The organism is Bacteroides sp. AF39-11AC, assembly GCF_003474285.1.
Lineage (GTDB): Bacteria > Bacteroidota > Bacteroidia > Bacteroidales > Bacteroidaceae > Bacteroides.
This window is the reverse complement of sequence record NZ_QROH01000003.1, coordinates 633,310-690,980: the sequence shown is the minus strand read 5'-3', so window position 1 is coordinate 690,980 and position 57,671 is coordinate 633,310. Positions and strand designations below refer to the sequence as shown.

Below are 57,671 nucleotides of genomic sequence, written 5' to 3'. Positions count from 1 at the left end.
ATGGTAATGGTGTAACTCCTCAACTTCAGGACTATGTCGGTCTGAATGGAGCTAAAGTACATGCCGTTGATACGGACTGGCGTGATGTGGTTTATCGTACTGCTCTAATGCAGAATTACAGTGCTACACTATCAAAGGGCTCCGATAATGGTTCTTTTTCGTTAGCGTTGAACTATCTCGATCATGACGGTCTGGTAGAGAATACAAACTTCCAGCGAATCAATACCCGTATCAGTTCCAACTATCATTATCTTGACAATCGTTTGCGCATTGGCGAAAACGTTGCCATCAATCGTTGGACACAGACCCTTAGTCCGGGTGGGGTAGATGAGAATGCCATCAAGCAACATCCTGCCAAAACGGTTTATGATGAGAATGGCAATTATAACGATGCCATCAATGATGTTTTGGGTGATGCTCCCAACATGGCACGTCTGTTGGAGAACGAGAAGCAGAACAAACATGATTACTGGCGTATCTTTGGTAATGCATTCCTTGAAATTGAACCGATTAAGGACTTGGTGCTGAAAACCAATTTTGGCATGAACTATTATGATGAAACCAATAAAACTTTTGAGCCGGCATGGGCACGCGATGAGGTCAATAAGTTGACTCAATCCTCCAACAAAAGACTGGATTGGGTATGGACCAATACCGTAACTTATAGCAAAGCATTTGGAAAGAACAATCTGACTGCACTTCTTGGTACGGAGGCTAAGAAGAACCATTCGGAATCCATGTTCGGTTATGGTACAGGACTGGCTGTGGAAGATGAAGATTATATTTATCTCGACGGTGTGACTGCCGGTAAGAATGTAGGTGCCGGTGCTTCCAATTATGGTATGGTGTCTTACTTCGGTAAAGTGAACTATGACTATGAGGGACGGTATCTGGCTTCTGTTACGGTGCGTCGTGATGCTTCTTCCCGTTTGGCAAAGGGTAATAATGTAGACTACTTCCCCTCAGTGTCGGCAGGCTGGCGTATTTCAAGTGAGAAGTTTATGGAAGCGACCAAGAATTGGTTGACGGACTTGAAACTGCGTGCTTCATGGGGTATCAACGGTAACGATATCATTGATAATGAGGCTCCCTATACTAAATACTTGATTAGCCTGAAGGATGCAAGCTACAACATGAACGGTGATGGAACAACTCTTGCTCCCGGTGGTTACAAAGTGAGATCTACCAATCCTGATTTGAAGTGGGAGAGCACACGGCAGTTCAATATCGGTGTGGATGCCGCTTTCTTGAACGGACGTCTGAGTGCTTCTCTCGATTATTTTGATAAGAAGACGAGTGATATGCTTGTAGAGAAACCGTATATTGCTGTCATTGGCGAAGGTGGTTACTGCTGGTATAATGGTGGTACGATGAACAATAAAGGTTTCGAAATGGCATTGACTTGGAATGATAAGGTTAAGGATTTCCAATATAATGTAGCATTTAACTTTTCATATTACAAGAATGAAGTTACAGAGCTGACGGAAGAGATTTACTATACTTATGGTGGTGGTAATGGTGTTGACAAGACCTTGGTTGGCCAGCCGTTCGGTTCATGGATGGGCTTCAAGACAGATGGAGTATTCCGTACCCAGCAAGAGGTGGATGAGTATAAATCCAAATATAATGTACAGTTTGGTGCTCCCGGAATAGGACGTATCAAATATGTGGATGCTGACGGTAACGGTACGATTGATACTAACGACCGCGTATGGTTGGGCTCTGACAATCCGAAAGTGATTGCAGGCCTGAATCTGGGGGCATCCTGGAAAGGGTTTGACCTCAGCATGTTCTTCAACGGCATGATTCGTGATGCTTATAACAACTCCAAATATTATACGGATTTGTTCCAATGCTGGACCGGCAATCACTCTACCCGCCTGCTCGACGCCATGCATGCCTACGAGAACTTTGAAAAGACGGGTGTTTACAATAGCAGTGTACCGGCCTTGACTACCCTTAACAGCAACAATGAGCACGAAGTTTCTGAGTTCTATATTGAAAATGGTTCGTATATCAAGTTGAAAAGCCTGACATTGGGCTACACACTTCCTAAAGCTATTCTCGACAAGATGAAGATGCGTCATGCGCGCATTTATTTCCAGGCTCAGAACTTGTTTACAATTACCGGTTATAAGGGTGCTGACCCTGAAGGTTTGGGTTATCCTTATCCGTTGCCCCGTACGTTCTCTTTGGGATTATCATTTGGTTTCTAAACTTTAAAACTATACTATTATGAAATTGAAACATTTATATATGCTTGGCGCAGTAGCGATGATGACTGCAAGCTGTAATGAAGACCGTTTCCTGGATTTGAAGCCCCAGGGTAGCTTGAACGAAGATATTATGACTTCTACAGAAGGTGCCGACCTTTTGGTGAATGCCGCATATGCAGCTTTGGGTGGTCCCGAGGGACAGAGTTGGAGTGTATGGTGCCATCCTACTTCCAATTGGACTTATGGTGAGGTACGTTCGGACAATGCCTATAAAGGCGGTGGTGGTGTTGGTGACCTTAATGAAGTGCACCGTATGGAGACATTTGATATGGATGCAACCAATGGATTTCTGGACAGCAAGTGGTATCATCTATATTGCAGTGTACAGCGTTGTAATTCTGCATTGCGTGTTCTGAATGTTGCAACAGACGAGCAGGTGAGCGGACGTGTATCCCGCATTGCGGAGATGAAAGTGCTTCGTGCTCATTATTATTTTGAATTGAGCCGCCTTTTCAACAAGATTCCATATTTTGATGAAAACGTTGAGATTATCCAATATCCCGATATTCCGAACAATGAGTTTACCCGTGACGAGATTTTAGGCAAACTGGCCAAAGAAATGCTCAATGCAGCCGAACAGCTTCCTGAATCGCAATCGGAAGTAGGGCGTATTCATAAATATATCGCATTGGCTTATGCAGCTAAAATCAAATTGTACCAGGCCTATCAGCAGGATGAAACTAAGCATGCCGTAACTTCCATTGATAAAGAGTTGCTGAGAGAGGTCGTTTCGCTTTGCGACCAGGTGACTGCCAGCAATCGTTATGGTTTGCTTGACGATTTTCAAGGCTTGGATTTAGTGGCCAATGAAAACGGTAAAGAGTCAGTTTTTGCCATTCAATATTCCATGAATGACGGCACCGAAAGTGCCGGCCGCATTAATTGGAGTAACCTGTTGAATTCTCCGGGTGGTGGCAGTCCTTACGGAGGTGACGGTTTCTTCCTGCCCAGTCAAGATCTGATCAATGCTTACCAGACAGATGCAAACGGTCTGCCCGATTTTAATTATCAGTCAAAATCTGATTATAGTTGGGCCGTATTGAACAATGGTGTTTATACTTTGCAAAACACGGCTCCCAATGTAGATCCGCGTCTTGATTTTGTAGTGGGCCGTCCTAATCTAACTTGGAAAACTTATCCGGACAAACCGTGTGAAGGATGGGTGCGTGATAAAGAAACTTATGGCTATAATTGTGTGAAGCGCTTCTGGGTTTCTCCAGAAAGTAGTGATATGTTTAATGGCTGGCCTTGGGGGGCTTCACAGTTGAACTGGCAGATTATACGTTACGCAGATATTCTTCTTTGGAAAGCTGAAGCTCTTATTGAACTTAATGAAGGCAATGGACTCGAAACTGCCCGTGATTTGATTAATCAGATACGCAATCGTGCCCGGAACAGTGCCTATGTAAAGGATTTCAATGATGATTCCAAAGATGCGGCCAACTACCTTGTCAATCCTTATCCTGCCGATAACTGGACTCAAGACTATGCCCGTCAGGCTCTTCGTATGGAAGTTCGTCTGGAGAAGGCTTTGGAAGGTGAACGTTTCTTCGACCTGGTCCGTTGGGGTATAGTGGAAACAACCATGAACAAGTACATTACCGCGGAGTCAGACAATCGTGTTTACTATGCCAATGCGCGCTTTACGGGTGGAAAGGATGAGTATTATCCGGTTCCGAACAATCAATACGGATTTTCTGGGGGCAAGTATGTACAGAATCCCGGTTATGCTCCGTTCAACTAATTATATTTTGAAATAGAAACGCAAGGGAGGGGAAACATTTGTTTCCCCCCTCTTCCTTTAAACAATCTTTTATTATGAAACACTTTGCCTATTCTATATTGGGCTGTCTATTGCTTTCTTTGAATGCAGCTTTTGCTCAAAAAACGTGGTCGTTTGACGGGCAGGATCCCTTACTTTCCAGTGACGGCAAGTCATTGTTGAATTTGTACACTATAAAGGAAATACCGGAATTTGTTGCCGGAGTCGAAGGTAAAGCCCTTCGTACAGACGGGTATTCTACTTGGATGGATGCTGCCACGGAAGGAGATGTTTCGTCGTTGTCCGGATGGTTTGCTCTGGAATCTTATCCGACGGATACTGCTGCTTTTATGGGAATCAGAGACATGGTAGGAACATCTGTAGCGGTATGTGTGGACCGTTATGGTGGGCTGCTGTTGGGAATGGGACAGAATGGCTCGTACTCTTACTGCTCATTAAAGACAAAAGTCGACCGCTTCAAGTGGCTACATGTAGTCCTTGATTTGAGTAATAAATCGGTTTGCCTGAATGGGCAGAGGATGAATTCAGAGGTATGGTCTCGGAACTTACAGGATGGGGAAATGACGCTTCGGGTAGGTAAGGATTTCAGGGAAAAGAAGGTTTGGATGTACGATGTTACGGCTATAAACGGGCTGATTGACGGGATAAGCCTCACTCCCTTTCCCGATGATTCGTCTGCATGGAGAGACGAGATTGCCTTAGGATTGAAGAAGACCCCGGTTTTGGCTATTCCGGAAACCCGTTTTGCGAAGGACTTCAACCGTCCCCGTTATCATCTGTTGCCGGCTGCCAATTGGACGAATGAGACGCATGGTTTACTTCTTTATAAAGGTAAATATCATATATTCAATCAGAAGAATGCTTCTGCAATCTTCTTGGGGCAGATAAATTGGGGACATTTCAGCAGTCCCGATATGCTTCATTGGACCGAGGAAAAGCCGGCTTTGACTCCTGATGCTGCTTATGACAAGAATGGAATATGGTCCGGGCACGCTGTCATCAATGATGGCGGTCTCCCCCAGCTGATATACACAGCCGGTGGAGACAAGATGGGAGTGGGTATTGCTTTTCCGAAAGATACTGCGCTGATAGAATGGGAGAAATATGCGGGTAATCCGGTCATTGCCGAGAAGCCTGCCGGATATACCCGTACGGACATGCGCGACCAGTATGTCTGGAAAGAGGGTGATGTCTGGTATATGACTATTGGTTTCGGCATTGAGAAGACCGATACACCTCACGGAGCTTTGCTGCTTTATAAATCGACAGACCTGAAGAAATGGGATTTTGTACATTTACTGTTTGAGGGCAATCCGGAAGTGGATGAATCCGGTATTTTCTGGGAAATGCCGGTTTTTAAGAAGATGGGCGGCAAATATGTTCTTTTGGTGAATAGGGTTCCTCATAAAGGCATACCTGCGCGTTGCCAGTATTGGATAGGAGATTTCAAGAATGAAAAGTTTATGCCGGACAACCCGGTTCCTCAAAATCTGGAGGTCATCAACCGCTTGCTGTCCCCCTCTGTTGTTGAGACCCCGGAAGGGGATGTTGCTGCCATTGCCATTATACCCGATGAAATAGGAGGGGAGGCCACTTATGAACAAGGATGGGCACATCTCTACAGTATGCCCAGAAGATGGCAGCTGAAAGATGGAAAACTATGCCAGACACCCCATCCCGTGATGAAACAATTGCGTGAACAACCGACGGTTTATTCCAGACAGGCATTGACTGCTGCGAAACCGTGCATTGTGAGCAGAGGGGAACATCAGCTTGAAGTCAAGGCGACTTTTTATCCCGGTGACGCAAAACGGTTTGGATTTACATTGTGCAAGAACCCGGATAATGGCGAATATAGCCTGATTTATTATGATGTGAAAAAGGAGGAGTTCATTGTGGACCAGACGCATTCCTCCTTGCGTGCACACATTCCTTTGACGCTCCGCAAGGACCGGTATCGTTTGGATACAACCAAGCCGGTGGAGATTCGTCTGTTTATAGATGGTTCTGTGGTGGAAGGATTTATTAATGACGAGGATGCATTTACTACAAGAATATTTCCTCTGAAAGAAAACAGTACGCTATTGGAACTATTCTCTGATGGAAATACAACGGAAGTTACTGCCGAAGTTTGGAAACTGAAAGATGCAAGGGTAAAGATGAACTTTTAATAAAAATACAGAAAATGAAGATACCAACTATATTGGGTGCGCTTTTATTGGCAGGAACATTGTCTGCCGGTGCGCAAATGAATTCAGACAGTTTATACAAAGAGCCTTATCGTCCTCAGTATCATTTCAGTCCGGAGAAGGGCTGGATTGGTGACCCGTCGGGATTCATGTACTATCAAGGTAAATATCATATGTACTGGTGGGGTAAAGTCGAATCTACAGATTTGGTACATTACCAACAGATAACCCCTTATGCCATGACCGGAGCGGATGACAATATCAGTTACTTCACCGGTTCTGTAGTCATAGACAAGAATAACACGGCCGGCTTCGGTAAAGGTGCCTATGTGGCGGCTTACACTGTTTTTGAGAAGGATTCCAAGAAACAGGCGCAGGGTATCTCTTTCAGTCATGACGGAAAGACGTTTCATTATTATGAAGGCAATCCGGTTCTGGACCTTTGGAGTACGGAGTTCAGGGACCCTACCGTCTTCTGGCACGAACCGACCCAAAAATGGGTGATGGTTGTAGCCAAGGCCTTGGAGAAGAAAATCAAGTTTTATACCTCTCCTGATTTGAAGAGCTGGACTTGGACCAGTGATTTCGGCCCTGCCGGTGACAGTGAGAAGTCTTGGGAGTGCCCGGATTTATTCCAGTTGTCGGTTGACGGGGATTCTGACAAGAAAAGGTGGGTGATGGTCGTATCTGTAAACTGGGCACAGGAACAATACTTTATAGGAGACTTCGACGGCACTTCTTTTAAGCTAATGGAGAACCATCCTGCAGAGCCCCTATACGTGGACAAAGGGCTGGACTTTTACGCATCCCGTACATTTCAGGATTTTGACGGAACGTTGGATTCCAAGATTTCGATGGGCTGGGTTGCAACCTGGGACTATGCACCAGTAGCTCCATCGAAGTATGGAAAGGGCTTTTGGTCCATTCCCCGCAACCTGGAACTGAAGACATACAAGGAAGGCGTGAGGCTGGTGCAGAAACCTGTCGAACAGCTGCAAACACTTCGCTATAAGCCTGCTTCGGTAAAACGTACTCTATCGATGGGGACACAGAGGTTACCCGGCTTTGTTCCCAATGAAAATGTCTACGAACTCGATGCTTCGTTTTCTACTGACGTATCCAATATCTTTGGTTTTAATTTATGTGTGGGTGAAGGGCGCAAAGTGGTAGTCAGCTATGATACGGATTCATATAATCTAGTGATTGACCGTACCCATTGCTCCGACGTGCAGATTCCCAAATTCAGCCGCATGGCATATACCAGAGTGGAACCGGTGGATAACAAGATACGTTTGCATATATTTGTAGACAAATCGAGTATTGAAATCTTTGCCAATGACGGGAAGGATGTATTCACATTATTAACCTATCCGGGTGAGGCTCAAACTTGTATTGAACTTTTCGCGCAGAAGAAGGGGACAAAGATGGAACTGGATGCCTGGATGCTTAAATCGATATGGAGATGAGGAATTTATTGTTTGCACTGCTGCTGTTGCCTTTGATGGCTTCTTGTGTGAAGGATACGGCACAAGTGACTTGGGACTCCCTGTTGGATGAAATGATATCCGTGGAAGAATCTGCACGTTATCCGCTTGTGCCATACCATTGCCTGCAAGTCAGCAGTTATGACCGCTCTTCCGTGTCTTCCGATTCACCGGGATGGTTTGCCAATAATGATGGCTATGGCATTGTCCGCACGGATACGGTTGATGGGAGAATTGAACGTGTGATGTTTGATGAAGAGGGCCCTGGAACTATTACTCGTATCTGGATAACTACAGTTGACAAGCGTGGAACCTGGAGGTTTTATTTTGATGGGGAAAGTACTCCCGGATGGATAGTCCCTGCTTATGATTTGATGCAGTTCGGAATACCCGAATTAGGTAGGGGGCTGCTTCAACCCCACACCAGCTATACCCCCGACGGGAAAGGCGGCAATACTCTTTTCCTGCCCATCCCTTTTGCCCGAAGCTGTAAAATTACATTTGAAGATGAACCAGGCATTACGCCTACCCCCAAATACTATCACATCAATTACCGCAAGTATCCCGAAGGAACCTCTGTAGAAACTTTCTCTGCAGCATCTGTAGTTCGCATCGGTGAGAAAATTTCAAAAGTAGATGATTTCTTGCTGCATCCTAAAACCCGTTCCGGTTTGCAGATAGATAAGAAGCGGCAAGTGCTCCAACCGGGCGACTCTTTGTGGATTGACTTGCCGCCAGGGGAAAATGCGGTTTATGAAATCAGCTTCCAACTTGAAAAAGCCGATTCAACGGTTTATGCCCAACTGATGCGTAATCTTATATTTAAAGCTGATTTTGATGGTTTGCCTACTGTTTGGGTTCCTCTTTCGGATTATTCGGGAGGTGGTATGGGAGCTCCAGCTGTTGATAGTTGGTTCTTGTCTGCCGACGGACAAGGCAAGGTGGTGAGTCGCTGGCTGATGCCCTATAAAACAGTGGGTAGGTTATTACTACAGAATATCTCTACACAGTCTGCAGACGTGAGTATGGAAGTTGGAACGGTACCTTTGTCATGGGGAGAGCGTTCTCTCTATTTCCATGCTTCCTGGCGCCAGCAGACTGGACTTCCGGTTTATGAGCGCCCGGATGATGATGCAAATTGCCGGGAGTGGAACTTTGCTACATTGACCGGACGAGGCATATACAAAGGGGATGTTCTGACTCTGTATAACCATTCGCGTGCCTGGTATGGAGAAGGGGATGAAAAAATTTGGGTGGACGAGGATTCCTTTCCGTCTCATTTCGGTACCGGAACAGAAGACTACTACAACAGTTCATGGGCTCCGGTCGTGATATTTCAGACGCCTTTTGGAGGTGCTCCCCGTGCCGATCAGGCGAGTTCTCACGGCTATAATACCTTCTTCCGTACTCGGAACCTGGATGGCATTCCGTTTTCTTCGCTTCTGCGTTTCGATATTGAGTTGTTGAGTTGGGTGAGCGGGACGGTGGACTATGCAACTACCGTTTACTGGTATGGGGATGCGGCTGCCAAAGCTGTTGGAACATCCAAGGTGGAGGAGGCTACAAAGGAATTGCTGCCCATTCCTGCCGATTTGTCTAAATATCGTAGGGAGAACAGTATTGAGTTTGAAGACAAGGTACCAGTTGCTGCTTCTCCGTCCATTCGTTTTGACAAGCAGAGCATGCTTGGCTTTGTTGATGCCCAATGGAGCGGTGGGACTCAGCTTCTTTGCATCGGCGGAAAGCCGGGGGACTTTGTGGAGTTCGAGTTTGACCGACTGGAAAACCGTTCTTATAAGATTGCCGTTTATGCGACTAAAGCAGCGGATTATGGTATGACCTCTTTCTTTGTGAACGGAAAGGACACACAAGTCTGTCTTGACGGATATGATACAAAAGTTACACTTTGCGGTCCCGTCGTTTTGGGCTCCTTCACCCCGGTTGATGGAAAGATTGCATTGAAAGCTGTCATATCGGGAACCAACCCTCAGGCCGTGGGAGAAGGCTATTTGTTAGGCCTGGATTGCATTATTTTAGACTGAATGTAACATTTGTAATATACTTTGAAACAAAAAAGATAGCCTCACACTGCCTGATGGCGTATCTTTGCACTGTAGAAAACAGTTTTAATTTAATACCAAGAAACATCATGAATTTAAAAAACAATTTGTTGACTGTGCGATGGACCCTTACCTTTATAATAGGTACAATCTGGTCTGTCTTTTCGTGTCAGGCTATTAATCCTCCTTTCGTGATTAAACATTTAGGTGACGGACAGAGCATTGTCCAGATTGAGAATCAGAAGAAATTTCTGTTGCTTCCCGTAGAAGAGGCTGCTCCGGAAGCAAAACTGTATATGATAGCCAATAATGACGTAGTGCGCAATATGAATGTTCGTCTGGCTGTAAATAAGGTGGACTATTTTGTTCCGGTAGATCTCTCCGGATTTGATAATAAATCACTTTCCTTCAACTTCCAGTTGATACCCGATACGGCTATTTGCTGGGATGAAATGAAACTTTCCAATGAGTTTGATACATCCAATCGCGAGAGTTTCCGTCCGCTTTATCACTTCACTCCTCAATATGGCTGGATGAATGATCCGAACGGCATGGTATATAAAGATGGTGTTTATCATTTGTTTTATCAATACAATCCTTACGGTTCTATGTGGGGAAATATGCATTGGGGACATGCCACCAGTACAGACCTGGTGAATTGGGAACATCAGCCGGTAGCCATTGCGCCCGATGCGTTGGGAACTATCTTCAGCGGTTCCTGTGTGGTTGATAAGGATAATACGGCAGGTTTTGGTGCCGGCGCAATCATAGCTTTCTATACTTCAGCCAGCGATCGCCAGGTGCAGAGTATGGCTTACAGTCTGGACAACGGAAAGACATTCAAGAAGTATGCGCGTAATCCTATACTGACTTCCACCCAACGTGATTTCCGTGATCCGAAAGTTTTCTGGCATGACGCTACCGATAAATGGATCATGATTCTTGCCGTAGGTCAGGAAATGCAAATCTACTCTTCAGCTAATCTGAAGGACTGGGCTTATGAAAGTAGTTTCGGTGAAGGTCAGGGGGCTCATGGTGGTGTATGGGAATGTCCCGACCTGATAGAATTGCCTATTGAAGGTACGGAACTGAAGAAATGGGTTCTAATCTGTAATATTAATCCCGGCGGACCTTTCGGTGGAAGTGCCACTCAATACTTTGTAGGTACCTTCGATGGAAAGAAGTTCGTAAATGAATCACCGAAAACCACCAAGTGGATGGACTGGGGAAAAGACCATTACGCTACCGTGACCTGGAGCAATGCGCCCGAAGGACGCCATATCGCCTTGGCATGGATGAGCAACTGGCAATATGCCAACAATGTACCTACTACTCAATATCGCAGTGCCAATTCCGTTCCCCGTGACCTGAGTCTGTATACCTCGGCAGGCGAAACATATCTGAAATCTTCTCCTTCCAAAGAGTTGCTTAAGTTACGTGAAAAAGAAGAAAAGAAACGTTCCTTCAAAGTGGACCGTACCTATAATCTGGATAAACTGCTTTCCGATAATACGGGTACATATGAAATTGAAATGACAATTAAGAACCGGAATGCTGAGATTGTAGGTTTCCAACTATTTAATTCAAAAGGAGAAGAAGTGGATATCTATTATAATCTGGTAGAGAAGAAATTCGCAATGGACCGTAGTAAGAGTGGAATCGTATCATTCAGCCAGGATTTCCCGATAGTGACTTTTGCTCCAATAGAGGATAATCCGGAAATGACATTACGTCTTTTTATTGATAAATCGAGTATTGAAGCATTTGGAGAGGACGGACGTTTTGCAATGACAAACCTTGTATTTCCATCGGAACCTTATAACCGCATCAGTTTCTATGCTAAAGGTGGAAGCTATACGGTCAGTTCGTTCAAGGTTTATAAATTGAAGTAAAATTAGTCTGTTTTACCTCTTTTACCATCCCTAATCTACACCAAAGCCGTACCAACTCCGTATTTGCTCCGTACCTAAGCGTTTGGACCAGACACGAAGTTGGTACGGCTTTGATACGGAGTTGGTATGGATATGATAGGCCGATTGGTCTATTTCTCTTTTATTCTTCTATTTCGATAGTGTATTTTCCTCTGAATATTTCTTCGGGTTGCAGATGCTGTATCCAGTCCTTTTCTTTATATTCTCCTGTATAGTGTGCTCTGTCACAACGACCATACCACGGTTCTATACAGACGAATGGAGCATTCTTGGAAGGAGGTGACCACAAGCCGACTACAGGTGCATTGAAATGCAGGCTGAGGTAAGGTTGCTTATCCTTATTATATAGAGTAACCTGCCGTACCTGACTGTTTTCCAATATCAGTGCATCTTTATCAAAAGTATGTATATCTAAAGGTAACAGTCCATCAGTTAACTTCAACGAATATTTGGTGTCCGGATCAGCGCAGCCCTTTTCGGAAATGAGGATATATTTCAGGCTGTTCTTTTTTCCAAAGCCAAAGAAACCCCGCTCTTTTGTAGTTGCATCGAAATCCGGATAATAGAATGCCGGGTGTGCTCCAATCTGGAAATGCATTTCTTTTTCTCCGGTATTCTTCACTTCCCATGTTACATCGATTTTCTTGCCATAGATGCGATAACCAATTTCAAGACAAAATGGAAAGGGGTATTTCTTGAGTGTTTCTTCGTTGCTGACAAGTTGATAGCGCACTTCGTCGTCATGCTCTAATATGAGCGTAAACTCCATGTCGCGGGCAAATCCATGCTGTGTAAGGGCGTAGGTTGTACCTTCATTGCGATATTCATTTTCCCACACACTTCCTACGATAGGAAAGAGCACCGGTGAATGACGTTTCCAAAATGCGGGGTCTGCTTGCCACAGATATTCTTTTCCATTAGAGAAAATACTGCACAATTCGGCTCCATGTGCAGAGACCTCGATACTAAGTTTTCCGTTAAAGAGTATTTCCATAATGATTTATTTATGAGTTTGTTGTATGTACTTGTACAAAAGTAGCTAAAATGGATGATAATAGGGCTCAAATACGGCTAAAAAACAGTCTGGTATCATAATTGATATTCTTTGTAACAAAATTGTTATCCCGTTGTCGTGGTATTCGCTTCCTTTGCAACATGCTTTCCCGAGCAAGAAATACTTAAATTAATACCATACAACCATGAAATCAAATTCTTCGTTATCCAAGCTCTTCCCGGTGATGCTTTGTTTCTTCGCCATGGGATTTGTTGATCTGGTAGGCATTGCCTCCAACTATGTAAAAGCTGATTTAGGTCTGACGGATTCTCAGGCTAACATCTTCCCCTCGTTGGTTTTCTTCTGGTTTTTAATCTTTTCCGTACCGACAGGTATGTTGATGAGCCGTATCGGACAGAAAAAGACGGTACTTCTTAGTTTACTGGTAACTTTTGCTTCTTTATTGTTACCGGTTTTCGGCGATAGTTATACGCTGATGCTGATTTCTTTCTCTTTATTAGGTATCGGCAACGCGCTTATGCAGACTTCACTGAATCCGTTACTTTCCAATATTGTCAGAGGTGACCGTCTGGCAAGTAGTCTAACCTTTGGACAGTTTGTGAAAGCGATTGCCTCGTTTCTTGCACCTTACATTGCCATGTGGGGAGCTACGCAGGTCATCCCATCCTTTGGTCTGGGCTGGCGGGTGCTATTCCCTATTTATATGGTAATTGCTGTAATTGCTGTTTTACTATTAGGGCAGACACAGATCGCTGAAGAAAAAGAAGAAGGCAAACCTTCTACATTTGGCCAGTGTTTATCTCTATTGGGCAAACCGTTTATTCTGCTTTCTTTCATTGGCATTATGTGCCATGTGGGAATTGATGTGGGCACGAATACTACTGCACCTAAGATTTTAATGGAACGCTTGGGTATGGGATTGGATGATGCTGCGTTTGCTACCAGCCTTTATTTTATATTCCGTACGGCAGGTTGCTTTACAGGTTCTTTCATTTTGAGAAAGATGAATGCCAAATCGTTCTTTGCTATCAGTAGTTTTATGATGTTATTGGCAATGATAGGGCTTTTTGTTTTTCATTCAAAAACATCTATTTATATTTGCATTGCATTGATAGGTTATGGTAACTCAAATATATTCTCGATTGTCTTTTCGCAGGCATTGCTGTATATGCCCGGCAAGAAGAACGAAGTTTCCGGTCTGATGATTATGGGCCTTTTCGGTGGAACAGTGTTTCCGTTGGCAATGGGACTGGCAAGTGATGCGGTAGGACAAAGCGGTGCAGTAGCGGTAATGACAGTCGGTGTGCTTTACCTGCTGTATTACACATTGAAAATCAATAAGACAATCTCTCATGTGTCGTAAATCATAAATCATAAATAGTAAATCTAACAAGTATCATGAATAAAATTATCGTTGGAATGGGTGAAGCACTTTGGGATGTGCTGCCCGAAGGAAAGAAAATAGGTGGTGCACCTGCCAATTTCGCTTATCATGTATCACAGTTTGGTTTTGACAGTCGTGTAGTAAGTGCTGTAGGGCATGATGCTGACGGACGGGAAATATTGGATGTTTTTGCTCAAAAGAAGCTGACTTGCCAGATAGAGCAGGTGGATTACCCTACGGGTACGGTACAGGTTACTCTTGATGCTGTCGGTGTACCTTGTTATGAAATTAAAGAGGGGGTAGCTTGGGATAATATTCCTTTTACGGACGATTTGAAACGGCTGGCTCTTTCTACCCGTGCCGTTTGTTTCGGTTCTCTGGCTCAACGCAGTCCTGTGAGTCGGGCTACTATCCAGCGCTTTTTGGATACGATGCCTGACGGAGAAGATCAGATTAAGATTTTTGATATTAATCTTCGCCAGGGATTTTATACGAAGGAGATTCTTTGCGAATCTATGCGTCGTTGCAATATTCTTAAAATCAATGATGAGGAATTGGTGACAATCAGCCGCATCTTTGGCTATCCGGGTATTGATTTACAGGATAAATGTTGGATACTTCTGGCTAAATACAATCTGAAGATGCTGATTCTGACTTGTGGAACCAATGGCAGCTATGTATTTACTCCGGGCGTAGTATCTTATCAGGACACACCGAAAGTTCCTGTTGCCGATACTGTGGGAGCGGGTGATTCATTTACTGCTGCTTTCACATCTGCCATACTTAGTGGAAAACCTGTTCCTGAAGCACATAAACTGGCCGTAGAAGTTTCTGCTTATGTTTGTACACAGAGTGGGGCTATGCCGGAATTACCGTCTGCTTTTAAGAGTCGGTTGGAGTAAGTACCTGAAAGGTTACAATTAGATTGTTTTCTCCTTTATCATTACTATTCTGATATGGTAATGATAAAGGAGATTCATTTATATGGCAAGTAATTTGGTATTATAAGGGCATTGTGTAGCATACAATACCTTTTTTCTTCCAACTTCCTTCTATTCCATATTCCTGTTTGTCTTCTGTAGTGTAACAATAATCATTTTCATTTGCTGCTTCGTATAGAGGAATGGCTCCGTCTACGGGTGAAGTATATACATATCCCAGTTCTTTTTCCAGTTGCCATCCGGCGTCTGCTCGTAATGACTCTATGGATAAACGTTGTTTTTGTCCATTGCTATATAAATACAGAGGCACGGTATGTGTTCTTTGCTGTTTGTAGATGGAACAAACGGCTCCTTCGTATTTTTTGTTGGAGTGCACTGCAATATCTAAATAAGATGTATCGTATGTGTGATTTTTGCCATTCCAAGCCTGAAGTAATGGAGTTGTGGAAACAGACGATAACTTTTGGTTGGAAATATATTTTTCTATGGCATCTTTCACTTGTTTTCTTTTGGTGGCATCCGCTATCAGTTCATAAATAGGAAGAACTTTGTCTTGAGTGATTTTAGTCAATGTATAATTTTCTTCATTGAAGGACTTCCACCAAGCATTGAAGCCATCGGTTATCGGCTGTGAAGTCAATAGGCTTGTATTTCCTCCATAGAATTCCAGTATAAGCTGGCCTCCTATGCTTTGTGCCACTTCTTCTTCCCATCCGCCGACACCGCTTCCGGTAAAGAGACCTTGCTGGCCTATTTTGGTCAAAGCGCTGAGTAAGGTGATTCTTGCACTGCTGGCAGCCGATGTCGCTGTAGGCACTGCTGTCCGGAAAAGTCCTCTGAATCGTGCCCCTATGCCGACGTCCACTAAAAGGTGTGTGCCATATTTGTTTATGATATCTTCTGCTGTCAGACTGGCGACATCATTTTCAAACTCCTGTGTAAGGTATCTGTATTTATATTTTTCTGAGTTATAGAAGAACGAAAAGTACCAGCGTTCCGCCGTAAATAGCTGTTCGCTGGAAGCAAAAGAATATTGTGAAGAATGGTTGTAGTCAGATTCGAACTCTTTGTGCTTGAGAATGGTACCGATCGATAGAGCATTCCTGGATTTTACGTCTCCCAGTATTAGGTTATTGGTCATGTCGGTCAGGAACGTTGTTGCATTTTCTCCAGCGTAGTCTCTGGGTTCGGAAGCATTTGCCCGCATACGATAGATATTATCTTCATCGCTGTTTTCCAATTTCTCCAAATCTATTATAGGTGCTTTTATGGCTTCTGGACTTAAGTAGTCGGCAGTAACATCGTAGCCCGCACCAAGAATTTGCTTCATACTTGCCGGGTAGGTTTTGAAAATGACTTCCTTGTCAGGAATAGCTTTGAGTTCATAGATATCAGAAGGAGTTTCATCTTCCGGGGTGAAATCTGAATCTGAGGAACATGCATATGAAATACATGCCAGAATGACAAAATAGAATAGCTTTTTCATAAAATAATAGTTTTCTAGTTGTTATCTCGTATCTGTTGACAAAAGTAACAGAAGTATTTGAAAGGGCAATAGGAACATGTCTTTTCTTTAAGAAAAAGTATCTTGTCTTATATAATAGACGATTTTACATTACTGCACAAAATTCCTATGCCTGCTTTTCAAAACGATCTCTTATCTTAACCTTATTCTTTACTACGCTCCGATGATTATAAATAGTTTGTGGTGAATAGTACAGGAGGGCGACTTTTGGTATGAGTGGCAACTATTTGCGTCCGTTTACGCTGGAATTCAGTGCAAGTCTTTCATTCTAATTTTAATTAATATATTTTTGTAACTAAATTGATTGTATACCATGAAAAATTTACTTGTAACCCTTTTTGCATGCGCTACTTTATCGTATACTCATGCAGCGGAAAACAAAACGATCCGCATTTCTACGGACAATACCGACCTGGTGCTTCAGGTAGGCGATAATGGTCGTCTATATCAAACTTATTTAGGTGAGAAACTATTGCATGAACAGGATCTGAATAATTTCAGCTGGAGTATCCATGCAGGTGCCGATGGTAGTGTAAGCCGGCGTGGTTGGGAAGTATATAGCGGTTCGGGTAATGAAGATTACTTTGAACCGGTCATTGCTATTACTCATAACGATGGCAATCCGTCCACTATCCTGTATTATGTTTCTTCTTCCTCTAAGGCGGTTGACGGTGGTACGGAGACTGTGATCAATCTGCGTGACGACAAGTATCCGGTAGATGTCACTCTGCATTATGTGGCTTATCCGAAGGAAAACGTTATCAAGACCTGGAGCGAAATCATACATCAGGAGAAGAAACCTGTAATACTTTCGACCTATGCCTCTACCATGCTTTATTTCAATAATTCAGCTTATTACCTGACTGAGTTTAGTAGTGACTGGGCGAAGGAAGCACAAATGAGCAGCCAACAGCTACAGTTCGGTAAGAAAGTGATCGATACGAAGTTGGGGAGTCGTGCCGCCATGCATACGCATCCTTTCTTTGAAGTGGGACTGGATCAGCCGGTCAGTGAAGATCAGGGAAGCGTATTGATGGGTACATTGGGCTGGACTGGTAATTTCCGTTTCACTTTTGAGGTAGACAATGTAGGAAACCTTCGCGTAATCCCTGGCATCAATCCTTATGCTTCGAACTATGAGTTGAAACCGAATGAAGTGTTTACTACCCCTGAATTTATCTTCACTTTAAGCAATGACGGTGCTGGGAAAGGTAGCCGGAATCTCCATGAGTGGGCACGTAACTATAGTTTGAAAGATGGTAAAGGCAGTCGTCTGACTCTTCTGAATAATTGGGAAAATACAGGCTTTAACTTTAACCAGGAGATACTGGCTGAGTTAATGAAGGAAGCCAAGCATCTGGGTGTAGATATGTTCTTATTGGACGACGGGTGGTTTGCGAACAAATATCCCCGTAAAGATGATCATGCAGGTTTGGGAGACTGGGATGTGAATCATAATAAATTGCCTGGTGGTATTCCGGCTCTGGTGAAAGCTGCCAAAGATGCAGATGTGAAGTTCGGTATCTGGATTGAGCCTGAAATGGTGAATCCAAAGAGTGAGCTCTTCGAGAAACATCCGGATTGGGTGATCATGCTGCCTAATCGTGACACGTATTATTATCGTAACCAGTTGGTGCTTGACCTTAGCAATCCGAAAGTGCAGGATTATGTATATGGTGTTGTAGAGAATATAATGAAAGAGAATCCCGAAGTTGCTTTCTTCAAATGGGATTGCAACAGTCCTATCACCAATATCTATTCTCCGTATCTGAAGAATAAACAGGGACAGTTGTATATTGACCATGTCCGCGGTATCTATAATGTTCTGAAACGTGTGAAGAAGAATTATCCTGATGTCCCGATGATGCTATGTTCCGGTGGTGGTGCCCGCTGCGATTATGAAGCACTGAAATACTTTACCGAGTTCTGGTGCAGCGATAATACGGATCCTGTAGAACGTATCTATATCCAGTGGGGCTTCTCCCAATTCTTCCCGGCAAAAGCTATGGATGCTCATGTGACCAGTTGGAACAAGGCGACTTCCGTGAAATTCCGTACCGATGTGGCTTCCATGTGCAAGCTTGGTTTTGACATTGGCCTGAAAGAACTTACTGCTGACGAACTGACTTATTGCCAGACAGCCGTTGCCAATTGGAAACGCCTGCAGAATGCTATTATGGATGGTGATCAGTATCGTTTAGTTTCTCCTTATGAAGGAAATCATATGGCATTGAACTATGTGAGTAAGGATACCAACAAAGCTGTACTGTTTGCTTACGATATCCATCCCCGCTTTCAGGAGAAACTGATAGCAGTGAAATTACAAGGTCTGGATCCGAATAAACAGTATAAAGTAGAAGAAATCAATCTAATGCCTTCTGTTACTTCAAAGTTAGGAGCTGACGGAAAAGTTTTCTCCGGTGATTATCTGATGAAGGTCGGTTTGAATGTATTCGGTTTGGCTACGACTCAGAGTCACGTGATTGAGTTTACTGCTCAATAAGTAGGTTGCTGACAAAGATATTTTTATAATAAGTGCGCCCACTAAAGCTTAATTTAGTGGGCGCACCTGTTTTTATATACATTTCATATCATCAAAAAAAGTTTCATCCCTGAACATTACTGATGAAACGGATGTGGTATCGCCTTCCGCTTCCGGTTTTTTGCCCGGTTTGCAGGGACTTCATGCGGCAGTGGTAAGGAAACTGGACGGCGATCCGCTGAAAGAATACCGTATTCAGATAGAATTGCCATGGATGGATGGAAAGAACAAGCTGCTTTGGGCAAGGCTCTCCACCATGTACGCCACAAATGCATCAGGTAACTTCTTCCTGCCCGAACCGGATGATGAAGTGGTGGTGGGCTTTATGAATGAAGACCCCGGGCATCCCGTAATATTGGGTGGAATATATGGTGCGAAGCACAAACCGCCCTACGAATACGAGGCCAAGAATAATATGAAAGCTATCGTTACCCGTGAGAAGATGCGGATAGAATTTAATGAGGAAAAGAAGGTTATAACGATTTCTACTCCCGGAAAAAACACGGTGGAAATCAGTGACGACGACAAGCATATCAAGCTGACCGACCAGAACAAGAACGAGATTGTGATGAACAGTAGCGGTATTTCCCTTTCGTCGGCAAAAGATATCACACTGAAAGCGAAAGGTGCCATCACAATAGATGCCACTTCAAAAATCAGCGCCACCGCCAAGCAGGATGTCAGTCTGGAAGGACTGAACGTGAACATGCAGGCTAAAGTGAGTGCGACCGTTAAAGGCAACGCCATGGCGGAACTTTCAGCTTCGGGCCAAACTACCGTCAAAGGTGCGATGGTCATGATAAACTAATGGACAATTAGGAAATGGATTTTTAATTTATAACTTTTAATTTGAAAACTATGCCTCCAGCAGCAAGAATAACTGATATGCACGCTTGCCCCATGCAGATCCCAGCGTTTCCCTCGCCGATACTGCATGTGGGCGGCCCGATAGTCGGACCAAGTGTGCAGAATGTTTTGATAGGGAAAATACCGGCAGCCGTCGTAGGTGACATGTGCGTCTGCGTGGGACCGCCGGATACAATAGTAAAAGGTTCTCCACTGTAATGATAGGTGGCAGACCTGCAGCTCGTATGGGTGATAGCACCGCACATGGTGGCACGATAGCCACCGGATGCCCAACAGTGATGATAGGCGGATAAAGGGTATGAGTATACATTAGGCAATGATACCTTTCCGGGCAAAGGCTGACCTATACTGGCAGAAAGATTGTGAATAAGGTACTTTATGAGCAGGATATTCAGCAAAGTCTGGATGTCCTGTTTGGTGTGTCTTCCGGCGAGCGGGTGAATTGTTATGATTATGGAGTTCATTCCATGAGTATACTTCCGAAGTGATGAATACGGAAATTGTAGTAGAAATAGTTGTCTCCTTTGAGGTAAATACTTACTTTTGTAAACATGTGATAGAGAGGTTGATTCAATAGTAATATATAAATGGTGAGTATATGGAAATGATTCAGGTTCAGTATTATCAATCTCCCTATGGTGAGTTGATACTTGGCTCCTTCGAGGGTAAACTTTGTATGTGTGATTGGGTAAATGAAAAACGCAGAGCGGTAATCGACAAACGAGTACAAAAGGCACTGCATACTACTTATGATACAAATGGTTCCGAAGTGATTGCAAAGGCAGCTATTCAATTGGAAGAGTATTTTGCCCGTAAAAGAAAAGTATTCGACATCCCATTACTCTTCATAGGAACGGATTTTCAGAAATCAGTATGGCAGGAATTGCTGAATATCCCTTACGGTAAAACCGTATCTTATGGTGAGTTGTCACAAAAACTGGGAAATCCGAAAGCGGTCCGCGCAGTGGCAACTGCCAATGGAGCGAATGCTATTTCAATATTTGTTCCTTGTCATCGTGTCATTGGCAGCAACCATAAGCTGGTCGGATATGCCGGCGGATTGGGAGCTAAGAAGGGATTGTTAGACTTGGAAATTAATCTTTATGATAGATTCATGAACCATTAGTGAAAGCTAAGGAGATTTTCTGTGAGGGTTAAAGATTAAGATAGCGAAGGTTAATTCGTCCCCTTATAAGGAACATTGCGTCCCTCCATAAGGGGACGCAATGTTCCTTATAAGGGGACGTAATGTTCTCCATGGTGGAACGCATTAGCCTTCGCAGGCAGAGATACTAATTTCTCCTATTGCTCTATTAAGGTACCCTTGCTTTATGTCTTGAAGGTATTTAATATTATGAACACAAGCTTATTTACTCTTTAATTCCGCAACAGGCATTCATGTTATAATTTAGTAGATTGGAGAGTTTTTTAAGAAACAGGTAACGATTCCTATGATAATATTTTTATATTTGCGTTACTAATACCAGAAAAGATGAGAAGATATACTTTCCAAATGTTGCTTATTCCAATGCTCTCCCTCTTTTGGCTGACTGCTTCGTGTACGCATCGCGACGTGCATTTCCGTATCGGCGTTTCCCAATGCAGTGACGATGAATGGCGGTACCAGATGAACAATGAAATGCTGCGCGAAGCACTTTTCTATGACGGAGTGGAAGTGGATATTCGTACTGTGAAAGACGATAATGCACAACAGATAGAAGATATTCGCCATTTCATTCAGGAAGGGGTAGATTTGCTTGTAGTTGCCCCCAATGAAGCTGCTCCCATTACTCCGGTGGTAGAGGAAGCATTTGATCGTGGGATTCCCGTCATAGTCTTCGACCGGAAGATACTTTCTGATAAATATACCGCTTATATAGGTGCGGATAATTATGAGTTGGGAAAAGCTATAGGTAATTATGTAGCCAATATGCTTCATGGGCGGGGTAATATTGTAGAGATTGCTGGGTTGACCGGCTCTACGTCTGCCATGGATCGCCATCAAGGATTTGTTTCTGCGATATCTCCCTATCCCGGTATTCAACTTCTGGCTCGTGAAGATGCCGGTTGGTTACGTTCGGAAGCGGGAGAAAGGATGGACACTCTTTTGAAGCGTTTTCCGGAAATAGATGTGGTGTATGCCCAGAATGACCGTATGGCTGCAGGTGCTTATGACATTGCTAAACAGCAGGGTAGGGCAGAAGAAATGCGTTTTATCGGTACGGATGCTTTGCCTGGTGAAGGATATGGTGTGGAGCAGGTACTGAACGGGCAATTGGATGCCACGTTTATTTATCCTACAGGTGGTGATCGTGTGATACAGATTGCAATGGACATTCTGAATAAACGTGATTATCCTCGTGAGACTGTATTGGGAACTTCTGTCGTAGATGCTACCAATGCCCAGATTATGCAGATGCAGACCTCACATATAGCTACTCTTGACGAGAAGATAGAAACCATGAACGGGAAGATGAGTCAGTTCCTCGACCGTTATGCTACGCAGCAAGTTGTGCTATATGGTAGTCTGTTGGTACTTTTATTGGTAGTGGGCTTATTGGTTGCCGTGTATCTGTCTTTGCGTACTAAAAATCGCTTGAACCGGGAACTGTCTCGTCAGAAGGAGAAGTTGGAAGAACAGAAACAGCAACTGACACAACAGAAAGAACAGCTCATTCAGCAGAAAGAACAACTGGAACAACTTTCCCGTGAATTGGAAGAGGCAACTCATGCCAAACTGGTCTTTTTTACCAATGTCTCACATGATTTTCGCACCCCATTGACGTTGATTGCGGATCCTGTTAATCAACTTCTTGCCGATAAATCTCTTGGAGAACGTCCGCACCAGTTACTGGAACTGATGAAGAAGAATGTCAATATTCTCCTTCGTCTTGTTAATCAAATCCTTGATTTCCGAAAAGTGGAGAACGGACGAATGGAACTCCATCTGGAGCCGTTCGAGCTTTTGAGCAGTTTTCGTGGCTGGAACGATTCTTTCCGCATGGCGTTGTTGAAAAAGCATATATCCTTTTCTTTTGAGGCTACCCCTGATACGGATTTCCGTATGATGGCAGATAGTGAGAAAATGGAGCGTATCTACTTCAATTTGTTATCCAATGCTGTGAAGTATACACCCGAGAATGGAAAGATTATGGTTCGATTGGAGGCAGAAGCTACTAATTTCCGCTTTTCAGTATTTAATTCCGGTAGCCATATTTCTCCCAAAGAAGTTGATGCCATCTTTGAACGTTTTTATCAGATAGACGGGCATCAGGCTGGCACGGGGATTGGTTTGGCACTTGTTCGTGCTTTTGTAGAGATGCATGGCGGTCAGATCACTGCCCATAGTGATGAAAAAGGGGCGACTTTTACTGTTCTTTTTCCGGCGCAGAGTATTTCTCAGTATCACCCGACGGTGGTTACTCTTCCAAGTGAAGAAGCAGAAGTTTCTACCACATTAATCGAGACCGATTTTCCTATAGGTGAGGAGGAAACGAGAGATGCGGATCGCCCGACAATTCTGGTTATCGACGATAATGCTGACATCCGCAATTATGTGAAAACATTGCTTGCCGAAGAATATCATGTGTTGGATGCTCCGGAAGCTGCTACGGGAATTCGTCTTGCAATGAAATATGTTCCCGATGTGATTGTATCCGATGTTATGATGCCCGGTATGGACGGGGTAGAGTGTTGCCGGAGACTGAAGACAGAGTTGCAGACTTGTCATATCCCCGTTATCCTTCTTACGGCCTGCTCGCTTGATGAACAACGCATCCAGGGGTATAATGGCGGTGCAGACTCTTATATATCCAAGCCTTTTAATTCCCAATTGTTATTGTCCCGTATCCGGAACTTGATAGACTCCCGTCGCCAGCTTCGGCAGTTCTTTGGTGATAATCAGACATTGGCAAAAGAGAATATATGTGATATCGATAAAGATTTCGTTTCCCGCTTTAAGTCTTTGGTGGAGGAGAAAATGAGAGATCCGGAACTGAATGTGGAAGACTTAGGCAAAGATATGGGGTTGAGCCGTGTACAGCTTTATCGTAAATTGAAATCGCTTACGAACTATGCTCCCAATGAATTGCTGCGCCAGGCACGTCTTAAGAAGGCAACTTCCTTGTTGGCTTCTTCCGAGATGACAGTTGCGGAAATTGCCTATGAAGTAGGTTTCTCTTCTCCTTCTTATTTCACAAAGTGTTATAAAGAACAATTTGGCGAAAGTCCGACGGATTTCTTGAAGCGGAAGAATTTATAGCATAACAAGGGTAGGAAGTGATAATAATTGCCTACTTTTGCAATATCAAAAAGGAATTGAATATTTTATGAAATACGATCTTTGTTGCATTGGATATATTACTTTGGATAAAGTAGTTACTCCGCAGAAAACAGTGCACATGCCTGGAGGAACCTCTTTCTATTTTGCGCATGCCATTAAACACCTGAATACTGAAGGATTCCAACTTGTTACTGCTTTGGCTGATAGCGAGATGCCGATGGTGAATGATTTGAGAAGAGACGGCATTGAAGTGAAAGTACTTCCCAGCACTCATTCCATTTGCTTTGAGAATATTTATGGGGAAGACACTAATGAAAGAAAGCAGCGGGTCACAGCTAAGGCTGATCCTTTCACAATTGAAGGTTTGCAGGAGGTAAATTCTGGGATCTATCATCTGGGCAGTTTATTGGCGGATGATTTTTCATTAGACGTCATTAAACATCTTGCCGGGAAAGGGCTATTGTCTCTTGATGTACAGGGTTATTTGCGTGAAGTACAGAATGAAGAAGTATTGGCAGTGGACTGGCTTGAAAAAGAAGAAGCCTTGAAGTATATCCATATTCTGAAAGCGAATGAGCATGAAATGGAGGTACTTACGCAGTGCACGGATCCTTATGATGCTGCTGTGAAATTGGCAGAATGGGGAGTGAAGGAAGTCTTGCTTACCTTGGGAGATAAAGGTTCACTCATCTATGTTGATAAGCGATTCTATGAAATACCTGCCTATCCGGTAGAAAATGTAGCTGATGCCACAGGCTGTGGAGATACATATATGGCAGGCTATCTATATATGCGTAAAAGAGGAGCATCCTATCAGGAAGCCGGTTGCTTTGCCGCTGCCATGTGTTCTGTAAAGTTGCAGAGTTATGGTCCGTTCGGTGGAACGGAAGAAGAAGTTCATAGCTTAATAAAAAAAGAAAATGCCGTAATTTAATACGGCATTTTCTTTTATATACAGATAGACCTGTCTATTTCAACATCTGTGGCAGATTATCTCTTCCCCAGAAATAATAAAAGATCAGTCCGATCCAGCTGGTGAGCAAAACAAGGATGGCGACTAATAGTTTTTTCACTCCATCTACTTTCCATTTCATAATTTCCAATACGGCTTTGATTGCAAGTATCAAGCCAATAATCCAAATAATAAATCCAATCATAATGTTCGTTGTTTATTAATTTAAAAACAAATAAAGGCTACATCCGGTTCACGGTGCAGCCTTCATTTTTCAGAGTTTATTATGTTCTATTTCAATAATCGAAATTATTCGGCATCAGCACCCCAGTTTCCTTTAGACAGACGCTTGTAGCTGTTGTAACGCCATTTTGCATTGTCTTCGGCAGCCTGGAACAGTTCGGCAGCTTCTGAAGGATATTGTTTCATTACAGAAGAGTAACGAACCTCACTCTTCAAGAAGTCCTGGAATCCAGCCCAATCGGGTTCTTTGCTATCCAACTGGAACGGGTTCTTTCCTTCAGCTTCCAAAGCCGGATTGTAACGCCACAAGTGCCAGTAACCGCACTTAACAGCCTTTTCTTCCTCAGCTTGGCTCTTACCCATACCCAGCTTCAGACCGTGGTTGATACACGGAGCGTAAGCGATGATGAGTGACGGTCCGGGATAAGCTTCAGCTTCGCGGATTGCTTTCAGAGTCTGAGCCTGGTCAGCACCCATAGCAATCTGAGCTACGTAAACGTAACCGTAAGTAGTAGCCATCAGACCGAGGTCTTTCTTGCGTACACGCTTACCGGCAGCAGCAAACTTAGCGATAGCGCCCACCGGAGTAGCCTTAGAAGACTGACCACCTGTGTTAGAGTAAACCTCAGTATCCAGAACCAGGATGTTAACGTCCTTACCGCTGGCGATTACATGGTCGAGACCACCGTAACCGATATCGTAAGAAGCACCGTCACCACCGATGATCCACTGGCTGCGTTTTACTAAATATTGAGTCAAGCCTTTCAGTTCCTTGCTTACCGGGCAGCCTGCAGCGATGCCTTGCTCGATGATAGCCTCGATCTGAGGTGCAAGTTCTTTAGTCTTGTCTGCATCGTACATGTTTTCAATCCATGCTTTCAATACTTCCTTAGCTTCAGCAGGAGCATTGTCACCTTCCAGAATCTGGTTGAACAGTTTCACGATACGGTCACGCATCTTTTCATTAGCGAGTTCCATACCCAAACCGAATTCGCAGAAGTCTTCGAACAAAGAGTTTGCCCAAGCAGGACCTTGACCCTTTTCATTCTTAGTATAAGGAGTAGAAGGTACTGAACCGGAGTAGATAGAAGAACATCCTGTTGCATTAGCTACCATTTCGCGGTCACCAAACAACTGAGTGATCAACTTCACATACGGAGTTTCACCACAACCAGAGCAAGCGCCTGAGAATTCAAACAACGGAGTAGCGAACTGAGAGTTCTTTACGTTAGCTTTAACGTCAACCAGATGTTGTTTGCTTGCTACCTTTTCAGCGCAGTAATCCCAGTTAGGAACTTGGTTCAACTGGCTTTCCAGATGTTTCATAGTCAAAGCTTTGCCACCCTTCTTCGGGTTACCCGGACAGATGTCGGCACAGTTACCGCAACCCAGACAGTCGAGAACGTCAACTTGGATACGGAATGTCATACCGTCGAATACTTTACCTACAGCTTTCAGCATCTCGAAGTTTGCACCCTTCTGCTCTTCAGCATCCAGAACGAACGGACGGATAGAAGCGTGAGGACAAACATAAGCACACTTGTTACACTGTATACAGTTTTCAGCATTCCATTCGGGTACGAAAGCAGCTACACCACGTTTTTCGTATTTAGCTGTACCTTGATACCAAGTACCGTCTTCGATACCCTTGAATGCAGATACTGGCAACAAGTCACCATCCTGTGCATTGATCGGACGAACTACTTCGTTGATGAATGCAGGATCGTTGTTTTCAGTCTTGGCGTCATCAGCCAGATTAACCCAGGCAGGATCAACGGTCAATTGCTTGTATTCACCACCACGGTCAACGGCAGCGTAGTTCTTGTTTACGATATCTTCACCCTTCTTACCGTAAGACTTCTGGATGAATTTCTTCATCTGTTCTACAGCCAGGTCAACAGGAATTACACCTGTGATACGGAAGAATGCAGATTGCAGGATTGTATTGGTACGGTTACCCAAACCGATTTCCTGTGCAATCTGAGTTGCATTGATATAGTATACAGAGATATTGTTCTTTGCGAAGTACTTCTTCACGCGGGTAGGCAGGTTCTTTGCCAATTCTTCGCCTTCCCAGATTGTATTCAGCAGGAATGTACCGTTCTTGCGCAAACCACGGGTTACATCATACATGTGCAGGTAGGCCTGAACGTGGCAAGCCACAAAGTTCGGAGTGTTTACCAAATATGTAGAACGGATCGGAGTATCACCGAAACGCAAGTGAGAACAAGTGAAACCACCTGACTTCTTAGAGTCATAAGAGAAGTAAGCCTGGCAATGCTTGTCGGTGTTGTCACCGATGATTTTTACAGAGTTCTTGTTGGCACCTACTGTACCGTCAGCACCCAGTCCGTAGAATTTAGCTTCGAACATACCTGCACCGCCCAATGCGATTTCTTCTTCCTGAGGAAGTGAAGTGAAAGTAACATCGTCTACGATACCGATAGTGAAGTGGTTCTTCGGCATCGGCATAGCCAGATTCTTGAATACGGCAATGATCTGAGCAGGAGTAGTGTCCTTAGAACCCAAACCGTAACGACCGCCTACGATTACCGGAGCATTAGCTGCACCATAATAGCAGTCTTTTACATCGAGGTACAACGGTTCGCCGTTAGCACCCGGTTCCTTCGTACGGTCAAGAACTGCAATAGTCTTAGCAGTCTTAGGCACAGCAGCCAGGAAGTGCTTAGCAGAGAACGGACGATACAAGTGTACAGCAACCATACCTACCTTTTCGCCATTAGCCATCAAGTAGTCGATAGCTTCGCGGGCAGCTTCGGTTACAGAACCCATGGCGATGATAACGCGTTCTGCGTCTTCAGCACCATAGTAATCGAACAAGCCGTATTTACGTCCTGTGATTTTAGAAATTTCATTCATGTATTCTTCTACAATAGCAGGAACTGCTTCGTAGTAGTTGTTGCATGATTCACGGTGTTGGAAGAAGTGGTCGGGATTTTCAGCCATACCACGGGCAACCGGATTCATCGGATTCAATGCGCGGGCACGGAATTCAGCCAGAGCTTTCTGGTCAATCAGCGGAGCGAGATCGTCGTTTTCCAACATCTCGATCTTCTGGATTTCATGAGAAGTACGGAAGCCGTCGAAGAAATTAACAAACGGTACACGAGCTTTGATAGTTGACAAGTGAGCAACACCGGAGAGGTCCATAACTTCCTGTACAGAACCTTCGGCCAGCATAGCAAAACCGGTCATACGGGTTGACATAACGTCTTGGTGGTCACCGAAGATACACAGAGCGTGAGAAGCCAGTGTACGAGCTGATACGTGGAATACGCAAGGCAGGAATTCACCGGCAATCTTGTACATATTCGGGATCATCAGCAACAGACCTTGAGATGCAGTGTACGTTGAAGTCAACGCACCGGCTTGCAATGAACCGTGAACGGCTCCGGCAGCACCGGCTTCTGATTGCATTTCCTGTACCAATACTGTTTCGCCGAAGATGTTTTTGCGTCCTGCGGCAGCCCATTCGTCTACGTACTCAGCCATCGTAGAAGAGGGAGTGATGGGATAGATAGCAGCTACTTCAGAGAACATATACGAGATATGCGCAGCAGCTTGGTTACCATCACAAGTAATGAATTTCTTCTGTTTAGTCATAACTAAATTGAATTATTATTAAGTGAATAAATCTCAATATAAAAAGCCGAACATCCAGAGTGGAATCTGATTCCCTCTTCCTATTTCTGCTTTGTGCAGGGCGTAGGTGACGCCGGGATTGTTCTTAATCTTCATTCCTTCCGGACAAATCTTGAAAGGCATCACATCGTCCACCAAGAACGACATATTCTTGTCGCCTTTGTTCACCTTGTGATCTTTCCACAAGGAATTTGCGAAGAAAGTATCCAGTACATCCAGTTCTTCCACTTTCACGGGATAGATGGAGTACATCAGGTTGGAGTTGTGCATCATAATCTTTGATGGTTTCTTAGGGAATTCTTCTCCCTTCGGATATACCATATTGATAAGACGTGCATCTGCCAGATATTTGATGTAGTTCATCACCGTAGCACGGGATGTCTGTATATCGTTTGCCAGCTGGCTTACGTTCGGGGCTTTCGGACCGTCTACTGCCAGCATATAGAGCAATTTCTTGATTTTTGAAAGATATTTCAGTTCAATCTGTTTAATGAGAAGAATATCCACTTCCACCATCATATTCATGGTCTTCAGCAGATTTTCCGAGAAATTGCGTTTTTCCAGAAAGAACGGATAGAAGCCGTGGTGCAGATAATCCTGCAGGTAATCTAACGGGCGCACTTTCGAAAGGATACCTTTGGCAATCTGTTCGTGGTTGCTCAAAATCTCTTCCAGTGTATAAGCACGGAACTTCATGCCTGTTTGCAGGTTCAGATACTCACGGAAAGAGAAGCCACGCAGGTTATAACTCTTCACTATATCACGCAGTTCCAGATTTTCCTCTTTCAGTCGCATCACGGACGAACCGGTGAATACAATTTTGAGGTTCGGGAAACGGTCGTAGCACATTCTCAGTTCTCTGCTCCAGTCAGGGTGTTTAAACACCTGGTCTATCAATAATACTTTTCCACCGCGGCGTTGGAATTCATAAGCGAAGTCAACGATGCTGAAATAAGAAAAGTAGAAGTTGTTCATATTGATAAAGAGACAAGAACGGTCAGTGCCGAATTTCTCTTTAGCGTATTGTAACAGAAACGTGGTTTTGCCTACACCACGCGTTCCTTTAATACCGATAAGGCGGTCGTTCCAGTTGATCTCATCCATGAGGTCACGGCGAACAGGGGCATTGGTATGCTCAACAAGATAGGCGTGTGTGCGGTAGAATGCTTCCATGCTGTTAAATTCGGTTTATCGGGCGACAAATATACGGCTTTTTTGTAGAATTGCAAAGTAGAGATGGCAAAATATCTTTTTTGTTAGTGAAGTTTATATATTTGCTTTGCCTTGTTTTTCTCTGTAATTTTGCGGCTTTAAATAATAAAGAACTGTAATTGTATGAAACTCTACGTATTCAACCCAGACACAGACATGGCGCTTGCTAACAATGAAGAAAATTATATAGCTCCCGCTTCTGCCCGCCGAATGGCTCAGGACCTTGCTTTATTACCCATCTGGTATGCCCAGCCTGGCAGTGCCGTACTCGCTCCATCAGCTTATAATGCAGATTATCTGCAAATAATGAAGCGTATGTTTCCCCTTTCCGTGCAGTTGGTTACCGAACCTGAACTGCCTGATTATGCCGAATCTCAGATTATACCATGGGGCTGGAATCTTGCTTTTCGTAAACGCATGTTGAAAGGGGGAATTGCAAAACACAAACTTCCTACGCTGGAGGAATTAAAAAGACTTCGTACCTTTTCTTCTCGAGAGTTGGCTATGGTAGTGCTTGACGGCTTGCATGGCATTGAGAATTGTTGTGGTTTGGCCAACTATCTGCATGATATCCCTGCTTGTCAGGAATTTGTAGAGAAGTATAAACGTACAGTGTTGAAGGCGCCTTGGTCAAGTAGTGGTAAAGGATTGAACTGGTGTAGAGGTACATTTACCGATTCTATTGCCGGTTGGTGTCAGCATGTTTTGGATGAACAAGAGGGGGTAATCGGGCAACCTGTATATAATAAGGTAGAAGATTTTGCTCTTGAATTTTATTCTGATGGACGTGGCAGGGTACTTTTTACTGGTTATTCTCTTTTCCTGACCAATGAAAAAGGAGCCTATCTTGGTAATCTGCTGGTAACACCTGAATGGGTGGAAAACTGGATAACTGAATACGTACCATTGGTAACTTTGGTCCAGGTACGCGAAAGGTTGCAGGAGTTATTAACTGTTGTATTCGGAGAGTCTTATACGGGTTATCTGGGTGTAGACATGATGGTTTGTCGTGATGAGGAAACGCAGAGTTACCGTATTCATCCTTGTGTGGAAATTAACGTGCGTATGAATATGGGAGTGGCGGCACATCTGTTTCGCGAGAATTTTGTAGCTCCGGGCACAGTTGGTAATTTTAAAATTGATTATTATCCAACGAACAATGCCCTGCAGGAAGAGCATGAGCAGGCGATGGAGCAGTATCCTGCTGTAATAGAAAACGGACGTTTGGTTTCCGGCTATCTTCCGTTAGTTCCGGTTACACCGAAGAGCCGGTATCGCGCCTATGTTCTATGTTATAAGAGTAGGGTGAATGATACGAATGATTAGTGTAAGACCTGTTTGCATGCTTCGCTCTCATTTCCACAACGATCTACAGCTGTGACGGCAAAGTATTTCTTTGCTGTCCACAGACGGATGGGGGCATATGTATATTCTGTTCCCTGTACACGCTGGGCTATGATATTTTCCGGGTTAGAGGTATCTACGGGATAAGTATCCGAACCATAGATGACATAAGTCGGCACATTGCGTTTATCATTGTCCGTGGCGGGAAGCCAGCTCAAATGTATGTAGCCGTCGGATTGCTGGGTAACGGTTAAATTGCCGGGAGTTGTAGGTGGTACGTTGTCTATCCATGGCATGGCGGGCTGCAAGGCAGGAGCGGTATAGAAATCTTCTTCCAATGCATCATACAATCCCTGAGTGTTATCCATCAGATATTTTACACGATAATGAGCCTGACCTGCCAGTTTATGTTTGCGGATAAAGTACATTTGGCGTTCCACTTCGTCCAAAGTCCAGTTGCCTTCGCTGGGGTCAAGGAAATAAATGCCCAGTCCTGGAATAATCTGTCGTCCATTACTTTGTTCCTGCCAGTCGAGGGCAAAAGGGTAGAAATGATTACCACGGAAATAAATCATGGGATATATCTGATCTTGTATCCCTTCGCCCAGCCAACCTTGTGCATCCTGATAGACGGTGTGGAAAGCATTCCAGCCGCGAGAAGGATAGCGGGAAGTGTCACGGTATTTACCTACCGGGCAGGTACTAACCTTTACCCAGGGTTTCAGAGCTTTTACACCTTTATAGAGATGACGGACGATTTCTGTGATATTATCCCTGCGCCATTGGGAAAGATCACGTCCTTTACCGTACTTCCGGAAATCGTAAGTATCGGGAAAACGGGGAGCATTCTCCGGATAGCGCAGATAATCGAAATGGACGCCATCTACGTCATATTTTTCCACAACCTCACGTACAAGACTCATCAGATATTCTTTGGTTTGCGGATTTCCGGGATTGAGGAAATATTCCCGCTTGTAAGGTACACAAATGGCGGATTTTTGTTTAGTGACAGAGGTATTACCCAGATTGGCAACATGTTTGCGGTTACCCAATGGAATGGCTACCATCCAGGCATGGCATTCCATACCGCGTTTATGACATTCCTCTACGGCAAAAGCCAGCGGGTCATACCCCGGATCGCCACCTGTTTTTCCGGTTAGTATAGAATTGAAAGGCTCAATTTTTGAGCGATAGAGTACATCACCGCGTGTCCGTGTCTGGAAGAGTACGGTGTTGAAGTTGGCATCTTTCAGTCGGTCCAGTATTTCGACGAGTTCTGCTTTTTGTTTCCAGATACCTTCGGGCGTGGTGGCACGGGTACGCGGCCAGTCCAGGCCATAGACAGCGGTAATCCAGGCGGCACGCACTTCGTATTTAGGCGGACGATTTGTCGTCTCACCGATGGATTGCGCAGCAAGGGGCAAAACCAATATGCTGAATAGTATGATAAGCAGTAACTGTTTCATGATAGGGCTGGATTCTCTTTTACTTCTTTATTTCTGTCATTTTTCGCGGCGAAGATAAGTAAAACACTCGAGAAAGTTGTGCAGTTTCCTAAGAAACTGTTACATTTGCGTGCATTAAAAGTAATGAATAACAACGCACCATGATTACATTTACGCTTTGCTTACTGGCATTAATAGCGGGCTATTTTCTTTACGGGCGTTTCATCGAACGCATCTTTGGCCCTGACGATCGTAAAACACCTGCCCTGACCAAGACCGACGGGGTGGACTATATTCCTCTGCCCACGTGGAAAATATTCATGATACAATTTCTTAATATTGCCGGTTTAGGACCCATTTTCGGCGCTATTATGGGGGCTAAATTCGGGGTGTCGTCCTATTTGTGGATTGTGTTTGGCAGCATCTTTGCCGGTGCTGTACACGATTATCTGGCAGGTATGCTTTCTTTGCGTAATGGCGGTGAAAGTTTGCCGGAAATCATCGGTCGATATCTGGGTACGACTACCAAGCAAGTGATGCGTGGTTTTACCGTACTTCTGATGATATTGGTGGGGGCTGTGTTTGTAGCCGGTCCTGCCGGGCTGTTGGCAAAGCTTACGCCGGAGTCGCTGGATGCTACGTTCTGGATAGTGATTGTATTTATCTATTATATTTTAGCAACCTTGTTGCCCGTCGATAAGATAATAGGTAAGATTTACCCACTTTTTGCTGTTGCATTGCTCTTTATGGCGGTCGGTATATTGGTGATGCTCTATGTGAAGCATCCTGTTCTGCCGGAATTCTGGGACGGATTGCAGAATACGAACCCGAATGCTGTCGAATTGCCTATTTTCCCAATTATGTTTGTTAGCATAGCCTGTGGCGCTATCAGTGGTTTTCATGCAACACAAAGCCCGTTGATGGCACGTTGTATGACAAGCGAACGTCACGGTCGTCCTGTATTCTATGGTGCCATGATTACCGAAGGTATTGTTGCTCTGATATGGGCTGCTGTGGCCACTTACTTCTTTCATGAAAATGGAATGGGCGAAACGAATGCGGCTGTAGTAGTAGATGCCATCACTAAAGACTGGCTTGGCGTAATAGGTGGTTTCCTCGCTATATTGGGTGTGATTGCTGCGCCTATCACCAGTGGTGACACCGCTTTTCGTTCTGCCCGTCTCATTGTGGCTGACTTTCTTGGAATGGAACAAAAAACCATACGACGCCGTTTATATATATGTGTGCCGATGTTTCTCGTTGCTATTGGTCTGTTGCTTTACAGTCTGCGTGACAAAGAAGGCTTTGATATGATTTGGCGTTACTTCGCATGGACCAACCAGACGCTCTCTGTTTTCACTCTTTGGGCGATTACCGTTTATTTGGTGCGTGAGAAGAAGGGACGCTATTTTTATGTAACTTATTTACCGGCTATATTCATGACCGCCGTTTGTACAACTTATATTTGTATAGCTCCCGAAGGTTTTGACTTAGGGCCTCAAATGGCTCTCGTTATTGCCATTCTTTCTGTAGTGATAGCCGCATTCTGGTTTAATATCTGGTATTTCAAAACAACTAAAAAACTTTGGTAATGAAGAAATTCAAAAAATCAACAAGTATTACGATCGCCCTGCTTATCTATGTGAGTGCTACAGCAGCCTATTTCCTGCCGCGTAACACTGTCATCAGTGATATGGAGAAATACATTACGGTTGCGGCATCTTATATTATCGTGTTTATTCTCTGGCTGGTGCTGCGTAAGAAAGAAGAATTGCAGCGGAAACGTAAAGAAGAAGATGAAAAGTACAATAACACCAAAAACTATAAGTAACAATGAAAAAATTAGTATTATTCGTTTGTCTGCTTGTGGCCACAGTGGCTGCCCAGGCACAGTTTGAAAAAGGAAAGTGGATTGTGAATCCGTCAATTTCCGGGTTAGGTTTGTCGCATAATACGGATACAGATAAGACCTCTTTTGCTATTGAAGCCAAGGGTGGTGCATTCTTGCTGGATAATGTGGCGTTATTGGTACATGCAGGGGCTGCCTGGAATAATGGTGGTTCCGATACGGATGTCTATACTCTCGGTGTAGGTGGGCGTTATTATTTTAGTAAGACTGGAATCTATCTGGGTGCTGATGTTAATATGGATCGTTGGAGTTGGAGTTCAAGCAGTGATACCAAGTTTTCATTCGGAGCAGAGGCTGGCTATGCTTTCTTCTTGTCAAGGACAGTGACACTTGAACCGGCTGTGTACTGGAACGTAAATAGTGACCGTTCGGTATTTGGCCTGAAGGTAGGTTTCGGTTTCTACTTCTAAGAGTTTTCTTCCGCTTTGCGGATTTTATGAATCGTCCCATGAGATCATATTAATAGTCTTACGGGACGATTTTTTTTATCTCATGGGACGAATATTTTCATCTTACGAGACAAAATAAATCGTCTCATGAGATGAATTCATTTCAATTATTTCATGTGTAATTTCTCTTGCAGGAATTGTCCTGTATAGCTTGCTGCACATTTTGCCACTTCCTCTGGTGTACCTGCAGCTACCAGATTTCCACCTTTATCACCGCCTTCCGGTCCAAGGTCTATTACGTAGTCGGCACATTTAATAACATCCATGTTGTGTTCAATGATTACAATGGAGTGTCCACGTAATATCAAAGCATCGAATGCTTCCAGCAATTTACGGATGTCATGGAAGTGCAATCCCGTGGTCGGTTCATCAAAGATAAACAGGGTGGGGTCTGCTTTCTCCTGACTGAGGTAGTAAGCCAGTTTCACACGCTGGTTTTCACCACCTGAAAGGGTGGAGGAAGATTGTCCCAGTTTGATATATCCCAATCCCACATCTTGCAGTGGAGCAAGTTTCTTCACAATCTTCTTTTGTCCGTGTTTGGTGAAGAACTCCACGGCCTGGTTTACGGTCATTTCCAGTACATCATATATATTGGCATCATGGAACTTAACTTCCAGTGTATCTGCTTTGAAGCGTTTGCCATGGCAGGTTTCACATTCCAGAACCAAGTCGGCCATGAATTGCATTTCTACTGTGATGGTTCCGTCACCTTTACATTCTTCGCAACGTCCGCCTTCACTGTTGAATGAGAAGTAACCGGCAGTGTATCCCATTTGCTTGGCAAGCGGTTGTTCTGCCCATAATTTACGAATTTCATCGTAAGCTTTGATATATGTCACAGGATTCGAACGACTGGATTTACCAATGGGGTTCTGGTCTACAAATTCTACGTTCCGCAGGTTTTGCAGGTCACCACCAATAGAAGCGAATTCACCCGGACGTTCACTGCATTCATCCAGTTCGCGCTTCAGGGCACGGAAGAAAACGTCACGTACCAGAGTACTCTTACCGGAACCGCTGACTCCGGTTACTACAGTCATCACATTTAGCGGAAAACGTACGTTTACCCCTTTCAGATTATTCTCGCGGGCTCCGGTCAGTTCTATGTAGTTATTCCATGGACGACGGTGTTCCGGAACAGGAATTTCTTCTTCTCCCAGCAGATAACGTACTGTGTAACTATCACTATTGGGTTGCAAATCTTTCATATCTCCCTGGTAGACAACTTGTCCGCCCAGACGTCCGGCTTTCGGTCCGATATCTATAATATAATCTGCTGCACGGATGATTTCCTCGTCATGTTCCACGATGACAACCGTATTACCCAATTGTTGTAATTGACGTAATACATGGATCAGCTTATCTGTGTCGCGGCTATGCAACCCGATACTTGGTTCATCAAGAATATAGAGTGAGCCAACCAGGCTACTGCCTAATGAAGTAGCGAGGTTGATGCGCTGACTTTCACCACCGGAAAGCGAATTGCTGAGGCGGTTTAATGTCAGATATCCCAATCCTACATCGAGAAGGAAGCGGATGCGACTGTTGATTTCCGTTAGGATACGGGTGGCAACATCCGTATCATGCTTATCCAGCTGAAGGTTATCGAAGAAAGTTTTCAGTTCCGTAATCGGCAAGTCCACAAGTTCGGAGATATTTCGTCCGCCTACCTGTACATAGCTGGCTTCGGGCTTCAGGCGGGTACCGTGGCACTTTGGACAAAGTGTTTTGCCACGATAGCGTGCTAACATCACACGGTACTGTATTTTGTACTGATTTTCCTGTACCATCTTGAAGAAAGCATTGATTCCTTGGAAGTAAGGGGTACCTTCCCATAACATGCGGCGCTGCTCGTTTGTAAGTTCAAAGTAGGGGGTGAAGATCGGGAAACCGGCTTTTTCAGCACCGCGTATTACCATGTCTTTCCATTCTCCCATTACTTCGCCGCGCCAGCATACCACGGCACCGTCGTATACGGATAATGAGCGGTTGGGTATTACCAAGTGTTCATCAATGCCGATTACCTTGCCGAAACCCTCACACTCAGGACATGCACCAATAGGGGAATTGAAAGAAAACATCTGGTCACTGGGCTCCTCAAAAGCAATGCCGTCTGCCTCGAATTTAGTGCTGAAGCGGTATAGGCTGGTTGTTCCGTCAGGTTGATAGAATCGCAGTAGGCAGGCTCCGTCACCTTCGTACATGGCTGTCTCGGCAGAATCTGTTAACCGGCTGATTGCATCTTTCTCTTTAGATGCTACCATACGGTCTATCAACAAGAAAACTGTATCTTCTTTTTTAGGCTCGTATTCGTCGATACGAACCATTTCTCCGTTTACTTCCAGACGGTTGAAACCTTGTTTCATATCGATGTCTAATTGCTGCTTCATCGTTCGGTCTTCGCGGAGTAATATCGGAGCCAGTACGGTGTATCTTGTTCCTTCCGGATATCCCAACATACAGTTTACGATATCTTCTGTGGAATGTTTTTTTACTTCCTCTCCGCTGATGGGACTGAATGTCCGTCCGATGCGTGCATACAGTAAACGCAGGTATTCGTAAATTTCGGTAGAGGTACCGACGGTGGATCGTGGATTGCGACTACTCACCTTTTGTTCTATGGCAATAGCTGGCGGAATTCCCTTAATAAAGTCACATTCCGGCTTGCTCATACGTCCCAGGAACTGGCGGGCATAACTGCTCAGGCTTTCTACATAACGACGTTGTCCTTCTGCATATAGCGTGTCGAATGCCAGGGATGATTTACCGGAACCGGATAGCCCGGTGATGACGACAAGTTTGTTTCTGGGTATTTCTACGTCTATATTTTTTAGGTTGTTGACGCGTGCGCCTTTGATAAGTATGGAGTTGTTTTTTATCATAATCAGAATCACTATAGTGAATATCAGTTTGCAAAGATAATCACTGCGGTTCAAATATGTATAATGATTGGCAGGTTAAGATTTGTTATACTTTTAAATAGTTGCTGATATACCAGCAGGAAAAGAGCTATTTTTATGCGCATTTTTAAACGAATCATCCCTATGCGATACCCTCGGATATGCTTGTGTGCCATTTTGGTATGCTTGTTCTTTTGTGTCGAGACAATTACAGGACAAGAGACTGTTGATCTGAAATCACTTGCCGATAGTGTGCGGAAAGCTAATGGCAAGCCGAATTTTCTACCTTTGGGCATGCACTTTCTGGAACTGGCAAAAGAACGGAAAGATACGGCAAATATCAGTGATGCTTATGCCATCATTACAAATCATTATTATGAGTTGGGTGATACGGATAGTCTGCGTCTGATGACTTATGAATATATGGATTGGGCGGACCGTTGTCATCGCAATACGGATCGCTATCAGGCATGGAGGCAATATATTCAGCGGATGACTGAAAAGGGCATGCAGGAAGAGGCGATGAAAGAGACAGAATTGCTATGTAAAGATGCCGAACAGAGGAAAGATAAATATGGCATGGCATCCGGGGAGATGTGTATAGGCTATAACCACCGTGTGTTCGGTCAGAATATAAAGCTCTGTATTGAATATTATGATAATGCTTTAAAACATTTTGAGGAAGGCAAATACTACCGTGACGCCTACGTTGTTTCTCTTAATATCATTCAAACTTATCTGGCACGTCAGTCGTATAATGAGGCCTTGCCCTATTTGGACCGTTTAGGACAGTTGGTGAAAACTGTAGAAGATAAAAATATATCTATGGGAGAGGCGCTATATATGCGTTATTATCAATTTCGTGTCATAGCTGTCTTAGGAGTGAAAGGAGCGAAGGCGGCAGAACCTTACATCCGTGAGGCGAATGCTTATTACCTCAAACATAAAGGAGACATATCACAAGAAGGATGGTTCGGTTACAAAATAATGTGCAACCAGATCCTGGGAGATATAAGTAATGCTGTGGTTTATATGGATTCTTTAATTGATTACCAACGTTCGATCGGTAATTATTACCCTGGAAATTATAGGCAGAAAGCCATTATGCTGGAACAAGTAGGTCACTATAAGGAGGCATGCCGTGCTTTTGCAGAATACTCTCAATTGAATGATTCTGTACGTACGGCAGAAATGGATGAACAACTGAACAAATACACTGCCCAGTTTGAAGTGGACCGCCTGAAGATGGAAAAGTTGGAATTGAGTGAAAGAATGAGTCGTGAACGGCTTATTACGGTATCTATTGCCGGTTGCCTGATATTTATATTACTTCTGCTGGTTACTTACCTCTATGTTCGCACTTTATCTATGAACCGGAAATTGGATGTTGCCCGTAAGGAATTGCAGAAGATGGGACGCATCAAGAGTTCATTCATCCAGCATGTTACGCATGAGTTGCGTACACCGCTTAATTCTGTTGTGGGTTTTTCTGCTTTGCTTGCCGAGGAAGGGCTGGATGTGGAAGATGCTCGTGAATACTCCGGTCAGGTGGAGAAGAACAGTGCTTATTTGCTGGGATTGATTGATAATATTATTGATATAGCTGACATGGACTCTCAGACGGCAGATATGCCTAAAGAAGTTGTAGATGTCAACGCTTGCTGTCTTGAATGTATAGATGAATTTGGAGGCAAACAAAATGACGGTGTGGAATTGCAGTGGATTCCATCTCCTGATGATCCTGTAATCCTGACTGTGCGTGCCTGGATGAAGCGTGTCCTGTCTTTGTTGCTGGACAATGCCGAGAAGTTTACTGAACAAGGAGTCATTCGTCTACTGTGTGAGGAAGATAAAGCGAATAGTATCATTCGTTTTATTATAGAGGATACAGGTATAGGTATCGACCCGCAATGTCAGGATACTATTTTCGAGCGTTTCTTTAAAATAGATACCTTTAGGCCTGGTACAGGATTGGGACTTTCCATAGCCCGCCAGGTAATGGACATTGTTGATGGCAAAATTTATCTGGATACATCTTATACTGGCGGTACCCGTATGGTAGTAGAATGGCCTGCATAATTAATAAACAACCCTTAATCAGATTTATAAAGAATGAAAGTAAAAACTCTTTTGTGCGTATGCGCTCTACTCTTTTCTTTAACTGCGGCGGCACAATCTCCGCAACCCGAAAGATATCCTAAACGTGAATTTCGTGCAGCCTGGATTCAGGCTGTCAACGGACAGTTTCGTGGAATTCCTACCGAGAAGTTAAAACAAACCTTGATTGACCAGTTGAATTCTTTGCAAGAGGCAGGTATCAATGCAATCATTTTCCAGGTACGTCCTGAGGCTGATGCTCTTTATGCCTCCAAACTGGAACCGTGGAGCCGTTTTCTGACAGGTGTACAGGGAAAGGCTCCTAATCCTTATTGGGATCCTATGGAGTTTATGATTGAAGAATGTCATAAACGAGGCATGGAATTTCATGCGTGGATCAATCCCTATCGCGTGAAGACCTCGCTAAAGAATGAATTGGCCCCAAATCATGTTTATAATATCCATCCCGAGTGGTTTGTGACCTATGGTGACCAATTATATTTTGATCCGGCATTACCGGAAAGTCGTCGCCATATCTGCATGGTGGTAATGGACATTGTTTCCCGCTATGATGTGGATGCCATCCATATGGATGATTATTTCTATCCCTATCCTAAACCGGGAGTGGACTTTCCAGATGATGCCAGCTTTGCCCGTTACGGTGGTGGCTTTTCAAATAAAGCAGATTGGCGGCGCAGTAATGTCAATGTGTTGATAAAGAAAATACATGAGACAGTACGCGAGGTGAAGCCGTGGGTTAAATTTGGTGTATCTCCTTTTGGTATCTATCGTAATGAGAAAAGCGATCCGCTGGGTAGTAAGACTAATGGATTACAGAATTATGATGACCTTTATGCCGATGTACTCCTTTGGGCTCGTGAAGGTTGGGTGGACTATAATATTCCGCAAATATATTGGCATATTGGCCATCCGGCAGCTGATTATGAAACATTGGTGAAATGGTGGGCAAAGCATACGGAGAACCGTCCTTTGTTTATCGGGCAGTCAGTGATGAATACAGTACAGAATGCTGATCCGCAAAACCCTTCTATGAACCAACTTCCTCGCAAGATGGCATTGCAGCGTGCTTATCAGACGATTGGCGGAAGTTGCCAGTGGCCTGCCAGTGCAGTGGTGGAAAATGCCGGGAAATATCGTGATGCTTTGATTGCGGAATATCATAAATATCCCGCCTTGCCGCCGGTATTCGATTTTATGGATAATGAAGCACCTGATAAAGTGCGTAAGGTAAAACCCGTGTGGACAGAAGACGGATATCTTTTGTTTTGGACAGCTCCGAAATACAAAGATGAAATGAACCGTGCTGTTCAATATGTGATTTACCGCTTCGGTGCAAAAGAGAAAGTGGATATCAGCGATCCTTCCCATATCGTAGCCATTACGCGCGATAACTTCTATAAATTGCCGTATGAGAATGGAAAAACAAAATATCGTTATGTGGTGACGGCACTCGACCGACTGCATAATGAGTCGAAAACAGTTGCAAAAAAGGTGAAGCTATAAGCTTCACCTTTTTTATTGATATAATATAAGCCCTGCTATTCCGCAAGCTACAATCATTAGTATCGGATTGATTTTATATTTCCTGGTTCCTATAAAAGCTACCAGGAAAATGAGGCAGCTAATAATAAACGAGTACATATCTTCTTTGGGTGAACTGAAGTTTTCTGCGTTCATCAATACCAATGCTGCTGATGCCAGCAATCCGACCACTGCCGGACGTAATCCACTGAATACGGCTTCTACAACCGGATGCTTCTGATATTTCAGGAAGAATTTACTGATGGCTAACATCAATATGAATGAGGGAAGCACCACTGCAAGGGTAGCGATGATAGAGCCCCATACACTTCCGGTAGCAGTAAAACCTACATACGTTGCCGAATTGATTCCGATAGGTCCGGGCGTCATTTGACTGATAGCCACAATATCTGTAAATTCTTGTGATGTCAACCAGCCATAGCGGGTGACCACTTCACCTTGTATCATAGAAAGCATGGCATATCCGCCACCAAAGCCAAATAAACCGATCTTGAAGAATGTATAGAATAATTGTAAATAAAGCATGGGGAAATTATGATTTATGATTTATAATTTATGATGCGCAGCCAGCTCTCAACTCTCAACTTTCGGACGGCGCAGCCGTCCGTACAAGTATCCTCCCACACCGGCAATGATAATTACCCAAATAGGGGAGAAGCCCAGTAGCCAGATGACCAATGCTGATACGACTGGTATCCAGATATTGTAACGGTTTACCTTGGCTGATTTTGCCATACTGAATGTAGGAGCGGCGATCAATGCAACTACCGCCGGACGAATACCTTTAAAGATACGTTCAACAATGACATTATCTTTGAAGTTATGGAAGAATAACGCAATGGCAAGAATTATGAAGAATGACGGTAGTATAGTACCTAAAGTGGTAACTATGCTTCCGCGAATCCCCCTTAACTTATATCCGATGAAAATAGAAATGTTAACTGCAAGAATGCCTGGGGTTGATTGGGAAATGGCGAGTAAGTCAATGAAATCGTCTTTGGCAATCCATTTCCGTTTGTCTACAATTTCTTCTTCTATCAATGGCACCATGGCATAGCCGCCTCCTATAGTAAAGAGTCCTATCTTAGAAAAGAGGCCGAATGCCTCGAGGTAAATATTCATGTTATTATTTCATCTTATCATTATTATCTTCTTCTTTCTGTTTCGCATATTGACTTGGACTGACGTTGAAATGCTTTTTAAATACTTCACGGAAGTACTTCGCATCACTAAATCCCGTCATTTCGGCGACCTCAGTTATACTGTGCTGTTGCTCTTTCAGTAACTGGGCGGCACGTTTCAGGCGTATCAGTCGGATATAATCTGCTGGGGCTTGGTCAGTCAGAGCCTTTATTTTATTGTAAAAACTGGTGCGACTCATATTCAGTAAGTTACATAGTACATCAACTGTAAAGGAGCTATTATCCATATTGTCTTCCACACTCTTCTTGACAGTAGAAATGAATTTCCAGTCAATGTCAGTGGAACAGTTGATGCAAGCTGTGTCACTCTCTTCATCGTTCAGTTCCAGATTGGCATATTTATGGCGCAATAAGGAACGGTTAGTAAGGATATTAGCTATCGTAGCACGAAGAATACCAATATTAAATGGTTTCACAATGTATTCGTCTGCTCTCGTCTTCAATCCTTCAATGATATTTCTATCATTATTCAGTGCTGTAAGCAATATGATGGGAATATGTGATGTTTCAATATCATTCTTCAATCTGTGACACAATTCATCCCCACGCATTTCGGGCATCATGATATCCGAAATGATCATGTTAGGCATGTACTCTTTTACTATGTCGAGTGCTTGCTTGCCGTCACTACATACCTGTATGATATAATCATCCGACAGTGTATTGCGCAAATACTCTCTCAGTTCGTCATTATCCTCTACAATTAAAATTTTCGGAAGATCGCCATTCTGCTGTTGTTTCTGTCTGGCAGTATCATAAACAGTACTTAAAGAAATATTCTTAGGCACACCTGATTCTGCATAAACCACTTTCTCACTTCCCGGCTTCGGACTGTGAACAGCTTTACGATAATATTTTTCTTTCTTCGGGAATATAACCTTAATGCAGGAACCTTTACCTTCCGTGCTGCTGAAGTTAATTTTACCTTTATGCAGACGGACGAGTTTCCATACCAGTAGGAGACCAATACCACTACCTGTAACCTTTGAGTTTATAGCATTACTACCCCGAAAATGCATTCTGAATAGCTTTTTTTGTTCGGAAGCCGGAATACCGATACCCGTATCCTTTACTTCAACGCTCCAGTTGTCTTCAGTCTCAGCAGCAAAGATATGTACGCTACCACCTTCCGGTGTATATTTCAAAGCATTGGAAATCAAATTCTTCAGAATAGAGTCCATTTTATCTTTGTCGAGCCAGACATTCATATAGCGGAAGTTGCTTTCGTATGTCAGACTGACATGTTTAACATCTGCATAAGCACGGAAAGCATTGATCATTTCTTCCATGTATGTACTCAATTCGTATTCTGATACATACAAAGCACTGGAATAAGTATCTGCGCGTTCAAAGTTGATCAGGTTAGTTGTAAGACGCAGCAGGGCATTCACATTTCGTATGGCAGTATTCATATTACTACGTCCGCCTGGTGTCAGATCTTCCTTTTCGCTGAGTTCTTCCAAAGGAGCTTTGATCAATGTCAACGGAGTACGGATATCGTGCGCTGTATTGATAAAGAAGCGTATCTTTTCATCCGAAGTTTTTCGTTGTTTACGTAAGATGATGACACGTAAAGTTATAGTAACAATTGCTGCAATAACAATAGCATAAAGTAGTAAAGCCCAGATACTAAGCCATATCGGTTGTTCTATAATAATATCCATATTACGTTCTTCAAGAACGATTCGTCTGTCTTCACTGGAAATGGCACGTACCCGTAGAGTATATTTTCCGGGACTTAGGTTAGTGAACCGGATCAGGCAATCCTTTTCGGGGCGACTCCATCCGTCGTAGAAACCATCCAACTTCCATGAATACAGAATCAGTGATGGATAATCATAGTTGATGGCAGAAATCCGTAAAGAGAATATATTCTGATTGTATTTCAGTTTCAAGGTTTTGGTGTCATCTATATCCACTTCCAGCGGTGAACCTTCATCACCTGGGTAAACGGTTTGATAAAATACACGCAAATCACTGAATATCATTTGGAACTTATAGTTGCGTGGAATCATCATATCTTTATGGAATTCTATCGCTCCGTCCGTACTTCCAAGAATGAAGTCTCCATTCTTGCGCAATATGCCCGATGTTGCATTGAAGTGATCACTCTTTAATCCCTGCTCTTTAGTCCAGTTATGGAATACCTTTTCTTCAGGATAATAACTTGTCAGACTGTTTTCCGTACTCAACAGGACACTTTTTTCTCCATCCGAAAGAATACTGTATATATTGTTGGAAATCAAGGGACAATTGTCTTTGTGGAAGTGCTCGAAAGATTTCTTTTCATGATCATAAATGAGTAATCCGGAATTGCTGGTTCCTATGTACAGCAGGCCATTATCCGACTGATAAAGTGCATTGATATAGAAAGACTCTATTGGCATCGTGATGTACTCAAACTTGCCGGTTTCTGTATCCAGTAAATACAAACCTGTAGCAGTACCTATCCACATGTGTTGCTTATCTTTTTCTTTTATATCCGTGATGCCACTCAATCCCGGATAGGCGCGTATGTTTTTACGGGCAAAGTCAATCCGTTTTAAGTTATAATAACCACCGGACCATATATTCCCGTCGGAATCCTTCATTATAGAGCGTATGTATTTGTCGGGACGAATGTCACAATCTCCAAACGTGGAAGGAGTGAAGAATCCTACACTCATCTGTTTTTTGTTGATTTGATAAATCCCCGAACTATATCCACCTGCCCAGATAATGCCTGGTGAAACTTCACATAAAGAAATAAAAACGTGATTCTTGGTTACACTCCCATTGTCGAATATGCTAAGGAATGAATGCCATTGCTTGTTTTTAGTGGAATATAGGCTGATGCCATTGTTGGTCGCAAACCATAAATCTCCTTCATGATCTTCGATGATGGCATTTACCTGATCATTGATCAGTGATTGCTTATTGCCTATGGAATGTTTGATCCATTGATAGCTGGTGTATTGATTATTACGTACCGTAATGCCGATGGGATAGTTTGCCATCCAGATACGGTCACCATCGACATAGAGATCATAAATGCTGTTGCCGTTCATGGAATTATAGCTGCTATAGTCGGCTACAATATAGGGCTCACATTTGTAGGTATCTACATTCAGCTTATATACTCCGGCACCATCTGTGGCTATTAAGATTTCTTTATCGTTGAAAGCTTTGATACGTGTAATACTGACATCCTTCAAACCGACATTCAGTTCAATAGCTTGATGGATGTTCATGTCATACAGATAAACACCTTTCTGAAAAGTTCCAATGAAAAGTTTACGGCTTTCTTTATGGAGGAATAGTTCATTAACCTGCATCTTCAGATTGTCGAGCCAGTTGCAAGGAGAAAGATTAAGAACATTGTTTTTTAATTCGGCATGATGTATGCCGACATCTGTGCCAATGAAATAATGTTCAGAATCGATTTGTTCGATATCTGTAATACTTTCACCTATATGGTTTTTGATGATGGTCGTTTTCTCAGTTTTTGTATCGTAGAGGTATAATGCCTCTTCGTTACAGAGCCATATGACATTGTTGCTATCAATAAAACCGTAGCTGACAGGAGTCGGTGTTCCTTTTACCACTTCATCCGGTAGTTTGTATACTAACTGGAAGCGGTCATGTTTGGCATCATAGCGGAATACTCTTCCTTTTTTGCCTATTTCCCAAAGTGTTCCATCCGTGCCAACATAGAGCCAACTCAGATTTAACATAGAATTGACCTCTATCTCGCTGTCTATGAGCCGGTATTGCTTGAAGTTTTTTCCGTCATAACGGTCGATGCCATTATGCGTAAGAAACCACATATAACCTTTCGGCCCTTTCTGAATGGCGTATACCCTACGGTTACTTAAGCCATCTTCTACGCCGAGATATTTATATGTTTGGGCGATGCATAGGGCAGAAAAATATGTGAATATAAAGAAAAGGACGAGTTTTCTCATAACAGTTATGGGCGTTTGTTGTTGGGGGCTTTTGTGAAATTAACGCAAAAATATGCATTTTGTTTGATAAAAGCAAAATGAATGTAGAAGAATAGTGTTCGATACCTCGTATTGTTTAGACGAAACAGGCGCAAGTTGTATATTATAACCTGCGCCTGTACATCACTTATAAATTGTAGCCAGAACTACTTTGTCTTTTCTTCTACCCATTTACGTGCATTGACGAAGGCCTCCATCCATGGAGTAATCTGGTCACTGTGCAGACGGTCAGCAGGATAACAACCGTTTTGCCATGGGAATATGGAACGCTCCAAGTGAGGCATGATAGCCAGATGACGTCCGTCGGAACTTGCTATTGCAGCAATGGAGTAGTCCGAACCGTTCGGATTGGCAGGATATTCATCATAACTATATTTAGCCACTACGTTGTATTTATCTTCATCGTAAGGCAAAGAGAACTTTCCTTCTCCATGAGCTACCCAGATGCCGAGTTTGCTTCCGCTTAACGAACCGAACATTACACTACGGTTTGTTGGAATGGTAAGTCCCAGGAATCTGGATTCGAATTTATGCGATTCATTGTGAAGCATCTTGCCATTCTTCTTGTGTTCCGGATTAATGAGGTTCAGTTCCATCATCAGCTGACAGCCATTACAAACACCCAGTGAAAGTGTATCTTCACGAGCGTAATATTTGTCGAGAGCTTCTTTGGCTTTCGGGTTGAAGAGGAAAGCACCTGCCCAACCTTTGGCAGAACCCAGTACGTCGGAGTTAGAGAAACCACCGCAGTAAACAATCATGTTCACATCTTCCAGTGTCTCGCGTCCGCTGATAAGGTCGGTCATCGTAACGTCTTTCACATCGAATCCTGCCAGATACAGTGAGTAGGCCATTTCGCGTTCACCATTCGTACCCTTCTCGCGGATAATTGCTGCACGGATACCTGTCGGGGTACGACGGTCCGGATCAATACCGTATTGAGAGAGTTTACCTTTGAAATCAGGCATGAAAGCGAATTCCAGAGGTTGCATCTTATAGTTTTCGAAGCGCTTTTTAGCACAGCCGTTCATAGATTGTTTGCGGTCGAGCAGGTAAGAAGTAGAATACCATACATCACGCATATAATCGATACCGAACTGGTAAGTAGCATCGTCTTTGGATACGAGGATGTGACGTTCGTCAGTCGGCTTACCGATTTTCACATAACCCACACCGGCATCTTCCAATATCTGTTTAACCTCTTCTTTGTGCTTGTCGCTTACCTGGATCACGATACCCGGATTTTCGGCAAACAAAATTTTCACAAGGTCGTGTTCCTTCATTTTGTCGAGGTTGATCTCCATACCACCTTCTACATTAGCGAAACACATTTCAAGCAGAGTAGTAATCAAACCACCGGCAGAAATATCATGTCCGGCAAGAATCAATCCTTTGTTTACCAACTCCTGAACAGCAAGGAAAGCATCGCGGAAATATTCGGCATCTTGTACGGTAGGTACTTCGTCACCTACTTTGCCCAATGACTGTGCAAAAGCCGAACCACCCAGTTTCAATGTATCGAAGCTGAAATCAATATGATAAATGGTTGTCTTTTCGTTGTTTACCAGTACAGGAGAAACTACTTTCTTCACGTCAGATACTTCACCGCCTGCCGAAACAATAACGGTTCCCGGAGCAATCACCTTGCTACCGTCGGGATATTTCTGAGTCATGGAAAGAGAGTCTTTTCCGGTAGGCACGTTGATTTGCAGTGCACAGCAGAAATCACTTAATGCCTTTACGGCGGTGTAGAGGCGTGCATCTTCACCCTCTTGTGAGCGGCAAGGCCACATCCAGTTGGCAGAGAGGGAAATGCTGTCCATTCCTTCAACCATAGGAGCCCATACAAGGTTGGTCAACGCTTCGCTTACAGAAAGTACCGAACCGGCTGCCGGATCTGCCAATGCAGCTTGTGGTGCATGTCCCAATGAGGTAGCGATACCTTTTTCGCCACGATAGTCGAGGGCAACCACACCGCAGTCACTCAGCGGTAACTGCAATTCGCCCTGGCATTGCTGGCGGGCAATCTTACCTGTTACGGAACGGTCTACTTTGTTAGTCAACCAGTCTTTGCAGGCAACAGCTTCCAATTGCAATACATTCGTCAGGTATTCGTGCAACTTGGACTGTTCGTATTTCGGCATTTCGTAGTGACGCTCTACGGTTTTGTCTATCATGTAAGTCTTGGGAGACGAACCGAACATCTGTTCCACGGCAAGGTCGAACGGACGTACACCGTCAGCTTGTTGGAAAGCAAAACGATGATCGCCGGTAGTTTCACCTACCACATACATCGGAGCACGTTCGCGTTCAGCTATTTTACGTACATGTTCGATAGCTTCTTCTTCAATCAGCAATCCCATGCGCTCCTGGCTTTCGTTGGCGATGATTTCTTTAGCTGACAAAGTCTGGTCACCTACGGGTAATTTACTCATGTCGATCAAACCACCACATTCTTCCACCAATTCGGAGAGACAGTTCACGTGTCCTGCTGAACCGTGATCGTGGATGGACACCACCGGGTTAGTTTCTTCTTCGCAGAGGGCACGTACTACGTTGTAGGCACGTTTCTGCATTTCGGCGTTGGCACGTTGTACGGCGTTCAGTTCAATACCACTGCTGTAACGTCCGGTGTCTACTGAAGAAACGGAGCCACCGCCCAAACCGATACGATAATTGTCACCACCGATTACAACGACTTTGTTTCCGGCTTCGGGAGCACCTTTCAGGCAGTCACGTTTTGTACCGTAACCTACACCACCGGCAAGCATGATTACTTTATCGTAACCATAAACTTCGTCGTTTTCTTTATGTTCAAAAGTAAGTACCGAACCACAAATCAGTGGCTGGCCAAACTTATTACCGAAGTCACTGGCACCATTGGATGCCTTGATCAGAATTTGTTCCGGAGTCTGGTACAGCCATTGGCGTACCGGCAATATTTCTTCCCAAGGACGTCCTTCGTCCGTGCGGGGATAAGAAGTCATATAAACAGCAGTTCCGGCAATCGGCCAAGAACCTTTACCACCACCCATACGGTCGCGGATTTCGCCACCTGTACCAGTAGATGCACCGTTGAACGGTTCAACTGTGGTAGGGAAGTTATGTGTTTCAGCTTTCAGTGAGATAACACTCTTTATATCTTTTACCTGGAAGAAATCAGGTTTGGAATGATCTGCCGGAGCAAACTGCTCAACTACCGGACCTTCTGCAAAAGCTACGTTGTCTTTATAGGCTGAAATAATTTTATTCGGATTTTCCTGAGTGGTCTTTTTAATCATCTGGAAGAGGGAAGACTCTTGTTCCACACCGTCGATGATGAACGTTCCGCCAAAAATTTTGTGACGGCAGTGCTCGGAGTTGATTTGAGCGAAACCAAACACTTCGGAGTCTGTCAACTTACGTCCGAGGTCTTTCTCTACTTTCTTGAGGTAGTCCATCTCTTCTTTAGAGAGTGCCAGACCTTCTTTCTCATTGTAAGCTTCCAGGTCTTCGATATGGACGATCGGTTCCGGCTTACGGTTGGTGGTGAATACATTCTGATCCAAACCTTTGTACATGCGTTGCAGCATCGGGTCACGGTCAGCATTTTCGTCCTTTACGGGGAAATACTCTTCAATACGGGTAATGCCATTCAATCCCATGTTCTGGGTGATTTCTACGGCATTCGTACTCCAAGGAGTAATCATTTCGCGGCGCGGACCAACGAAATGTCCTTTCAGGTTGTCTTCACTTTCGGGGGTGGCTTCTCCAAAAAGCCAGCAGAGTTTGTCGCTTTCTGCCTGGGTGAGTGCGTGGTCACATTCTACGGCCATCACGCTCTTGGATGGGGTTCTGAAAAAAAGAATCATACTTATATTTACGATTTATGATTTTACGATTTTGCGATTGGGATTACTCCGGAAAAGCGGAGACGCATTTACGGGAAATACCAGCTTTTTTTCTATGGCGCAAAGATACATAAAATCGTTGGGGGAGAGAAGTAAAAGGGTATAAAAAAATGAATCGTGCTAAAAGTTATGCCTTGCTATGATATAACTCAAGGTCTGAATAATATATATGAGGCGGAAGAGTTTCTTATCAGGACCGGATATCCAAAAGTCGCTAAAAAAAGCCTCTCTCGGTTCTTACTGTCGAAAAAACGTTAACATAATTCGTTCATCTCATAAAAAAGTCCGATATTTGCAGCCATGATTGAGATAAGGACCATATTCGATATATTATGGAAAGGGTTCATTATCGGGGTAGTTGTGTCTGCTCCGTTGGGACCTGTAGGCGTGCTGTGCATCCAGCGTACGTTGAATAAAGGGCGTTGGTATGGTTTCATAACAGGTTTGGGAGCATCGTTAAGCGACATTGCATATGCCTTGTTAACAGGGTATGGAATGAGTTTCGTATTCGATTACGTCAATAAAAATATCTTTTATTTGCAGTTGTTCGGAAGTATCATGTTGTTAGCTTTTGGTATTTATACGTTCCGTAGTAATCCTGTCCAGTCTATTCGTCCCATCTCTACCAATAAAGGTTCTTATTTTCATAACTTTATTACTGCTTTTGCCGTTACGTTATCCAATCCGCTTATTATCTTCCTGTTTATCGGTCTCTTTGCTCGTTTTGCGTTTGTCAGTGAAGGAGTACTGGTATTTGAGGCGGTTACCGGATATCTGGCTATTGCGCTGGGAGCACTGGCGTGGTGGTTTGGCATCACTTTCTTTGTGAATAAAGTCCGTACGCAATTCAACCTGCGCGGCATCTGGATATTGAACCGTATAATCGGGGGCATTGTCATTGTTGTGTCTGTGTTCGGGTTGGTGTTTACGCTGATGGGCGAGTCACTTTACTGAGAAGAAACATAGAATCATGAAGATAGCGCAACAATTGAAAGCGAAAAATATCGCGGAATACCTTATATATATGTGGCAAGTAGAAGATCTGATACGTGCCAACGGATGTGATATCGATAAAATACGCGAAAACATAATCTCCCGTTATCCGGAAGAAGAGCATACGGCTTTGGAGGAATGGTACGGCAATCTGATTGAGATGATGCGTACCGAGGGAGTGAAAGAAAATGGTCACTTACAAATCAATCGTAATATTATAATTAACCTGACGGAGTTGCACGGCGAATTGCTGGCATCCCCGAAGTATCCTTATTATAGTGCAGCTTATTTCAAAGCATTGCCTTTCATCGTAGAACTTCGACAGAAAAGTGGAAAGAAAGACGAGCCGGAACTGGAAACGTGTTTCGAAGCCTTATATGGGGTTTTGTTGCTGCGTTTGCAGAAGAAAGAAATTACTACAGGAACTGCGAAAGCAATAGAAGCTATCAGCAGTTTCATTTCCCTGCTTGCCAACTATTATGAGAAAGAAAAGAAGGGTGAACTGGAAATTGAATAATAAGTGATGAACCGGAAAGTATCAATAATGTAATTTCAATCGTAAATCGTCAAATCGTACATATAAAGATGAGAATATTAGTAACCGGGGCCAACGGACAGCTTGGTAACGAAATGCAAGTCCTTGCAAAAGAGAATCCACAACACACGTGTTTTTTTACGGATGTACAAGAACTGGACATCTGCGACGAGCAGGCAGTGCAGAAATGTATTGCTGAGAATGGCATTGAAGTGGTTGTGAACTGTGCTGCCTATACGGCAGTTGATAAAGCGGAAGATAACGAAGAGTTGTGCCGCAAACTGAATCAGGAAGCTCCGGGCATACTGGCACGTGCTGCACAGGCCAATGGTGCTGCTATGATACAGGTTTCTACGGATTATGTCTTTGATGGAACAGCACATATACCTTATAAAGAAGATTGTCCGCCTTGTCCTAATTCGGTTTACGGTTTTACTAAGCTGGGTGGGGAGAAAGAAGTGATGCAGAATTGCGAGAAAGCAATGGTGATCCGTACCGCTTGGCTGTATTCTATCTATGGAAACAATTTTGTGAAAACGATGATCCGGTTGGGGCGTGAGCGTGAGTCTTTGGGTGTGGTTTTCGATCAGATTGGCACACCGACCTATGCAAATGACCTGGCACTGGCTATCTATGCAGCTATTAATCAGGGGATCGTTCCGGGTATTTACCATTTTAGCGATGAGGGCGTATGTTCCTGGTATGATTTTACGGTGGCTATTCATCGCATTGCCGGTATCACGACCTGTAAAGTAAACCCGCTGCATACGGATGAGTATCCGGCAAAGGCACCACGCCCGCATTATTCCGTATTGGATAAGACGAAAATAAAAAAGACTTTCGGCATTGAAGTTCCCCATTGGGAGAAGAGCCTTGTAGAATGCATTAAGAAGCTTGAAGTATGAATTCGAAGAAAAAGATAAATTATCCCTATATATCTGTAGGGGTCTGCTTAGGAGTGGCTTTAGGGCTTATAATAGATAAACTGGCTTTGGGCATCGCTTTGGGCATCGCCTTAGGTGTTGCACTCAATGCTAAGGCAATGAGTAAAAATAAAAATAACGATAACGACGAATGAACCAAGAAATTCAAAGAAGACGAACCTTTGCGATTATCGCGCATCCGGATGCCGGTAAAACGTCATTGACTGAAAAACTGTTGCTTTTTGGTGGACAGATTCAGGTAGCGGGTGCTGTAAAGAGCAATAAGATAAAGAAGACCGCTACATCCGACTGGATGGATATAGAGAAACAGCGTGGTATCTCTGTAACTACCTCCGTGATGGAGTTCGATTATAAAGATTATAAGATTAATATCCTCGATACTCCCGGTCACCAGGACTTTGCCGAAGATACATACCGCACGCTGACTGCTGTAGATAGCGTTATCATTGTTGTGGATGGTGCAAAAGGTGTGGAAACGCAGACGCGTAAGTTGATGGAGGTATGCCGTATGCGTAATACTCCGGTTATTATATTCATCAATAAAATGGACCGTGAGGCCAAAGACCCTTTCGATTTGCTGGATGAGCTGGAGGAAGAACTTGCCATTCATGTGCGTCCGTTGACGTGGCCTATCGAAAGTGGTATCCGCTTCAAGGGGGTTTATAACATCTATGAAAACAATCTGAATCTTTTCCAGCCTTCCAAGCAAGTGGTGACGGAAAAGGTGGAAGTAGATATCAATACCGAAGAGTTGGATAAGCAAATCGGTACACAACTGGCTGATAAACTGCGTGGTGAGTTGGAGTTGATAGATGGAGTATATTCTGAATTTGATAAGGAAGAATACCTGAAAGGGGAAGTGGCACCTGTATTCTTTGGCTCGGCCCTGAATAACTTCGGTGTGCAGGAGTTGCTGGATTGCTTTGTGGAGATAGCCCCAAGCCCTCGTCCGGTGCAGGCGGAAGAACGTGAAGTGGAGCCGGAAGAGCCTAAATTCACCGGCTTTGTCTTCAAGATTACAGCGAATATCGACCCGAATCATCGTTCTTGTATTGCATTCTGTAAGATTTGCTCAGGTAAATTTACGCGTAATGCTCCATATATGCATGTGCGTCATGGAAAGACGATGCGCTTTTCTTCGCCCACACAGTTCATGGCACAGCGTAAGACGACTGTTGATGAGGCTTGGGCAGGCGATATTATCGGTTTGCCGGATAACGGTACTTTTAAGATTGGTGATACACTGACGGAAGGGGAGATGCTTCATTTCCGTGGTCTGCCGAGCTTCTCACCGGAGATGTTCAAGTACATTGAGAATGCTGACCCGATGAAGCAGAAACAACTTGCCAAGGGTATCGACCAGTTGATGGACGAAGGTGTGGCGCAATTGTTTGTTAACCAGTTCAACGGGCGTAAGATTATCGGTACGGTAGGACAGTTGCAGTTCGAGGTTATCCAGTATCGCTTGGAGAATGAATACAGTGCGAAGTGTCGTTGGGAGCCGTTGAGCCTGTATAAGGCTTGCTGGATAGAGAGTGATAATCCGGAAGAACTGGAAGCTTTCAAGAAGCGTAAGTATCAGTATATGGCAAAGGATCGTGGGGGCAGGGATGTATTCCTGGCCGATAGCGGCTATGTGTTGCAGATGGCGCAGATGGACTTTAAAAATATAAAATTCCATTTTACAAGCGAGTTCTGATAGATGTTCAGAATTAGGAATTTCCGGATACAGGGATGCAAAGAATAGAAACTTTGTATCCCTGTATTCTTTTATATAAGGCTATGGAGATATATTATTAGATAATGTTTGGAGCAAAGAATGATACCGGAATGAGTAATATGAGGGGTATCTTTTCTTGATTTTCAAGTATGCGTTTTACTTGTTACATTTCAAATTCTTTGCAGAAATCATCTCCCAAACAAAAAAAATAGTAACTTTGGTTTCTGAGAACATAGTGGTATTTGTTTTAAAGTTATATTTGAATACTATAAAGTTGGTGCTTTTACCGCTATTCTTTTATTTATTAATATCAATCTTATATCGAACTCATGTTATTTGTTAAACATTTGCATGTGTAAGGTACATAATTGAATATATTATAAATTTGTTGTTTGTATAATAAATATTTTGCAAATATGAAATTTCTGTCTTTTCTTCTTTTTATTTTATTTATACCTTTATACTTCTTATCTGCCAATAATACTAATTTGGCTCGAATTAGTATTACAAATTTAAATATAAATTCAGGCTTAGCTAGCAATGATGTAACTTGTATACTGCAAGATGAACTCGGTTTTATGTGGTTTGGTACTACAAATGGCTTGTGTAGATATGACGGATATCAGTTAAAAACTTATCGTTCTGACTATTTATCTCCATCATTTTTTATTTCTAATCATATTTTGTCAATGAAAAGAGATAACAATGGAAGATTTTGGATAGTGACTTCTAAAGGAATTACTATTTTTGATCCGATGATTGGGCAGGTACTTCCGATATCGATAGATACTAGTAAGTGTGGCAAAATTAGCAGGCTTTTAATTACTCAACAGGGAGATATTCTTTTAGGTACTTCAAATGGTCTTTTTTTATGTAACAAATTAGATTATCAAGTGAATTTTTTAATAAAAGCAGATATATCCTCTTTATATGAAGATTCTAGAGGTTATATTTGGGTAGGGACTTGGAGAAATGGTTTTTTTACTTTGAACATGCAGACTATGGAAGTATTCAACTATGATACAATATGTCGAAATAAGGATTTAAGAATAACTGGCTTTGCGGAAGATAATAATCATCGAATGTGGGTATCAATGTGGAATAATCAGGGGATAATGCGTTTAGAAAATCCTTTTGATTCTCATTCTTCAGCATATAAGTTTTATTATTCTTCCTCAAAAGATGGAGCTTTACCCAGTGATGTAATACATGAACTGGTATATGATTCCCAATATGATGAATTGTGGGTAGCAACAGCAAGAGGGCTGGCCGTACTGTCAGAACCGGATTCTACTAATAGTTTTACAGTATATGATGCTGACGAACTTGGAGGATATGAAATATGGACTATTTATAATGATAGAAAAAACATATTATGGGCTTCTGCATCAGGAGGAGGAATCAATAAACTTGTAAAACGCAAAGTGCCTTTCGTACACAATGCTATATCTGTAGGTACAGCAGATAATACTATGGTTACAGCATTGTATGAAGATGAATCATCGATTATATGGATCGGAGCACGATTAGATATATTGTTGTTATGGGATAAGAAAACAGGAAAACAATATTCATATAAAGAGATAGATGCTTTAAGAAATATTGCTGGAAACGCAGTTCAGTCGATTACTAAACATCAAAAAACAGGAGATATATGGCTGGGTACCCGTTATGACGGAATCTATATAGTTAAACGGAATGGAACGAAACCTGTATCACTAATTAGACTACGAGATGAATATCCTGATTTAATAACTATAAACACCATGGTACAAGATACTATTGGTAACATGTGGATTGCTACAGAGCAGGGACTTTTTATCGGAGAATCTATAAGTGAACAAGAATATGTGATAAAACCTGTGGCTGTATTAAATAATATAATTAGTAATAAATCTATCCATACGGTGTTGTGTGATAAAGCTGGAATATGGATTGGCACTAAAGATTATGGTGCTTTTTACTTGTCTCTTGATGGAAAATTGACAGACTATAATCTGGCGAATGGAAAATTGAATTATGATAATGTGCTTTGTTTCTATCAAGATTCGAATGAGCAACTATGGATTGGTACACAAGGTGGAGGATTAAGTAAGTATAGTAAAGTGAATGATCATTTTGAAATGTTGGAAAACATTCAAATGTTTTCCAATAATATCATTTATTCTATTGTAGAAGATAAAGATCGTAATTTGTGGATGGCTACCGGAAAAGGGTTGATATGCATGAGTCTAGTACAGGAAAATCATGCTAAACTTTATACACAAAGCGAAGGCCTGGTAAATACCCAGTTTATAAAATCTACATCACTGAGGTTATCTAATTCTGAAATATTATTTGGTGGA

The 57,671-nt window shown here is 43.3% G+C and carries 37 protein-coding genes and 1 pseudogene (2 of these 38 only partly in view); 27 read left to right on the top strand and 11 right to left on the bottom strand.

Annotated features, from left to right (window positions below; genetic code table 11):
* The 6 genes from DW036_RS08405 to DW036_RS08380 all read left to right on the top strand — a co-directional run.
* Window positions 1-2,216, top strand: partial view of a TonB-dependent receptor gene (locus DW036_RS08405; RefSeq protein ID WP_118462989.1) — the 3' portion only. It extends 856 nt beyond the left edge of the window; the window shows 2,216 of its 3,072 coding nt (coding positions 857-3,072); the start codon falls outside the window, past its left edge; its stop codon occupies window positions 2,214-2,216.
* Between the two features lie 19 nt (window positions 2,217-2,235).
* Window positions 2,236-4,020, top strand: a complete 1,785-nt coding sequence (locus DW036_RS08400) for a RagB/SusD family nutrient uptake outer membrane protein (RefSeq protein ID WP_118462986.1) — start codon at window positions 2,236-2,238, stop codon at window positions 4,018-4,020.
* Between the two features lie 74 nt (window positions 4,021-4,094).
* Window positions 4,095-6,230, top strand: coding sequence for a glycoside hydrolase family 32 protein (locus DW036_RS08395; RefSeq protein ID WP_118462984.1), 2,136 nt, complete (start codon window positions 4,095-4,097; stop codon window positions 6,228-6,230).
* Window positions 6,231-6,244: 14 nt separating this feature from the next.
* A complete protein-coding gene (locus DW036_RS08390) occupies window positions 6,245-7,714 on the top strand; it encodes a glycoside hydrolase family 32 protein (RefSeq protein WP_233560354.1) in 1,470 nt (489 codons plus the stop codon).
* Window positions 7,715-7,749: 35 nt separating this feature from the next.
* Complete coding sequence (locus DW036_RS08385; RefSeq protein WP_233560360.1) at window positions 7,750-9,774, top strand: glycoside hydrolase family 172 protein; 2,025 nt, start codon at window positions 7,750-7,752, stop codon at window positions 9,772-9,774.
* Between the two features lie 107 nt (window positions 9,775-9,881).
* Complete coding sequence (locus DW036_RS08380) at window positions 9,882-11,684, top strand: GH32 C-terminal domain-containing protein (protein WP_118462981.1); 1,803 nt, start codon at window positions 9,882-9,884, stop codon at window positions 11,682-11,684.
* A 160-nt stretch (window positions 11,685-11,844) separates the two neighbouring features.
* Here the strand turns inward: DW036_RS08380 and DW036_RS08375 are convergent, their stop codons facing one another.
* The gene (locus tag DW036_RS08375; RefSeq protein WP_118462979.1) at window positions 11,845-12,717 is read right to left on the bottom strand and encodes an aldose 1-epimerase family protein; all 873 of its coding nucleotides are present in this window, start codon (window positions 12,715-12,717) and stop codon (window positions 11,845-11,847) included.
* Between the two features lie 205 nt (window positions 12,718-12,922).
* On the opposite strand from DW036_RS08375, the gene DW036_RS08370 reads away from it, so the two are divergent.
* Window positions 12,923-14,101 carry an MFS transporter gene (locus DW036_RS08370; protein WP_118462977.1) on the top strand — a complete coding sequence of 393 codons (1,179 nt, stop codon included), beginning with the start codon at window positions 12,923-12,925 and terminating at the stop codon, window positions 14,099-14,101.
* 35 nt (window positions 14,102-14,136) lie between these two features.
* Window positions 14,137-15,024: a carbohydrate kinase gene (locus DW036_RS08365; RefSeq protein WP_118462975.1), complete on the top strand. Its 888-nt coding sequence runs from the start codon at window positions 14,137-14,139 to the stop codon at window positions 15,022-15,024.
* A 100-nt stretch (window positions 15,025-15,124) separates the two neighbouring features.
* On the opposite strand, the gene DW036_RS08360 is transcribed toward DW036_RS08365, so the two are convergent.
* Window positions 15,125-16,549: an MAC/perforin domain-containing protein gene (locus DW036_RS08360; RefSeq protein ID WP_118462973.1), complete on the bottom strand. Its 1,425-nt coding sequence runs from the start codon at window positions 16,547-16,549 to the stop codon at window positions 15,125-15,127.
* A gap of 352 nt (window positions 16,550-16,901) precedes the next feature.
* Here DW036_RS08360 and DW036_RS08355 point away from each other — a divergent pair, with 352 nt between their 5' ends.
* The 7 genes and pseudogenes from DW036_RS08355 to DW036_RS08330 all read left to right on the top strand — a co-directional run bounded on the left by DW036_RS08355 (window position 16,902) and on the right by DW036_RS08330 (window position 25,213).
* Window positions 16,902-19,091 carry an alpha-galactosidase gene (locus DW036_RS08355; RefSeq protein WP_118462971.1) on the top strand — a complete coding sequence of 730 codons (2,190 nt, stop codon included), beginning with the start codon at window positions 16,902-16,904 and terminating at the stop codon, window positions 19,089-19,091.
* 133 nt (window positions 19,092-19,224) lie between these two features.
* Window positions 19,225-19,938 carry a phage baseplate assembly protein V gene (locus tag DW036_RS08350; protein ID WP_233560353.1) on the top strand — a complete coding sequence of 238 codons (714 nt, stop codon included), beginning with the start codon at window positions 19,225-19,227 and terminating at the stop codon, window positions 19,936-19,938.
* Between the two features lie 50 nt (window positions 19,939-19,988).
* Window positions 19,989-20,290, top strand: a pseudogene (locus DW036_RS26235) (PAAR domain-containing protein).
* A 69-nt stretch (window positions 20,291-20,359) separates the two neighbouring features.
* A complete protein-coding gene (locus tag DW036_RS26180; RefSeq protein WP_147401447.1) occupies window positions 20,360-20,485 on the top strand; it encodes a GPW/gp25 family protein in 126 nt (41 codons plus the stop codon).
* A gap of 110 nt (window positions 20,486-20,595) precedes the next feature.
* Window positions 20,596-21,123: a methylated-DNA--[protein]-cysteine S-methyltransferase gene (locus DW036_RS08340; protein ID WP_118462969.1), complete on the top strand. Its 528-nt coding sequence runs from the start codon at window positions 20,596-20,598 to the stop codon at window positions 21,121-21,123.
* 366 nt (window positions 21,124-21,489) lie between these two features.
* On the top strand, window positions 21,490-24,258 hold the full coding sequence (locus DW036_RS08335; protein ID WP_118462966.1) for a substrate-binding domain-containing protein: 2,769 nt from the start codon (window positions 21,490-21,492) through the stop codon (window positions 24,256-24,258).
* A 67-nt stretch (window positions 24,259-24,325) separates the two neighbouring features.
* Window positions 24,326-25,213, top strand: coding sequence for a PfkB family carbohydrate kinase (locus DW036_RS08330; RefSeq protein WP_118462963.1), 888 nt, complete (start codon window positions 24,326-24,328; stop codon window positions 25,211-25,213).
* Between the two features lie 34 nt (window positions 25,214-25,247).
* On the opposite strand, the gene DW036_RS08325 is transcribed toward DW036_RS08330, so the two are convergent.
* The 3 genes from DW036_RS08325 to DW036_RS08315 form a co-directional block, all read right to left on the bottom strand.
* Window positions 25,248-25,436 (bottom strand): hypothetical protein, encoded by a 189-nt coding sequence (locus tag DW036_RS08325; protein WP_007664451.1) that lies wholly within the window; start codon window positions 25,434-25,436, stop codon window positions 25,248-25,250.
* 104 nt (window positions 25,437-25,540) lie between these two features.
* The gene (gene nifJ / locus DW036_RS08320; RefSeq protein WP_118462960.1) at window positions 25,541-29,098 is read right to left on the bottom strand and encodes a pyruvate:ferredoxin (flavodoxin) oxidoreductase; all 3,558 of its coding nucleotides are present in this window, start codon (window positions 29,096-29,098) and stop codon (window positions 25,541-25,543) included.
* Window positions 29,099-29,131: 33 nt separating this feature from the next.
* Window positions 29,132-30,310, bottom strand: coding sequence for an ATP-binding protein (locus tag DW036_RS08315; RefSeq protein ID WP_007217386.1), 1,179 nt, complete (start codon window positions 30,308-30,310; stop codon window positions 29,132-29,134).
* 162 nt (window positions 30,311-30,472) lie between these two features.
* Between DW036_RS08315 and DW036_RS08310 the strand changes: the two genes are divergently transcribed.
* Window positions 30,473-31,675, top strand: a complete 1,203-nt coding sequence (locus DW036_RS08310; protein ID WP_118462957.1) for a hypothetical protein — start codon at window positions 30,473-30,475, stop codon at window positions 31,673-31,675.
* On the opposite strand, the gene DW036_RS08305 is transcribed toward DW036_RS08310, so the two are convergent.
* Window positions 31,672-33,159, bottom strand: coding sequence for a glycoside hydrolase family 10 protein (locus DW036_RS08305; RefSeq protein ID WP_118462954.1), 1,488 nt, complete (start codon window positions 33,157-33,159; stop codon window positions 31,672-31,674). The two genes, DW036_RS08310 and DW036_RS08305, sit on opposite strands and share 4 nt — an antisense overlap.
* 140 nt (window positions 33,160-33,299) lie before the next feature.
* Here DW036_RS08305 and DW036_RS08300 point away from each other — a divergent pair, with 140 nt between their 5' ends.
* Genes DW036_RS08300 through DW036_RS08290 form a run of 3 tightly spaced genes read left to right on the top strand, consistent with a single transcriptional unit; the run spans window position 33,300 to window position 35,457 of the window.
* Window positions 33,300-34,730 (top strand): carbon starvation protein A, encoded by a 1,431-nt coding sequence (locus DW036_RS08300; RefSeq protein WP_118462952.1) that lies wholly within the window; start codon window positions 33,300-33,302, stop codon window positions 34,728-34,730.
* Window positions 34,730-34,969 carry a hypothetical protein gene (locus DW036_RS08295; RefSeq protein WP_118462949.1) on the top strand — a complete coding sequence of 80 codons (240 nt, stop codon included), beginning with the start codon at window positions 34,730-34,732 and terminating at the stop codon, window positions 34,967-34,969. The genes DW036_RS08300 and DW036_RS08295 overlap by 1 nt, the downstream gene beginning before the upstream one ends.
* Before the next feature lie 2 nt (window positions 34,970-34,971).
* Window positions 34,972-35,457 carry an outer membrane beta-barrel protein gene (locus DW036_RS08290; RefSeq protein WP_118462946.1) on the top strand — a complete coding sequence of 162 codons (486 nt, stop codon included), beginning with the start codon at window positions 34,972-34,974 and terminating at the stop codon, window positions 35,455-35,457.
* Window positions 35,458-35,603: 146 nt separating this feature from the next.
* On the opposite strand, the gene uvrA is transcribed toward DW036_RS08290, so the two are convergent.
* Window positions 35,604-38,381 (bottom strand): excinuclease ABC subunit UvrA, encoded by a 2,778-nt coding sequence (uvrA, locus tag DW036_RS08285; protein WP_118462943.1) that lies wholly within the window; start codon window positions 38,379-38,381, stop codon window positions 35,604-35,606.
* 162 nt (window positions 38,382-38,543) lie between these two features.
* On the opposite strand from uvrA, the gene DW036_RS08280 reads away from it, so the two are divergent.
* Entirely contained in the window at window positions 38,544-40,478 is a 1,935-nt protein-coding gene (locus DW036_RS08280) for a sensor histidine kinase KdpD (protein WP_118463232.1), read from the top strand.
* Between the two features lie 33 nt (window positions 40,479-40,511).
* Window positions 40,512-42,020 carry a glycoside hydrolase family 10 protein gene (locus DW036_RS08275; protein WP_118462940.1) on the top strand — a complete coding sequence of 503 codons (1,509 nt, stop codon included), beginning with the start codon at window positions 40,512-40,514 and terminating at the stop codon, window positions 42,018-42,020.
* Between the two features lie 12 nt (window positions 42,021-42,032).
* Here the strand turns inward: DW036_RS08275 and DW036_RS08270 are convergent, their stop codons facing one another.
* From DW036_RS08270 to purL, 4 genes are all read right to left on the bottom strand, one after another.
* A complete protein-coding gene (locus DW036_RS08270) occupies window positions 42,033-42,584 on the bottom strand; it encodes a chromate transporter (RefSeq protein ID WP_118462937.1) in 552 nt (183 codons plus the stop codon).
* Between the two features lie 48 nt (window positions 42,585-42,632).
* On the bottom strand, window positions 42,633-43,181 hold the full coding sequence (locus DW036_RS08265; RefSeq protein WP_118462934.1) for a chromate transporter: 549 nt from the start codon (window positions 43,179-43,181) through the stop codon (window positions 42,633-42,635).
* 4 nt (window positions 43,182-43,185) lie between these two features.
* The gene (locus DW036_RS08260; RefSeq protein WP_118462931.1) at window positions 43,186-47,205 is read right to left on the bottom strand and encodes a response regulator; all 4,020 of its coding nucleotides are present in this window, start codon (window positions 47,203-47,205) and stop codon (window positions 43,186-43,188) included.
* A 185-nt stretch (window positions 47,206-47,390) separates the two neighbouring features.
* Window positions 47,391-51,095 (bottom strand): phosphoribosylformylglycinamidine synthase, encoded by a 3,705-nt coding sequence (gene purL / locus DW036_RS08255; RefSeq protein ID WP_118462928.1) that lies wholly within the window; start codon window positions 51,093-51,095, stop codon window positions 47,391-47,393.
* A gap of 339 nt (window positions 51,096-51,434) precedes the next feature.
* Here purL and DW036_RS08250 point away from each other — a divergent pair, with 339 nt between their 5' ends.
* The 6 genes from DW036_RS08250 to DW036_RS08225 form a co-directional block, all read left to right on the top strand.
* Entirely contained in the window at window positions 51,435-52,088 is a 654-nt protein-coding gene (locus DW036_RS08250) for a LysE family translocator (RefSeq protein ID WP_118462925.1), read from the top strand.
* Between the two features lie 16 nt (window positions 52,089-52,104).
* The gene (locus DW036_RS08245; RefSeq protein WP_118462922.1) at window positions 52,105-52,644 is read left to right on the top strand and encodes a DUF4924 family protein; all 540 of its coding nucleotides are present in this window, start codon (window positions 52,105-52,107) and stop codon (window positions 52,642-52,644) included.
* A gap of 68 nt (window positions 52,645-52,712) precedes the next feature.
* A complete protein-coding gene (gene rfbD / locus DW036_RS08240) occupies window positions 52,713-53,567 on the top strand; it encodes a dTDP-4-dehydrorhamnose reductase (RefSeq protein ID WP_118462919.1) in 855 nt (284 codons plus the stop codon).
* A complete protein-coding gene (locus tag DW036_RS08235; RefSeq protein ID WP_118462916.1) occupies window positions 53,564-53,740 on the top strand; it encodes a glycine zipper family protein in 177 nt (58 codons plus the stop codon). Before rfbD ends, DW036_RS08235 begins: the two co-directional genes overlap by 4 nt.
* Complete coding sequence (locus tag DW036_RS08230) at window positions 53,737-55,305, top strand: peptide chain release factor 3 (protein WP_118462913.1); 1,569 nt, start codon at window positions 53,737-53,739, stop codon at window positions 55,303-55,305. Before DW036_RS08235 ends, DW036_RS08230 begins: the two co-directional genes overlap by 4 nt.
* A 437-nt stretch (window positions 55,306-55,742) precedes the next feature.
* Window positions 55,743-57,671 carry the start of a hybrid sensor histidine kinase/response regulator transcription factor gene (locus DW036_RS08225; RefSeq protein WP_118462910.1) on the top strand. 2,130 nt of this gene lie beyond the right edge of the window, so the window shows 1,929 of its 4,059 coding nt (coding positions 1-1,929); it begins with the start codon at window positions 55,743-55,745; its stop codon lies beyond the right edge, outside the window.

Excerpts from the sequence above, each read along its gene's own strand:
- DW036_RS08400 (WP_118462986.1), top strand. The coding sequence starts at position 2,236 with ATGAAATTGAAACATTTATATATGCTTGGCGCAGTAGCGATGATGACT.
- DW036_RS08395 (WP_118462984.1), top strand. The coding sequence starts at position 4,095 with ATGAAACACTTTGCCTATTCTATATTGGGCTGTCTATTGCTTTCTTTG.
- DW036_RS08390 (WP_233560354.1), top strand. The coding sequence starts at position 6,245 with ATGAAGATACCAACTATATTGGGTGCGCTTTTATTGGCAGGAACATTG.
- DW036_RS08385 (WP_233560360.1), top strand. The coding sequence starts at position 7,750 with ATGGCTTCTTGTGTGAAGGATACGGCACAAGTGACTTGGGACTCCCTG.
- DW036_RS08380 (WP_118462981.1), top strand. The coding sequence starts at position 9,882 with ATGAATTTAAAAAACAATTTGTTGACTGTGCGATGGACCCTTACCTTT.
- DW036_RS08375 (WP_118462979.1), bottom strand. The coding sequence starts at position 12,717 with ATGGAAATACTCTTTAACGGAAAACTTAGTATCGAGGTCTCTGCACAT.
- DW036_RS08370 (WP_118462977.1), top strand. The coding sequence starts at position 12,923 with ATGAAATCAAATTCTTCGTTATCCAAGCTCTTCCCGGTGATGCTTTGT.
- DW036_RS08365 (WP_118462975.1), top strand. The coding sequence starts at position 14,137 with ATGAATAAAATTATCGTTGGAATGGGTGAAGCACTTTGGGATGTGCTG.
- DW036_RS08360 (WP_118462973.1), bottom strand. The coding sequence starts at position 16,549 with ATGAAAAAGCTATTCTATTTTGTCATTCTGGCATGTATTTCATATGCA.
- DW036_RS08355 (WP_118462971.1), top strand. The coding sequence starts at position 16,902 with ATGAAAAATTTACTTGTAACCCTTTTTGCATGCGCTACTTTATCGTAT.
- DW036_RS08340 (WP_118462969.1), top strand. The coding sequence starts at position 20,596 with ATGGAAATGATTCAGGTTCAGTATTATCAATCTCCCTATGGTGAGTTG.
- DW036_RS08335 (WP_118462966.1), top strand. The coding sequence starts at position 21,490 with ATGAGAAGATATACTTTCCAAATGTTGCTTATTCCAATGCTCTCCCTC.
- DW036_RS08330 (WP_118462963.1), top strand. The coding sequence starts at position 24,326 with ATGAAATACGATCTTTGTTGCATTGGATATATTACTTTGGATAAAGTA.
- DW036_RS08325 (WP_007664451.1), bottom strand. The coding sequence starts at position 25,436 with ATGATTGGATTTATTATTTGGATTATTGGCTTGATACTTGCAATCAAA.
- nifJ (WP_118462960.1), bottom strand. The coding sequence starts at position 29,098 with ATGACTAAACAGAAGAAATTCATTACTTGTGATGGTAACCAAGCTGCT.
- DW036_RS08315 (WP_007217386.1), bottom strand. The coding sequence starts at position 30,310 with ATGGAAGCATTCTACCGCACACACGCCTATCTTGTTGAGCATACCAAT.
- DW036_RS08310 (WP_118462957.1), top strand. The coding sequence starts at position 30,473 with ATGAAACTCTACGTATTCAACCCAGACACAGACATGGCGCTTGCTAAC.
- DW036_RS08305 (WP_118462954.1), bottom strand. The coding sequence starts at position 33,159 with ATGAAACAGTTACTGCTTATCATACTATTCAGCATATTGGTTTTGCCC.
- DW036_RS08300 (WP_118462952.1), top strand. The coding sequence starts at position 33,300 with ATGATTACATTTACGCTTTGCTTACTGGCATTAATAGCGGGCTATTTT.
- DW036_RS08295 (WP_118462949.1), top strand. The coding sequence starts at position 34,730 with ATGAAGAAATTCAAAAAATCAACAAGTATTACGATCGCCCTGCTTATC.
- DW036_RS08290 (WP_118462946.1), top strand. The coding sequence starts at position 34,972 with ATGAAAAAATTAGTATTATTCGTTTGTCTGCTTGTGGCCACAGTGGCT.
- uvrA (WP_118462943.1), bottom strand. The coding sequence starts at position 38,381 with ATGATAAAAAACAACTCCATACTTATCAAAGGCGCACGCGTCAACAAC.
- DW036_RS08280 (WP_118463232.1), top strand. The coding sequence starts at position 38,544 with ATGCGATACCCTCGGATATGCTTGTGTGCCATTTTGGTATGCTTGTTC.
- DW036_RS08275 (WP_118462940.1), top strand. The coding sequence starts at position 40,512 with ATGAAAGTAAAAACTCTTTTGTGCGTATGCGCTCTACTCTTTTCTTTA.
- DW036_RS08270 (WP_118462937.1), bottom strand. The coding sequence starts at position 42,584 with ATGCTTTATTTACAATTATTCTATACATTCTTCAAGATCGGTTTATTT.
- DW036_RS08265 (WP_118462934.1), bottom strand. The coding sequence starts at position 43,181 with ATGAATATTTACCTCGAGGCATTCGGCCTCTTTTCTAAGATAGGACTC.
- DW036_RS08260 (WP_118462931.1), bottom strand. The coding sequence starts at position 47,205 with ATGAGAAAACTCGTCCTTTTCTTTATATTCACATATTTTTCTGCCCTA.
- purL (WP_118462928.1), bottom strand. The coding sequence starts at position 51,095 with ATGATTCTTTTTTTCAGAACCCCATCCAAGAGCGTGATGGCCGTAGAA.
- DW036_RS08250 (WP_118462925.1), top strand. The coding sequence starts at position 51,435 with ATGATTGAGATAAGGACCATATTCGATATATTATGGAAAGGGTTCATT.
- DW036_RS08245 (WP_118462922.1), top strand. The coding sequence starts at position 52,105 with ATGAAGATAGCGCAACAATTGAAAGCGAAAAATATCGCGGAATACCTT.
- rfbD (WP_118462919.1), top strand. The coding sequence starts at position 52,713 with ATGAGAATATTAGTAACCGGGGCCAACGGACAGCTTGGTAACGAAATG.
- DW036_RS08235 (WP_118462916.1), top strand. The coding sequence starts at position 53,564 with ATGAATTCGAAGAAAAAGATAAATTATCCCTATATATCTGTAGGGGTC.
- DW036_RS08230 (WP_118462913.1), top strand. The coding sequence starts at position 53,737 with ATGAACCAAGAAATTCAAAGAAGACGAACCTTTGCGATTATCGCGCAT.